The organism is Shewanella kaireitica (genome assembly GCF_023284045.1).
Taxonomy (GTDB): Bacteria; Pseudomonadota; Gammaproteobacteria; order Enterobacterales; family Shewanellaceae; genus Shewanella; species Shewanella kaireitica.
Genome location: NZ_JAKIKQ010000015.1, coordinates 57672 through 115342, shown reverse-complemented (window position 1 = coordinate 115342; position 57671 = coordinate 57672). Strand labels below are relative to the sequence as shown.

Sequence of the window (57671 nt, the reverse complement as noted above, 5' to 3'; positions counted from 1 at the left end):
ATGCGGTATTAATAGCAGCTTCTGCCACAGTTACACGCGCCAGCGCTTCTTTATAAGCAGCGTCAGCTTCATCGTAATCTTGCTCACTGATAGAGTTTAGCTTTACAAGCTTCTCAAATCGCTTTGCTTTAGCTTTAGCTGATACTAAGCTCGCTTGAGCACTCTTAAGATCGGCTTTTGCACTAACAAGTGCCGCTTTGTAAGTTGCAGAGTCAATTTGGTATAACGACTGACCTTTTTCTACATCTTTACCTTCAACAAAGCCGCGATTCATAATGATACCGCTAACTTGAGGACGAACCTCGGCTTCTAAATAAGCCTTACTTCTTCCTGGTAATTCAACCAAAATAGATTGAGGTTTAGCTGCAATAGTAATTGCACCCACCTCCATAGGCCCTCTTTCTTGAGGCCCCATGTTTTCCGGTTTTTGCTCACATCCAGTTATCCATAACGCCACACTTAAAACAGAGGCAATTTTCACTATTTGCCGCATGAGAACTCCTATAAGGCCATCTACTTGGTAATTGATTCGTTTAAAGCACAAAATGCCGTCAAATTAAGCTTTGAAAGCATAATTTTTTGTCTATTGATTTAACGAGTCTTTATCTCATAATGTCGGCTTGTCAACAAGCAGATATACCAGTTTAAATTGTAAGCTGATAAGAATTTCTGCGCTAAATCAGCCACATATGTTTCAAAAATGTAAACAAAATGGCAGTTACAGCTAGCCTATTAGCTCTAAGTGTAGATTAGCTGACATTGGATAGTGGAAATTAACAATAAATCAACTTACCCAGCAAAAAGAAAACATCCAGCAAACTGTTAGATTCTGCGAAGTTAAATACGGTTGTCCCCAACGCTACAAGCCAAAATTCGGCTAATATCTGCCAAGCTACGTCCCGACTCTTGCTGCCAGTGAGTAAACACCGTTTGCACCTGTTTTAGCCCTGATTTCGAGCTAAAGCCGTAGTCAATTAAATGATGTGCTTTAAAGTATCCCTGCACATCACCCGTCAATAAAAATGTGTCTTTACCGATTGCACGTAAAAAGTAAGGGCCAGTGTTACCACCAAGGCGGTTACCTTTACGCTTAAGTTCAGCCCATAACCCGGTAATGTTTTCACTTGACCAGCTCGCTAAATACTCGGCAAAACTACCATGTTCGCGGGCGATATCGTTCACCATATGGGCGTTGTCGTAAATCGCCATGGTTTTCTTTAAGTGTCTAATAAGCGTGGCATCACTCGCTCTATCTTGCAGCTGCTCAGGAGATAACATCAGTACTTTAAAAGGCTCAAAATTGAAAAATACTTTTTCATAAGCCGGCCACTTGGCCTCAACAATTCGCCATACAAAGCCACTTTGAAATACCTTTTTGCTCATTTCAGAGAGTAGCTGTGCATCTTTGTATTGACCGATTTCATCCTCTTCAAGGCTAGCGGACATCAACAGCTCAAGCCCTTCAGGGCCACCTTTTCGCTCTGCTGCTCGCTCATAGATTGATGCAAATTTTTCAATACGACTCATTATTACTCCTTTAATTATTACTAACCCGCTGAACGGCATTGCTTTATCAAGATAACACTCGCGTACGGCACTTAGACGGCAAAATCCGCACATTGTGGTGAACCCATTTAGCAACTAGAGTTAACCCAATAACTTTCGATTGGAGCCAGTAACTAGTATGGATCTGTATTACCATCCACTGTCACGACAATCACAAAAGGTTCTCATCGCCCTTTATGAAAAACAAGCTCATTTCTATCCGCATATCATTGATCTTACGGATCCCTATGCAAGGCGCGAATTCCAGCGAATAGATTCGACTGGCTACCTGCCGACATTACGAATTGAGTCCGGAGAAATAATCCCTGATGCGAGTGTTATCATAGAATATCTTGATGCGACTATCGATCAAGGTACTCAACTAATTCCATCTGCCACCTCAGATGCACTGCAAGTGCGCCTCTATGACAGGCTCAGTGATACACGCCTCGACAAGGTTATCGATAATTGGCAGAGCGCCCAGCGTCAAAATATAAACAACCAGTTAAGAATCAAGCAGCTTGAGAATGAGTTACTGACAACTTTAGACAGCTTTGATAGACGTCTTGCCACTAATCACTGGTTATGCGGCGACAGTTTTAGTCTTGCCGACTGCGCGACCATCCCTTGCTTACTATCATTAGAAACCAAATTCAATTTACTCGACTATGAGCATTTAGGTCGTTACTGGATCCAAGCCACATTGCGCGGAGCTATTAATCAGGTGCAAGAGGAAGTCGCACTGACGCTTGCACGTCAGGCATAACAGCTCTATGTGTTCTGCTGCTTTTTCAATTGTAAAAAGCTTTTCCACTTTTGCACTTCTGCGGGTAGTTCTGGCTGTGCAGCATTAAACTTTATCTCTTCCAACATGGCTGAAATAGGGACTTGCTTGCGCTTGCAAACAAATACGCCGCGAACATGGGCAATACAGTGTAAGCCTCGCTCACTAACAAAACGCTGCTCAACATAGAAGTACTTTTCATCCCAGCCGACCATCTTGCTTTCAATGTCGAACTTGGCAAAAGGCTTAATATCGCGAATATAGGTAAATTCAGCCGCATTAATAATCGGCATCCAACCAAGCTTTAAGAAACGTTTTAGTAGTCCCATTTCTGACAGCATATAGGTTCGAGCCAGATCCATAAACGCTGGATAACGTGAATTGGTCAAGTGAAAGTTGATATCGCAATCGCTAGGAAGCGCGCGGTAACTCAGGGTGCTTTTACCTAAAAAATCAATTTTGTTGCAATGACGTACGCGCCAAGCAAACAACCAAAAAAGCCTAAAATAGAGATTCATTTACTGCTAAACCCACATCCTTGATAAATAACAGCGGGCAGGCTACCAAAGGTCATACCAGATGACAAGCCATGAAGTAATTCCAAATTTTTGCTCTATACGCCTTAAATTGAAAAGCGGGAGCCTTGCTTAATTCATCATATCGATTGGATTGGTAAAAATAAAAAAGGCACTCAAAGCGCCTTTTCCTCAATTACTCTGCGGCTTAGCCATTAATACCACTATGTCTTAGCAGCGCATCCGTTTTCGGCTCACGCCCACGGAAGCGTTTAAATAGCTCCATCGGCTCTTCACTACCGCCCATTTCAAGAATATTTTCAAGGAAGCGTTTGCCTGTTTCAGCATTAAAGATCCCTTGCTCTTCAAATAGTGAGAAAGCATCGGCGGATAGCACCTCAGCCCACTTATAGCTGTAATAACCCGCCGCGTAACCACCAGCAAAAATATGTGCAAAACCATGTTGGAAGCGATTAAAATCAGGCGCTTTCACTACAGCAACCAAATCTCTAATCTCATTAAGCTTTTCTTGGATCTGCGCACCTGCAGCTGGGTCAAATTCTAAATGCATCTTAAAATCAAACAGCGAGAATTCAAGCTGGCGCAGCATCATCATGCCCGACTGGAAGTTTTTCGCCGCCAGCATTTTGTCTAGCATCTCTTTGGGTAATGGCTCACCTGTTTCAAAATGGCCAGAGATCTCAGCTAACGCCTCCTCCTCATAACACCAGTTCTCCATAAACTGACTCGGTAGCTCAACGGCATCCCACGGCACACCGCTAATACCAGATACACCACCTACATCAATTTTGGTCAACATATGGTGAATACCATGGCCAAACTCGTGGAATAAGGTAGTCACTTCATCGTGAGTGAACAGCGCCGGCTTACCCGCAACGGGTGCATTGAAGTTACATGTTAGGTAAGCCACAGGATCTTGTAGACCAGCTGATGTTGCACGACGTGCGCGACAATCATCCATCCATGCGCCGCCACGTTTGCCTTCACGGGCATAAAGATCTAAATAAAAACTGCCTCTATGCTCGCCACTACTGTCACTGATATGGAAGAAACGCACATCATCGTGCCAGCTATCAAACTGTTTTTGCTCTTCGACTTTAAGACCGAATAAGCGTGAAACAGTATAGAACAGCCCTGACAACACTTTGTCTTCAGGGAAATATGGACGGAGTAATTCTTGAGAGATCTCATAGCGGTGTTGCTTAAGCTTTTCAGCATAAAAGCTCAAATCCCAAGCAGCCAAATCTGTCGCGCCGTATTCGCTCGCTGCAAACTGTTTTAATTCTTTAAGCTCAGTCTCACCTTGGGTCTTTGAACGAGCAGCAAGCTCGGTCAAAAATGCCAATACTTGCGCAGGCGTTTCTGCCATTTTTGTGGCAAGAGATTTATCGGCAAAGCTGTCGAAACCTAAAAGGTTGGCAAGTTCATGGCGTAAAGCCAAAATCTCATCCATCAAGGGGCCATTGTCAAACTCACCCGCATTAGGGCCTTGGTCTGATGCACGAGTGACAAATGCGCGATAACACTCTTCACGCAGCTCACGGTTTTCACTGTAGGTCATTACAGGTAGATAAGATGGGAAGTCTAAGGTAAATAGCCAGCCTTGTTGCTCTTTAGCTTCAGCCATAGCGGCCGCTGCCGCTATGGCTGATTCAGGCAAACCTTTAAGCTCTGTCTCATCGGTGATCAACTTGCTCCACGCTTGGGTCGCATCGAGTAGTTGGTTAGAGAAACCACTGGTAAGTTCTGACATCCGTTTAACTAGCTCGCCATAACGCAATTTGTCGCTATCACTTAATCCAATGCCTGATAGCTCAAAATCACGCAGACTGTTTTCAATCATCTTCTTTTGCGCTTGTGAGTAGCTCGCAAATTCGGCTGATGCAGCCAGCGACTTATAAGCTTGGTACAACCCTTGGTGTTGACCCACAAAAGTGCCGTACTCAGAGAGCAATGGCAGACAAGCATCATGGGCTGCGCGCCATTCATCATTGCTAACGACAGAGTTCATATGAGAAATAGGTGACCAGATTTTACCAAGCTCATCATCAACATCGTCGAGCGGAGCCACTAAGTTGTCCCAAGTGAAAGTGCCAGTGTTTTGCAGTACTTCATCGATTTTGGCTCGGCAGTTGGCAATCCCCTGCTCGACAGCGGGCTGAATATGTTCTGGCTTGATACTCGAAAAAGGAGGAAGCTTAGCGCTTTTTAATAAGGGGTTGCTCATGGTGAGTCCTTAACATTCTATGTTGATAGATAAAGAGATGAGGGTGAGTAAGCCAATATTCAATTGCATTCGTAACAATAGTTACATTTAACCTATCACCTAACAGCTAAAAAACCGCTTTACCTTGACTAAAGTCAAATTTTTTTAGTACAGATAACAGCCAATATTAGTATTGCAAAGCGCTTCGCAAATACAACCTATTATCATTTACATTCATTGCGTTGAATCTATCATGAACGGGATTTTATCCTTTCGCCAAATTACTGAGTTTTGCCATGAATAATGCTTCTAAAATTGCCATTGCTATGCCATTGCTAATGACTTCTACTTTTATCTTTGCTGACGAATCTCCGAATATTGATGACTCCCACAGTACCAAGATAATGGAAAAACTGCCGTTAGATGATAGTGGCGAAGTTCAAGCATTATTCGACTTAGGTTGGGACTCAAAATATATATCTGAAGGCCGCGATAACCTTGATAAGGGCGGCATATACTGGGCTACGGCCTCAGTACAAAAGGACAATCTAAATGCCTATGTTACTGTTGGCCGTGGGGACAGCCAACACTACATAGAGTACAACTTCGGCCTAGAATACGGTTTCGAGCTATCTGAAAACTTAAGCGGTAGCATCGGCTATCAACGCCTCGAGTTTTATGGTGATGAGCGTGCCCATGATAATGAACTGTTTAGCACCATTGAATACAGCAAATACGATTGGTTAGTGCCTTCAGTTAGCTACACCTACTCAACGGAAGCTGCAGGTTACTTTGTAGAAGTGAGTTTACATAGCAATTGGGAGCTTACCGAAAGTTTGAGTGTGACACCTTACGTAACCCAAGGATTCGACTTTCAATACGTGACAGAAGAACATGACGGCGCCAACCACTTCCAGTTTGGCGTTGAGGCTGAGTACCAACTGCCTAATCAATGGGTACTATCTGGGCACATAAGCCACAGCATTGCCCAAGAAGATATTAAACTTGAAGCGAGAGAAAACGGAAATACCAGCAGTTTAGATGAAACTTACGCTGGCATGCACCTTAGCTGGAGCTTTTAAATAACCTCCCATCCCATTTAGTTGAGCTATAGTTGTTTTTGCAGCGTTAATACGCCGCAAAAATAGCAACACTGTCATTTGCAAAGGATTGCAGATGCAATACAACTCAGAGGACAAGGAATGTTACTCACCTTTTATCGCGTCATCATCATTTTTTTACTACTTCTTTGCCCTTACGCCATAGCGAGTGATTCCTCCACTTTGCCTTTAGGCGCAGTGCTGGACGATAAAGGCCAGCCGTTGGCAATACCGACCCAAAACAAAACGGCCTTGAGTTACTCAACTCCACCACCAGCAAACACCAGTCATAACAGCAAAACACCTCAATCCAAGCCTAAACCTAAATACAAAAAGATCAGTCGTAAACAACAGCTTGCAAGTCGAAAAAACGTGGCCAATGACGCGGGTTGTCGCTGGCTTAATGGCCGTATGAAACTGCTAGAGAAACAACTTAGACTAGGTGTAAATCACCGTAATCAACATCAGCAGCAAGAACTTAACGTAAGGCAAGATGAATGGGAATGCTTAAAGTGTGGTGTAGAAGGCCCCAACCCCAGTGATCATCATAGCTGCCAATATCGACGCTAACCTGAGAAAAGGGATCTGAAAGTTCTCAGACGAGTATCAGGTCTAAACTGTTACTCGATGAGTTAAGCTTGATGGTCGAAGATTGAAATAGACAACATTCATCCCAATATAAGTTAGCAAGCTCACAGTCTATCGCTAGAATATTTGCTCTGGTTCAAATAAATATTTAGCTCTACAATGGCTGCATCTAGATTCGACAAGCTATAAAAATTTGGGACGATGTGAATCTTTTCGATTCTAAATTAGTCATATAAATATTGGCATCCGTCGTACACAGGAACAAAAGCCTCAGTCTTATTCGCTTTTGATCCTCAATAAGTTACTTTTTTGGAGATACAAATGGCTCAACATTTTGATTATATCTGTCTTGGCGCTGGTAGCGGCGGTATCGCTTCAGGTAATCGTGCAGCAATGCGCGGCGCAAAAGTATTGGTAATTGAAGCAAAACACGTTGGCGGCACTTGCGTAAATGTAGGCTGTGTACCTAAAAAAGTGATGTGGTATGGCGCTCATGTCGCCGAATCTATGCATCTATTCGCTAAAGATTATGGTTTTGACGTAACCGTTAATAACTTTGACTGGAACACATTAGTTGATAACCGCGAAGCCTATATTGGCCGAATCCATGATGCTTACGGACGTGGTTTTGCCAGCAATAATGTCACTCTGCTAAATGGTTACGGTAAGTTCGTTAACGCTAATACTATTGAGGTCAATGGTGAGCACTATACTGCCGATCATATCCTTATCGCGACAGGCGGAGCCCCTACGATTCCAAATATCCCAGGTGCTGAATACGGTATTGATTCAGATGGATTCTTCGCGCTACGTGAACAGCCGAAACGTGTTGCCGTTGTAGGTGCAGGTTATATTGCCGTTGAACTTGCCGGCGTATTACATGCATTAGGTAGCGAAACTCACTTATTAGTACGCAAACATGCTCCCCTGCGTAACTTCGATCCGATTTTGACTGACACTTTAGTGGAAGCGATGAAAATCAATGGGCCGACATTACACACCCACAGCATTCCAAAAGCCGTAGTTAAAAATGCCGATGATAGCCTGACACTAGAACTTGAAAACGGCGACAGCATTACCGTAGATAGCTTAATTTGGGCCATAGGTCGTTCACCTTCTACCGGCAACATTGGTCTTGAAAATACTGATGTTAAGCTTAATGAAAAAGGTTATGTGGTCACCGACGAGCAGCAAAATACCACCGCTAAAGGCATTTATTGCGTTGGCGACATCATGGAAGGTGGCGTAGAACTTACCCCTGTCGCAGTGAAAGCAGGTCGCCTGTTATCAGAACGTTTATTTGGCAACATGCCAAATGCCAAGATGGATTACAGCGTTATTCCAACAGTGGTATTCAGCCACCCACCTATTGGCACTATGGGACTGACTGAACCGGAAGCAGAAGAACAATTTGGCAAAGATAACATTAAGGTTTACACCTCAGGCTTTACCTCAATGTACACCGCTATTACCGCACATCGTGAAGCCTGCAAAATGAAGTTGATTTGTGCTGGTGAGGATGAAGTTGTTGTCGGTATCCACGGTATTGGTTTTGGTATGGATGAAATTCTACAAGGCTTTGGTGTGGCCATGAAGATGGGCGCAACTAAAGCAGACTTTGATGCAGTTGTCGCCATACACCCAACTGGCGCCGAAGAGTTTGTTACCATGCGTTAGGCTATTATTTTAAATACTTTATGAAACCCTAAGTTGGTATTAACTTAGGGTTTTTTATTGTCTAAAATCGGCGGTAATTACGACTTACATTTATAAATAACCGCCACCACTTTCACCATTTCACCTTGATCGATATGGATCCAGACAATGTGGGTTCCATTCAGTTTTTCGGCGTACTTCATCGCTTGGTTTTTAGCCTCTTGCAGCGCAAACTCTCCTCGACCTTTACCTCTTGCCATCGCAAAACTGTCGCAATGGGTCACCTCAAAGTCATAGGCCTCATTAATCCGATGATATAACTGCTGCTCGTTAACATCTTGTGCGCCCCACCAAGACGAGCAACTGCTGACAAAACAGCAAAAAAAAATAACGATGAATTTCAGCACTAAATAAACCCTATTGAACACTGGGAGACTCTGATGGACTGAGTGAACCGATAGGCTGCTGGAGTGATATCTACATCGAAATGTATCATTTACCTACCATTACAAGTCGCTATAGTTCCACTTTGTTAGTGAGGTTTATTTTCTGTGAAATATAAGCAACATACAGTCAAGCTATGTAAATAAGTGAAAGTTAACTGCGACATAGAGTAAATATGAGATCTGACTTGCGTTTAACTGCTTAATAACCGCTCAAGCTCTAAGTTGATTGCGAATACCAAGATTAAATTTTTATGAATCTATAAGTAAGTAGTATTTAATTTATCAAAATCAAAGTAAACGCTATACTCAGCTGCTCAATCGCAGCCGGTAGCTCACTCATTTAATGACCATCCTCAATCAGCCACGATCACAACTCGCCCTTTTTATCATCATTGCTCTGCTGTGTTTGTTGCCAGTGATTTCATCACCTATTGCACTCATTCTTGGTTTTACCCTTGCCAGTATAGGTTGGGCACCTGATCAGCTACTACTGGCAAAACTGACCAAAAAGCTACTCGCTTTTTCCATTGTTGGTTTGGGTTTTGGTATTCAGCTCGATAATGCAATTACGGTGAGCCTAGAAAACCTACCACTTATTATTGGTTCAATCATCTTCACTTTAGTATTGGGTGTGTTGCTAACTCGATTACTGAAATTTGATCGCAAAACGGGTTACCTGATTGCATCTGGTACCGCTATTTGTGGTGGCAGTGCGATTGCGGCAGTATCGCCTGCAATTAAGGCAAACAGCGAACAAGCTGCTGTCGCTTTAGCGACGGTATTTATACTTAACTCCATCGCACTATTTCTATTCCCAGCCATTGGTCACGCACTATCGATGACGCAACATGAGTTTGGCGTCTGGAGCGCTATTGCAATACATGATACATCGTCAGTCGTTGGGGCCGCTTCCGCTTATGGTAATGAAGCACTCACCACTGCAACCACTATTAAACTTGCACGCGCCTTGTGGATTATTCCCATCGCTTTAGTTAGCGCCATACTTTTTAGTGGTGATAAGAAAAAAATTACTATCCCCTACTTTATTGGCTTTTACTGCTTAACCATCGCAATTGCGTATTGGCTTCCTCAAGGCGCGCCATTTTATGAGGTCGCATTTAGTGTATCTAAACGCTTATTAGTGGTGTGTTTATTCTTAATTGGTGCAGGAATTACGCTAAAAAAGATGAAAGCGACAGGCGCTAAGCCGTTGCTGCTGGGTTTGCTATTGTGGTTAGCAATTGGCTCGAGTTCACTGGCCTATATTCTTTATTAAATATAAGCTTGCAAAGATTAGTCTTGAGTGGGATTTTGGCTACGAAACACCAGCCATAGTAGTGCACTAAAGGCAGCTAAGTCGATGAGCGCTCGAGTCAAACCGGTCGTCATCAGTGAAGCGCTAATAAAGACAATACAGCAGAGTAAAATTAACCACTTGTTCATGCGCTCCTCCCAATTAACATTTTATATGAAACGCAATTATTGAGGAGCTTTGATATTCCCGCCAATATCCTTTATTACTAATTAATAGCATTTTCAGCTAAGGCTATACTTTTTGTTTATAAAGAAACTGCATAAGGGTCGTTACTGCTGTCATCCAGCCAGTGGTACTCGGTAAGCGTTTCAATACGTCGAGCTTCTACTTCACCATGCAACATCTTAACCCAATACAATGCTGCGTCAGTGCCCGCAGAGACACCGGAGGAGGTTAAGTACTTGCCGTCATCAACCCAACGCGCTTTAGGCTGCCAATCAACGCTTTCAGCAAGCGACGTCACCCATTGATAAGCCATTTTATTGGTAGTTGCTTTTACGCCGTTTAACTTGGCTGTTTTAGCTAATAACGCCGAGCCTGTGCAGATAGAAAATACCTTTTCACTGCGCTCTATCTGGGCAGTAAGCCAACGCAACATGAGCTCGTCATCAACTAATGTGCGGGTACCTAGTCCGCCAGGGATCAGCAGCAGATCGCAATCATAAGTTCTGTCCATCAATAGATCTGCAACCACCCTTGGGCCCTGATAACTTTTTACAAATTCGGTGGAAGCCACCAGCTTTATATCAACGTTCGGCATATGGCCTAACATTTCAACTGGGCCGTGCAAATCTAGAGTTTCATAGTCATCAAACACCAAAGCTAACACTCGATAACGACTAGATTGAAATGGTGTGGTTGTGGTGTTTGCAGCCGCTACGACTGGGAGTGTAAGCAAGCTCGACGCAACTGCCGCAGAGCCCATTTTCAAAAATTGTCGACGTTTGAACATAAGTCACCTGTTGTTATTCATTCTAGTTTTAGAACAAATTCTAGCGACTTAATTCAATGAATATAAAGTAAAAACTGGATAGCAGAGCTAGATCAAATAAACAGAACAACATGTGTAATAGAGGTCACAAAAAAGCGCCTTACTGGCGCTTTTTAATACTTTCATTCGAGAGAATTTAATAGAATGGAGTCGGATCGATTTCCAAGCTGCTTGGCGAGATCCCTTTTTCAATATTAAGGTCTGACTTAAGTAGATCAACCATAGTCACTTCAGTATAAAGTTTATGTCGATTTGAATAGAAGCACTTAACCTTAGGATGCAGAGCATCGCGATTTTTAGCTTCCCAAACGATACCGACTCGTCCATCAGATAACTCGACTAATGAGCCTACGGGATATACACCAACACAGCGAATGAATTCATATACCAGAGCTTGATCTAAATGAAATGGTGTTAAGCTCAGTAAGATTTTAAAAGCTGCGGCGGGGCTCATAGCCTCTTTGTAGCAACGAGTAGCTGTTAACGCATCAAAAATATCAACAATGCAGCTCATTCGCCCATGAATAGGGATCTCATCACCCTTTAACCCGCGTGGATAACCATTACCATCAAGCTTCTCATGATGCATTAAGCTAATATCTTTGCTGACTTGTGATAAACCAGCGGTGTTATTCATGATCTCAACCGCAAAAGTTTGGTGCAACTTTACATGCTCAAACTCTTCAGCGGTCAATTTTCCTGGTTTATTTAAAATCGCACTATCGACTTTAATCTTGCCGATGTCATGTAAGATCCCGCCGACAGCTAACTTTCTTAGCATGTCCGTATCAAACTTCAAATAACGACCAAAGGTGACTAGCAGAAATGCAACGTTAATAGAGTGCTCTAACAGGTAGGCATCTTTTGAACGCAGCGCTGATACACACTTCAACGCATCAGCATCAAGCAATACAGACTCAATCATATTGTCTGCAAGCGCCTCAAATGGCTCAACTTCTACCGCTTTGCCTTCAAAAGTTTCAGACAGCACTTTTTGGATGAGATCTTTTGCCTCAACCATTAATTCTTTGGCTTTCTTTTGAGTGTTTACTCGATCTGTGCTGACTCTTTTTACCACTGGAGTAGGCTTCAGATTTGGCTTATTTAAACCGCAATCTGCTGATGAGCGCTCAGCATTAACCCACACGTGGGTAATACCGCTGCGAAGCAACTTTGCAATGGCTTCTTTACTGCGGATCTGCCCTGCGTTAGCAATGCTCACTTGGCCCTTGGTATTGTCGATTGATTCGACAAACATTCCTACGCCTAACTTTGCGACCGAGACTTTTATTAAGCCTTTTGATTCAACGGAATCACCCATTATCTCTTTTATCCCCGGATGATAAAACTTGCAAAGCACTACAAAAAATAGCGCCGCCTCTACATACTGTTAGCTTTATGTTGCTGAATATGTCTTCAACTTATGGTTATTATTTTACGTAGAGGCAGACATTCTATTCTGAGTGATAACAAATCACCATAGCTAAAGCCAACTAAAACACTTGGTTAATGGAGAGCAAGATCAGAAAACAAAAAGATAATTCGCGACAATTGTTAAATATCAATTACTAATGTGATTAACCCCCCTTTTAAGATGTACCTACTTTTTTATAACAATCGAAACAATTTAAACCCCAACGTCGGTAAAGACAGTTGAAGCAAGACTGAGAATGGTCGTCAGTTTGCTCATCTTCATCATCCTCAACAAAAAAGCGACATGCTTTTGCCGCTTCTCGCGAAGCCGAATATGAGTTTGTATCGAACTTAAATCGCCACACCCCATCAATATAGGTAAACCATTTATCCATAGCAGCCTCTAATATGTTTTAAGTGTTTGCTTAGAAGCATTCACCCAAGCAGAACCATGACGACTGACTAAGAGCGCAAACATATGCTGACGGTATACTGCCTTTACCTTGCCAGTTAATAATATTCGTTCATCATCTGCTAATATTTTGCCGCTATCACTGAGCACCACTTGCAAGGGGGTGTTTGCTAGAATATCAGCCACTGTAAATTCAATGTCAGCGCCTTTATTATAATTCCCTAAACAAAACTGACCTTTAACACGACCGTCTTGGCCACTTAAGCGTAAACCAAGACCGGCTAAAGCCCCTATTACACCCTGTCCTGTACCACCATGTTCAGTCAGGTCGATACCCTGCTCAGTTGCCAATTGATAGGCTTGAGCCTTGGTTTTAACTGTCTCTTTGGCTGACTGGCCGAAGGCGATTAACGCACTGATATCGTATGATGAACTCATATCAAGTATTGCCAAGCCAGGATCGGAAGCTGCTGCAGACTCTTGCAACAGATGAGTCACACATATTTGCTTTATATCAGCAAAGTCGAGGTGACTTTCAAGCTGAAAGCACATGGCACTGTTGTGGGAGGTATAAGGGATATCAGGGTGGACAAATAACTGGTGCCGAGTCACCAAGCATCCTCCGCTATGCTCAGTCATTTTCAAGTGTTCTTGCTGTAAAAGGTGTGCAATCTCTTCAGCAATTTCCCCGGTACCTTTAGTGCCGATATCGTCAGTATCGTCAATGCAAATTAGCCAGTTTTTCATTCTTAATCCTATAGATGTTGATTGCTATTGGTTACTCATGGGGTTGATGTCGGTCTTGCAGTAAGTCATGAGATTGCAGACGTTTTAGCACGCTGGGAACAAGCAGCGCCGCACCGATGGCAAACAGACCGCCCTGCAGAAAGTTAACCGCAAACTTGATCAAAGCTATTTGCTGGCTCATACCCGCAAGCATATTCTCAATCCAACCTTTACTCGCCCACGCTAAACAACCAGCCAAAGCCAGTAATACACACTGCCAACGTAATTTAAAGACACCAGCAATCACCAGTAACGCTATATCCATTGCGATGGCTGGCATGCCAAATTTGAGTAAAATCAACGGCCCCCCTTTGCCAACACTCAGCATCATTGCCACCATGCCAGACAATAAGCCACATGCTGTAATACAGCCCACCCGACCTACGGCGCCATAGCAAAGTAGATAGAAAAAGGTCATTAAAAACATTGAGTGACCACTAAGCCCTAGCTTAAGCCGCAACATGCTTTTTAAAATCACCAATAAGGTCGCGCAAAAACCTATAAACAGCGCATCTTGCAGTTCAAAATTAAGTTTCATTTGTCGTCTCTTGTTGAAGGCCAATGCGTTACATGATCGCCGCGGCCAAAATGGCGTAACTTTGCTGATAGCGCCATCTGCTTCGATAGCTTTAATAGTTGGATCAACAGCGGCAGTAACACGCAATAAATAAATTCAGGCCAATTGCTTGGGTTTCGAAGTGCTTTAGGCGTGATCCTCGCGCCGCGCATACATTGGATCTGGTAGATCTCTTTTAGCTCTTGGGACATAAACGGTAATAGACTTAGTGAAGCCGCGATTACGAATGCCCACTTGTGTGGCAGCAACCAACTTAAAACTTCTGCAAGTCGCTCAGGGCTTTGAGTACTTGAAAGCCACCAGCCAGGTAGCATTGCCAATAGCACTCTAAGTACCACCACCGCACCATCTAAAAGCTGGCTTTCACCATAAAACAGATAGTAGAGCCCCATAGTGGTAATAAATTGCACTGCAGCTAAGCGCAGCAGCATGGTTATTTTTTTCTTTAGCAATAACCCATGAGCGATTAACCCCGCATTAATGCTCACTAATATCCACAACACACTACTCGGTACAAAAAAAGCCGAACTTGCCAGCAGCAGGCTCAAAAGCAGAGCGAAAGCACAACGATGGCTCTGGCGTATCCAAGTTCGCCGTGGCTTTGCGTTATGCTTCAGATTAAGGCCCGCTGACTTTGGCAGTTTAGCCCGCATCGGCTTGTATCGTCGGTGCAGTTCTATCAGCCAAGTAACCCGACTCGATATACCAAATCCTGTCTACATCAGCGTAAGACATCTCTCTGTGAGAAGTGAGTAAAATGGCGCAACCTCTTTGACGTAGCTCCAGCAAAAGCTGCCACACCTTGTCACAATGCAAACTATCTAGGCCGGCAAATGGATCATCAAGTAACAACACTTTGGGTTGTAAACAGGCAAGTGATGCCAGCGCAATAATATGCTGCTGTCCGTAGGACAATTTATGTGGTGACGCCATCGATAAATGGCTTAAAGACAGCTGGTGCAACATCCGTTCAGCCCGAGATAACGGCAATCTGAAACGACGCAAACTAAACTGCATCTCAGTCAATACTGTTGGCTCAAACAGTTGCCGATTTGGCCTTTGTAACAACAGGCACAGGTTTGCGCCAAAAATGCCTAATTTTGGCCGTTTGCCCAATACTAGAAATGGTAACTGCCCTATATCTGCCTGCATCCCTGCCAGTGCTTTTAAAAAGCTACTTTTACCAGTGCCATTGTCTCCAACTAAGGCGACAATCTCTCCCGCTGCCACGCTTAATGACTCGGTACAGCGAAATAAAACCGAATCCGCTGAGAACTGAAAACGATGCGGTGATATCAACAGCCTCTGCTCTGTTGCATCCACACCTCTAGCAACTAAAGTTGCTAATCTTTGCTTATGTGGCCGTGAAGGCTGGTATAGACCCGCGACTAATTTGCCTCTCTCTAGCTGCCATAAGTGAGAAACAAGTTGCCCAAACGCCTGTGGCTGATGCTCCACCATGACGATAGCAACACCGTCACGAAGCAGCTCTTTAAGCACAAAGTACAACTCCTGTACCCCATGGTTATCAAGTTGTGTCCAGGGTTCATCAAGCAGCAGTAAATTCGGTTCAAACACCAATTGAGCAGCAAGCATTAAACGGTACTTTTGTCCTAAAGAAAGCACATCGATTGGCGTATCGATACTGACATATAGCCCAACCCGTCGCAGTGCTTGCTGTACTTTGTCTAACATTTCATTGGAGGGAACACCGAGGTTTTCTAGCGCAAATGCAATCTCGGCACCCACGCTTTGGCGCAGGACCTGTACATTAGGATCTTGCATCACCAGCCCTACCATTAACGCGGGATGACGTGTCATCTCCCCCTCAAAAGGGCGACACAACTCCCCTGCAATAAGGTGTAGTAAACTCGATTTACCGCAGCCCGTTGCGCCGCTGATGCAGTGACACTCGCCATGATTGACCACCAAGTTTAGGTCATCCAAGACCGCTGCTTGGTATGTGTCATAGCCAAAATGAATCCCTTTTAGCTCGATAAGTTGCATCACGGCCTCCGCTGACTAGATCTGCCAATTAATCCCAATAAACACTTGCCGACCCGCTTGGGGTAAAGACTCACTTTGATAGTAATTTTCATCCAGTAAATTGGTGGCTCTTAGATACAGTTCCAACTTGTCTTCTAGTAACGGCTGCACCAAATTTAGATCAACCAAGGTGTAGTCATCTAACGACTGTTCAACCAGTATTTTCTCACCTGCGACTTTGTGCTGCGCGTAGTAGATTTGATCCATAATCCGTTCAATATTTAGATGGATGCGCATTGCAAATGGCAGCTGGTATTGCGCTTGGAATCGCAGTTGATGGCGGGGGCGATATTCTAGAGTTTGGAATGTCTCTGCCGCAGATTTATCTTCAGTATCTAAAAAGCTATACATAAAGGTCATCGACAGATCATCAATGCTATTGTTTTGTAGTTGCAGATCGACCCCTTTGAAAGCATAGTCGCCCATGTTTTGATAAGTACCCGCTAAATCTTTGGCAATGTAATCTTCGGCATCGGTATAAAAACCTGCGATATTCAGCTCTGTTGAGTAACCAATCTCTTGCAATAAGCCCAATTCAAAGTGCTGTGATACTTCCGCCTGCAGATCTGCATTACCAGAAGATTGTGCATAGAGATTGCGCATAGAAGGGAATCGGACTTTACGCGCCACTCCCATATTAATGCGGGTATGCTCTAATGCTTGCCAGTAGAGTGATAACTGTCCTGAGTAATCATTTTCAGATTCAGACACTCTGTCTTGATCATGCAAAGCACCACCGAGTGTTACACCATAACTGTCAGCTTGGTATTGATACTCTAACGCTGCGGTATATAACCATGCAGAGTCATCGAAGTTATCGCTGCTACCACTGCCATTGCCACCGCCGTTACCACTACCACTATTACCATTGCCACCGCCGTTACCACTTCCACTTCCACCGCCATTACCTGAGCCACTTTTACTACTTTTGCTACTTGCAAGTGCCTGTGACTGCCAGCTTTGCTTTTCAGCAATCATTGCCGTTGTGACAATACCCGCTTGGTCAAAGTTGGAAATGAACTGTAGATTACCGCCCTCGACCGTTGAGCGGCCATCTTGCTGCGCTTTTATCGCTTGGTAAGAGTCATCTTTATATTGAGTCTCTAATACATCACTTTGGTTGTAGTAACCAAAACCACGCACGGTAAACATGTCATTGAACTTATGTGCCAATCCAAGCTGAAAAGTTTTGGCTTGATAATCGTCAACCCTCTCAAACTTCGCGCTCCCTGAACCGGTGCCATCTCGACTTGGCTTGCCCCATTCACCCTGTTTGAAGCTCATGTTAGCCATTAGCTGTGTGTTATCGCTCAGCAGGTAGCTCCCTTGTGCATATACGTTATCTAAGGTTTTGTCGGCATTATTACGTACATCACCCTGCTGGTATTCTGTGTCGTTATAGTCACTCGACATTGGCCAGCCATCGGTTTGCTGACGGCTATAATTAATCAACCCCTGCCAGTTATCACCGCTTCCAGCAGCGCTAATATCACCATTAAAGGTATTATCTTGGGCAGCTTCAAGGCGTCCAGATAAACGCGGCGCATCCTCGCCCTGCTTAGTAATAATGTTAATCACACCACCAGCTCCACCTGGGCCATAAAGTACAGACGTTGGGCCCACCGAAACTTCAACGGAGCCGACTTGACTAGCAGGTATTAAGCTTGGGTCGAATTGACCATCTTCGGCACCATTTGCTGGCACACCATTGATTAAATAGATAACATGACGTGCTTTAAAGCCTCGCACATCAACCCTTGGGGTGCCTTGCCCACCCACTCTGACATACAGTCCAGGGACGTTTTTGAGTAACTGATCTAAGCTTTGCGCTCCAGTTGCTTTGATCTCCTCCTCGTTAAGACTCCAATGAGTGGTTGCCGATTCAGTAACCGCCGCTTTCTCTCCATGGACCACTATGACTTCAGTTACATTGAGTATTGGATCTCGCTCCATCTCATCGGCTTGCACTTGATAACTAATACTCAAAGCCAAAGCTATTGCAGATAGCTTTAAGCTGTTGTTGCTATTTCTCATTGGTTTTCATCATCCTAACGACATTATTAACGCCTATTGTTAGAAAGAGAGTAGCAACGCACAAGCTATCAACTTACAAATACAAACTTAGATCAACTAATTAAAACAAAGGGAGTTACTAACCAACGCACGCAAGGACAATATGTCCAACTAGAACTTCATGACAGACAAAAAGACACAGTAAAGGCTATAAAATGAATAAGCTAGCCTTAGGCCATTTTCTACAAATAGGAAAAACCATAGCATGAACATAAAATAGTCAGTCATAGCTCACAGCAGCAAAGCAACCGACTTGACACTCTAGTCGGTGGATATTACTTTGTGGTAAAGATTCTTATTACCAATTTGAAAATGGGTGAACTGCAAGTAGAGGTCAGCGCCTCACATAGCCCATAAGAAATACGATTTGGAGTATTTATTGACCGCCCCTTTGCTGTCTCACGCTATTAAGTCTTTAACCGACAAGCTCACATCCTTTACTCTACAACCACACAGCGATCCGATTATTCAGCTGTCGGTGACGATTTCGGCGATCCCTGTAATTGCTTGGTTAGCAGCACAGTCCACTTATCCAAGGATCTATTGGAAGGGGCGTGATACCGAAGATGAAGTCGCCGCTATTGGTTGCTGTAAGGATTTCTTTTTTGGTGATGATGTTGACGACCTTGAGATGTCAGCTGAATACCAAAAGCAAAGAGCACTGACGAGTAATCAAGACGTCCGCTATTACGGTGGGGTCGCTTTTGACCGCAAGAATGAAAGCTGGCCGGAGTTTGGCAAGGCACGCTTTGTATTACCCCGCATTGAATTACGTCGCAGCGGCAACGAATTTAAACTGCTGGTAAATCTAAATTTTACCGACAGTAGTTTGGAAGCTGAGATCGCTACTGCACAGCAAGCGATAGCAGCCTTAGATAAGCCTAAGCCACTAACGCCACCAAATAAGGTCGCGTTAATGGGTCGCAGCGACAAGCCAGATCGTTATCGCTGGACCGAACTGGTCAATCAAGTCACCCACCCAAAGTTTATTAAAGAAACACCTAAAGTGGTGCTATCTCGCCAAACTCAGCTTGAGATAAACGAACAGGTAGATCCCTGGACACTGCTTGCGTGTTGGCAAGGAAGAAATCCAAATAGTTTCCAGTTTGGTTTTCAGTTTAGTCCTGAAAACGCCTTTATCTCTTGCACTCCAGAGCGCTTATATCGCCGTAGACAACGCGAGTTGTTTACCGAAGCGCTAGCAGGGACAACCGTTAGAGGTATTAACCAAGAGCAAGATAAAGCCTTAGCGCAAGAGCTGCTGGACGACACCAAAAATAGTCACGAGAATCAGCTAGTTAGGCAGCAAATCGTTGATGTATTGAACCCTTTAAGCCATTACGTTGGCGCAGAAGAGTTTCCAACAGTATTAAAATTAAGCCATATTCAACATCTGCATCGCTCTATTAGAGCCGAACTAAAAGCGGGTGTGAATGATTTTCAGCTGATTCAAGCACTGCACCCCACTCCCGCAGTTGGTGGTTTACCTAAAGAACCTGCAATGAACTTTATTCGCCAACAAGAAGGTTACGTCAGAGGCTGGTACGCTGGTGCTTGTGGCTACTTCAATAAACATGAAAGTGAATTTGCAGTCGCTATTCGCAGCGCTCGCATAGAACCTGGGCGTATTAACCTATTTGCTGGTGCGGGGATTGTCACAGGCTCTGAGGCAGATAAAGAGTGGAGCGAGTTGGAAAACAAGTTAACCACCATTCTGTCGATACTGACCGAGCTTTAGCGCCAACAAAAAATCAATCAGTTATCCTATGATGTAGTGGTTAATCAACTGCTACATCATTTTTATGCTTGCTCTGAAAAAATTCTGCTCTATAATTTGCCGCCCCGATTATGGGTTCACACTACTTTGATTAACCACAAATTGTAAAATTATAGCGATGTTTGCTATTGCGGGTTCCCTCACCCCGCCCGATTTATTAAAAAAGGCCACAAGATGTTGATGTTATCTCAGACGCAGGTTCGCCGTGCGTTACTGCTTTTAGCAGGCTTTCATATTGTTATTATTTGTGCCAGTAACTACTTGGTGCAACTTCCGTTTCAGATCTTTGAATTGCATACCACATGGGGCGCTTTTAGCTTTCCTTTTGTTTACCTTGCAACCGATCTTACCGTTAGAATTTTTGGTCAACAGGCCGCGCGAAAGATCATCTTTCTCGCCATGCTTCCAGCCTTAATCATCTCTTATCTAATGGGCGTTGTGTTTCACCAGGGGAGCTTTCAAGGTGCGGCCGCGTTACTAGAATTTAATAGCTTTGTCTTTAGAATCGCCTTTGCCAGCTTTGCGGCCTACTTTATAGGTCAATTAATGGATATCTTTGTTTTTGCAAAATTAAGACAAACAAAATCTTGGTGGGTTGCACCATCAGCATCGACCATTATCGGTAACCTTGTTGATACGCTAGTGTTCTTCTCTCTTGCTTTTTACGCGTCAACAGATAGCTTTATGGCTGCCAACTGGCCTGAAATTGCAGCTGTGGATTATGGTTTTAAATTAATCGTTAGCCTCGGCCTCTTCTTGCCTGCCTATGGTTTACTGTTAAAGGTGCTACAGGAAAAGATTTTACAAGAGACGGCTCGCAAAACCGCACTGTAGCGCTAATCTGCTCTTAACAACAACTGGCCAGACCTGTTATAATTTCGCCAATTCGTTCACCTTTGCCTCGTTTATTTAAGAGACATTTAAGGTGAACTGGCGAAAATTATGAGACTAGAAAATGTACACCATTGAAATAGAAGCAGTTACCGAATTTACACCTGAAGTATTAGCACGCTTAGATCAAGCTTATGATGCTATCCCTGAATTTGAACAACCGTACTCAAGCCAGGAGATCAGCAGCCGCTTACTGTCTACGCCGGCGTTATTACTCATTGCTAAAATTGAAGGTGAAGTCGCCGGCTTTAAGCTTGGTTATCAAAATGCTGATGACACATTCTATAGCTGGTTAGGCGGTATAGTTCCTGACTATCGCGGCTTGGGCTTAGCTAAAAGCATGCTTGAATACCAAGAACGTTGGGCAAAGCAACAAGGCTATAAACTGATGGAAGTGAAAACCCAAAACTGCTTCCCTGTGATGCTGAACATGTTGATCAACAACCAATACCAGATCACAGCCATGACTGCAGATAGCCAGCGATTAAGTCAGAACAAACTGCATCTGCAAAAGCAGTTATAAAGATTTATTGAGTTATTTACATAATAAAACTTGCAAACCCAAATGAGAATGATTATTATTAACTTGCGTTCCAAAACTCAGGTTAATTGTTAAAGTTCTCATCATCTTTAATGGCTAACGAGTTTTATTAAGCACGACATTGCTCACACACTCTTAAGTGGCCGGGATTTTTCCCCGGCTTTTTTTTGCCTGTAATTTATCATCACCACAATTATTCTTGTTATCACAAATAATTCAAACTAATTAAGTTACTGTAATTAATTGAATTAATAAAATAACAGACTATTTCAGTCAACTAATTTTAGCATTCTTCAAATAAAAGCTTGCACAACCAAATGATAATGATTACTATTTACATGCGTTCCAGAACTCATCAAAACTTAAAGGCATCTCATCTCCTGCAAGTTTGAGTTTTTTACCAAGAGCACTAGGTAACTGCTTATTTAGCATTAATTTATTGCGACGGGTTTTGCACGACATTGCTCACACACACTCTTTATAGCCAGAATTTTATTCTGGCTTTTTTTTGCCTGAAATACCTAACGGTATCGAGTTAATACCTCTGTTACGAGCATCTTCAACTAGACGGGTATAAAAAAGCCAGCAGGTAAGTTCTGGCTTGTTGAGTTATCTATTAAGTCTAGCTAGTGCTGTTCATCCGCACTGCCATGGAACTGCAGCCCTTCGTATGGAGTATCGGTTTGCGCTTCAACAGCGGTATGGTACAGACCAATCGTAAACATACTGCCCTTACCCACCGTAGAGGTCACATCTATGGTGCCACCAATACGTTTGATGATGCCGTAGCTTAATGATAACCCAAGGCCAGTACCATCTTTGCGAGTGGTGTAGAAAGGGTCAAAAATACGGTTTAGCTCCTCTTCCGGTATCCCCTTACCTTCATCTTCTATCTCAATCTTTACCCCTACCGGCTCGCCTCTTTGTACCCAGTCATAGGTGCGGATCCAGATCTGGCCTTTGTCATTAATCGCATGAGCAGCATTAACAACAATATTAATAAGCACCTGCAATAACTGGGGTCGATTAACTTGAATTGGATAACTTGCGTTGAGTTCTTGGTGCAGCACCACTTCCTGTTTATGTATTGAGTGACGAACAAGCACTAACATCTCTTCAATAATCGGCGTGATCTGATGCATCTCTAGCGGCGCATTAAACTCACCAGGACGACTATACTGCAATAAACTGCGAATAATGGTACTGATACGGCCTACCTGTTGGATGACGAGTTCAATCTCCTCTTCGACAACATCGGCATTATCCCCCAACTCATATTTCAGCAGCTCCATATTACCGAGGATCACCGCAGTCGGATTGTTGATCTCATGAGCGATACCCGCGGTCAATTCACCGAGTGCAGTTAACTTTTCATTGATAACCAGTTGCTGACGAGTTTCATTAAGCAAGGCAACGTTAGCTTGAAGTTCTTCCGTTTTTTCCTGCAAACTGCGAGTACGCTCTTCCACCTTAACTTCGAGTTGTTCAGCGGCGGCCTGAATTTGAGTATTACGTCGCTGCAGCAGATCAAGCATACGATCAAACTGTTCAGCAAGATTAGACAACTCATTGCCGCTATCAAGGCCTAAGGAGCCGATACGAAGATTTCGGCCGGATTGCACCGCTTTTACTACATGGTGAATACGTTCAATTGGTTGCAACAAGCTATAGGCACCACGGTAAACTAACCAGCCAGAAACCAGTAATACCAGCATTAAGATGGTACCGAGTTCAATAATATTCAGCAGGTAATTATGGATAAAGGGTGACTCAGAGAAACCAGTGTAGATCATCCCAATACGCTTCCCCTGTACATCCTCTAAAGGCGCGTAAGCGGAGATAAACCAATCATTAAATACAAAAGCACGATCGACCCACAGCAATCCTTGGTTCAAGACTTTTTCCCGCACCTCTGAAGACACCAGACTCCCGAGCGCTCGGCCACGTTTATCATCATCTTTAGGAAAAAAGTGCAGTGGTACGTTGGTACTGATGCGAATGTTATCGAGGAAAATAGTCACCGTACCAATAGAACGTTCAGGTAAAGTGCCTTTGTCATAAACAAGATCACGAATATGATCAACAATACGGGTATCTCGATTCAATAAGATCCCGCCATCGAGGTACCAAGCCACGTGGCCATTGGCATCAGGAATGGGCAGTAATGAGCGACTCAGCAGGCCACGCTTTTCGTCGACTTTAATTGGTTCCTGTGCCCGCTGTGTTTTCATCACGGTCACTTTTGCTCGCTCTGCTAACTCCGGATCAATACGAGACAAACGACTTGGCGATAACACCATCAAACCTGAAAATGGTTTGTCGTCTTCAATATGTGGCAGCATCTGCCGCAGATCAGGGTCGGCAGCCGCTTCAGCTACAGTAATCAAGCGCAGAAAATCGAGATCTAATTCAGTTTTGGTTAGTGCTAACTGCTGTTGCAATGTTTTCCTGGTTGCACGTGCATTAGGATCTAACTCTCGAAACTCATTTTGAAAATTCCACGACTTCATCACCAACTCAAGTCGTTTCTCTTGAATCGTTTGCACTGAATCCAAGGTGTTATTGGCAACCGTTAAGTCAGCCTTTACTTTCATAAACAGCTGTTTACCTGTGTAACTAATATTCCAATAAATGGTAATAAACACTAAGCTGACAAGTGTTAACAAGATCGGTAGCAAGGTGAGAATAAGAATGCGATAACGCACCTTAGCCTGCATCTGCTGCCAACTAACACCAAATATATTGGAAAAAAATGACACCTAAACTCTCCTGCCCAATGGCTTATTCTTCAATATTCTTTTCACCGCCAAACCACTCTTTATACTTACGGTCTAGCGTTTTACGCGATACACCAAGATCTCTTGCTGCAGCAGATTTATTACCACCGTGTATATCGACAACGCGGGTCACATGGTCACGTTCAACATCCTTTAACGCCCATTGCAGCGGGTAACCAGATTCAGCCACCATCTCTGCTTTAGGCTGGGCTTTCCAGTACTCTGCCGGTGGCTTGCCGAGCAATATACAGCGTTCAATCATATTTCGCAGCTCACGGATATTACCTGGCCACTCATGTTGCTGCAGTTTAAGCATATCCTCATGGCTCCATACCACCTCTTTAACGCCAAGCTCTGAGGCTAACTGGCAGGTAAAGTGATGAGTCAGCTCTACAATATCTTCAGGTCTATCACGCAGGGGGGGGATCACAATATCAAGCACGTTGAGGCGGTAGTATAGGTCACGCCTAAAGTTGCCCTCTTCAACCTCCTCAGATAACTTGCGGTTAGTCGCCGCTAGTACCCGGACATCAATATTAATCTCTTTCTCACTGCCGACGGGTCTAATGGTTCTTTGTTCTAATACTCGCAGTAATGCCGTCTGCATTTTTAGCGGCATCTCACCAATTTCATCGAGAAAAATAGTGCCACCCGAAGCAAAACTAAACAAACCTTCGCGATTACCTTTTGCGCCGGTAAAAGAACCTGCGGAGTGACCAAATAACTCACTTTCTAATAACTCTGGAGCGATGGCGCCACAGTTAACCGCTACAAATGGCCCTTGGCGGCCACTCAATGTATGCAGCTGTCTGGCCACCAACTCCTTACCTGTACCTGACTCACCTTCAATCAAGACCACGGCATTGGTTGGCGCCACACGGGCAATCACATCTTTTACTTCAGTCATCGCATCGCTCTGGCCAATAATGGTAGAGGATTGATTAAAAGAGACTTCGCGGCGAAGCATTAAGTTTTCTCGCTTTAGTAAGCGACGCTCAATACAGCGATCAACGGCTTTCATCATCTGCTCTAGATGGAACGGCTTCATAATAAAATCAGATGCCCCTGCGCGCAGAGCTTTTATTGCCACATCCATATCCGCATAACCTGTCATAAAGATGATGTCAGATCGTCGCTCTTGATCATTGAGTGCTTCGTGCCATTCAATACCTGAACGCCCTGGTAAGCGAATATCCACAATAAGCAGGTCAAAGTGACAGCGTGAGCGTAACTGTTCTGCGTCCTCCACACTGGAAGCGGTTTCCACCAGCGCAAACTTCTTTGCCAGTGCCTTTTTCAAAAAGCTGCGCATACCAGGTTCATCGTCAACAATTAGTACTGATACAGCGGAAGGAATTGGCTTCATAGTATTTACTCTCTGGCTCATCTTGTCTTAAACAGGACATTTTGACTCATAATGAACAAAGTCTACCACCTAACGGCTGGAAATAGGTCACTATGAACCACGGTTTAGCGATGTTGGGACATATTGTCTGAATGCTTTTTAATAAGCATGGGATCAAGCTCACACTTAAGCGACTGATGTGATACAAAATCCTCGAAACTATAAATGGCATCAAACTTGCTCTTGTTTGCACAAGTGATTTCACTTTTCAGTGGTTACTCAGGTATAGAGCAACCCATTTATATTTGCCAAGGAGTAAAAATGTTAAACCTTAAACGCGTTATTGGTCTTGCTGTGACTGCTGCATTGTTTGTTGGAATGCCTGTTCAAGCCAATGAAGTTATTAAGCTAGCAACCACAACCAGTACTGAAAACTCAGGCTTGTTGAAGAACCTTTTACCTACTTTCGAAGCCGAAACAGGTTATAAAGTTCAGGTGATTGCAACAGGGACTGGTAAAGCCCTTAAGCTTGCTCGCCAAGGTGACGTTGATGTTGTAATGACTCACGCACCAGCAGCTGAAGCTAAGTTCGTTTCAGAAGGATATGGCAGACTTCCACGTGGGATAATGGAAAATGATTTTGTTATCTTAGGTCCAAAAAATGACCCTGCTAAAATTCGCCCGAGTGATTCAGCTGAAGCTGCATTTGCTAAAATAGCTAAATCGGGTGCACCTTTCATTTCTCGTGGTGATAATTCAGGCACCAATATGAAAGAGCTTATTCTTTGGAATAAAGCCGATGTTAAGCCTGATTTTGCGGGCTATACTTCTGTTGGCCAAGGCATGGGCAAAACACTATTAATGGCAAATGAATTACAAGGTTATACACTTTCTGACCGTGGTACTTTTGTTGCCTACTCAGGTAAGATTGACCTAGCAGTAGATTTTGATGGTGGCAAAGCACTCGCTAATCCTTATCAAATTATGCTGATCAATGCTGAAAAATACCCAGATTTGAACCATAAAGGGGCTAAAGCATTAAGTGATTGGTTGATCAGCGCAGAGGCGCAAGGGATGATCAATAACTACAAAGTTCAGGGAGAACAATTGTTCAAGGCAACTTATAGCGAATGAATGAAGGCTGGTTAGCCCTAACACAGCAGGCATTAAGCCTGCTGTTTTCATTGGATCCAGAAGTCTGGTCCATTATATCGGTATCTTTTTCAGTATCATTTGCAGCATTAGCTATCACCTTGCTGCCCTCTATGGTACTCGGCTTTCTGCTGGCATTTTCTCGCTTCCGCGGCCGCTGGCTGGTTACCAACCTAATTCAAACCCTGCAATCTGTACCTACTGTTGTTATTGGTCTGCTAGTCTACCTGCTGCTCACTCGTATGGGGCCACTTGGCGATCTTAAATGGTTATTCACCCAAAAAGGCATGATTTTAGGGCAGATGATGATTTGTGCGCCGGTGCTTGTCGCCATGAGCCAAGCCGCATTCACCAGTGTTGATCGCCGAGCATGGGAAACCTCTCGCACGCTAGGCGCACCATGGTACAACGCAATCTGGGCAGTCTGCCGCGAGTTAAAAGTGCCGCTATTGCTAGCGATAATCGCGGCATTTAGTCGTATTCTGACTGAAGTGGGTTGTTCAATGATGGTCGGCGGCAACATCGCCGGCGTGACCCGAAATATCCCAACAGCTATCGCCCTAGAAACCAGTAAAGGTGACTTTGCCCAAGCCATTGCGCTTGGTCTAGTCCTGCTAGTATTAGCGCTAGTGCTAAACTTTGCCTTAGGTACCCTAAGAGGCAAAGCAGAGCCGAGGAGTCATTAATCAGCATGGCAAAAATTATTGCACAAGATCTTGAGATGCGATTTGGTGATAAACATCTGTTTAGCGCCGCCGAATTGATATTTTCGCAAAACCAAGTAATCCACCTGCAAGGTGATAATGGCTGTGGCAAGACCACATTAATGAAATTATTAGCGGGATTGATTAAGCCAACTCAGGGGCAAGTGCAAGCGATTGGCTACTCACTAGCTCCTTGGTGGCGCAGTAACTCCATCGTCGGTAAGGCGCTTTATCTGCATCAACACCCATATCTATTTGATGGCACAGTGCTCTATAACCTGACTTACCCGCTATCGTTTTCAGATAACGATAAAGTCAGACTTAACACTCGCACTGAGCAGGCGATTGAGATGGCGCAATTAGGCCACTTGCTAAGCCAATCCGCCTCAAGTTTATCGGGTGGAGAGCGACAACGGTTGGCAATAGCACGTGCTTGGATTGTAGAGCCTAAGCTCATGATGCTCGATGAGCCGACATCAAATATGGATAAGCACTCGCAACACCTGGTATTGCAGATGGTCGCCGATCTTAAAAAGCAGGGTACAGGCATGATCATTAGTAGCCACCAGTCGTGTATGCTGACCCAAATATGTGACCATGTATGGCTTATCGATAACAATAAAATAAGCAGTAATGATAAGGTGCCTGAAGCACCACCTACATTAGCAGTTCATATTAATCCCAATATGCTCAACAATATGGCCTAATAGCTGTACTAAAATTGCTACCTCGCCAGCATTAAGTTGCTTTGCGTCGGAGTATGATTGCTATTGTTAAGTAAGCCCCTAATAACAGGAAGAAGTGATGACGATAACGATCGATGCAGTGATCCTCGCCGGCGGTATGGCCAGACGTATGGGCGGCAACGATAAAGGCTTAGTAGAATTAGAAAGCCAGCCGATGATAAAACATGCAATTGACAGGATAAATCCTCAAGTTAAGGAGATCCTGATCAACGCAAACCGTAATCAAAAGGTGTATTCTGAATTCGGCTTTGAGGTCATCAGTGATCAAGACAGCGGTTATCTTGGCCCCTTAGCAGGCATGATCACCGCGATGAGTCACACACAAGCAGACTATTTAATGGTCGTACCTTGCGATTGTCCGCTGTTGCCAAGTGATTTAGTCAGCAGAATGCTAACGCAGTTAACTGCTGAAGATGCAGAACTTGCAGTTGCAAGCGATGGTAAACGCGAACAGCCGGTAGTGATGCTGTTAAAGCCAAGTTTACGTGCATCAATGAAAGCATTTTTAGATGCTGGCGAACGTAAAATCGATTTTTGGTACGCCAAGCACAATTACGTAGTGACTGATTTCAGCGACCAGCCGAACGCCTTTATTAACGTCAATACGCCAGAACAAAAACAGCAACTTAGCGAAGCTATCGCCAACGAAAAGAATAACCTGAGGTGTAAATGAGCATACCTTTTACTAATCCGTTACCTATTCCCGTTCTCGGATTTTGTGCCTATAGCGGCACAGGCAAAACCACTTTATTAAAGCAATTGATCCCAGAGCTTAACCGTCGTGGTGTTCGCCTCGCTGTTATCAAGCACGCTCATCATAATTTTGATGTCGATATTCCAGGCAAAGACAGTTTTGAAATGCGTAAAGCTGGTGCCAAGCAGATGCTAGTCGCCTCTCATGTTCGCTGGGCATTAATGACCGAAGATGCGCGCGATAGCGATCCAGAGCTGCCTCATCTGTTAAACCAAATTGAAGCTGATAAAGTCGATATCGTCTTGGTTGAAGGTTTTAAAAAGCTCGAACTGCCAAAAATTGAATTACACCGCGCCGCTCATGGGAAACCGTTCATCCATACCCATGACGACAATATTCAAGCGATTGCTTGTTGCGATGATACCGAGCTGCCTGCCGAGCTAAAACGTTTAGATATTAATAATGTGCCGCAGATAGCCGATTATGTCTGTGACTACATTGCCAGCTGGAAGCCCTGCCCTATCGATTTGCCAATGGCGCCTAGCTGTGGTTGCGAGCTAGATAACAGCACCACGCTGTCGGTACGCCAAGGCATTGATAAAATTCTCTCTTACGTTAGCCCAGTAACCGCGACTGAAACCGTTGCATTAGATGAGCTAGACAATAGAGTGCTCGCAAGTGATGCGATCTCACCTGTTAACGTGCCGCAGCATACGAACTCAGCGATGGACGGCTACGCTTTCAAACTCGCAGAGAACGATCAACCTTATAAGATGGTTGGCGAAGTGATGGCAGGCCACGCTTATGCTGGCACCATTCAAGCCGGTGAAGCAGTACGCATTATGACAGGTGCTCCAGTGCCAGCAGGCGCTGATACCGTGCAATTGCGAGAACTAGCCAACGAGCAAGATGGTCAAGTGAGCTTTGAAGGCGAGATGGCTTTAGGTCAACACGTCAGACAGGCGGGCGAAGATATTGCCCAAGGTGCAACCGCGCTTGCTGCCAATACTCGACTGCATGCTGCCGAGCAAGGTTTACTCGCATCCCTTGGTTTTGGCGAACTCCCCGTCTTTAAACGTCCAACTGTTGCGGTGTTCTCCACTGGCGATGAAGTTTGCCAGCCGGGTGAGCCATTACAACCAAACTGTATTTTTGATTCCAACCGCTACACCATCAAGTCGATGGCAAAGAAGCTCGGTTGTGAAGTGATTGATTTAGGCATTATTCAAGACTCTGAAGCTGCGCTAGCTGATGCACTTAAAAATGCCGCCAAGCAAGCTGATATCGTTATCAGTTCAGGTGGTGTATCGGTCGGCGATGCCGACTACATCAAAACGGTACTCGAGCAGGTTGGCCAGATTAACTTCTGGCGAATTAACATGCGTCCGGGTCGCCCACTGGCCTTTGGTCAAATCGATAACAGCTTATTCTTCGGCCTGCCGGGTAACCCCGTTGCAGTGATGGTGTCGTTCCTACAATTTGTACAACCTGCCATTCGCAAGCTTGCGGGTGAGCAAAACTGGACACCGACTATGGTGCCAGCAACCACAGATAAACCACTGCGCAGCCGAGTCGGTCGTACCGAATTTATGCGCGGAGTGTACCATCTAGCCGCTGATGGTAAGTTACATGTAACCACAACAGGTGCTCAAGGCTCAGGGATGCTTAGCTCTATGGTAAAAGGAAACTGTCTCATCGTGATAGGTGAAAAAGATGACCAGTTACAACCAGGTGACACAGTTTATATCCAACCTTTTGCCGACCTGTTATAGAGGTCATGTAGGTAAGTAGTATGAGTTTGATCGTTGATAACTTTGGCCGCACAGTCGAATACCTACGGCTGTCGGTCACCGACCGCTGTGATTTTCGCTGTGTTTACTGCATGAGTGAAGACCCATGCTTTTTAAGTAAAGAGCATGTACTTAGTCTTGAAGAACTCGCATGGGTTGGCCAAGCCTTTACCGAGTTAGGCGTGAAGAAAATTCGCCTCACTGGTGGCGAGCCGCTAGTACGTACTGACTGCGATCAGTTAGTTAAACTATTGGGCAAATTGCCGGGGCTTGAGGAGCTGTCGATGACCACCAACGGCTCGCGCTTAACCCGCTTTGCCCAAGAGATGCATGATTCAGGACTTAATAGGCTCAATATCAGCTTAGATACCCTCAAGCCTGATCTGTTCACTAGCTTGACCCGTAATGGCAAAGTCGATCGTGTAATAGCCGGTATTGACGCAGCATGTGCAGCTGGCTTTAAGAAAATTAAAGTTAACGCCGTTATTTTGCGCGGTCAGAATGATGATGAAGTGCTCGATCTCATCGAATTCTGCCGCGAACGCGAACTTGATATAGCCTTCATCGAAGAGATGCCGTTAGGCGTCATTGATGAACGTAAACGCAGTCGTCATTGCAGCAGTGAAGAGATCAAAGCGCTAATTCGTGAGCGTTATGAGCTCAACATATCTAACCGTCGCACCGGTGGCCCAGCGCGTTATTACACCATGCCGGGCAGCGATATTCATGTTGGCTTTATCTCGCCTCACAGCAATAACTTCTGTCACGAATGTAACCGCGTGCGTGTCACGGTAGAAGGCAGATTGTTATTGTGTTTAGGCAATGAAAACTCCGTCGATTTAAAAGCGATTGTGCGTGAATTCCCCGGTGACATAGAGAAGCTGAAAACCGCGATTTTAGACGGTATCAAGCACAAACCAAAAGAGCACCACTTTGACCCCAACGGCGAAACCCAGATCTTAAGGTTTATGAATGCCACAGGTGGTTAGGCGTTCTTGAACGGTTATGCCGCTGATGGTGTTTGTATTAGCCGTAAGTGTTTGGCCGTTTCAATGAGTTTAAACATGAAACCCGACGCCAAAAGCGTCGGGTTTTGTTTATTTAACTGATAGGTATCTCATGATTGATTCAGCACTAATCTAAAAGTTAAACAAAAGTCATTTTTGGAAACGAATGAGTAATGTCTGATAACAGTGGTTCCAATTGCCTGCTGCATGTGATGAGCAGGATGCTCAAATGTCGTGATCACATGGATGTGAATGAACGACCGTATGTGCAGACGCTACAGAGGCTCGCTGCAAGCACATCTGACCTCCAAGGATGGAGGAAATACCAAATTTTGTATGGAGCAGAATTGGCCATGGAAACTCTACGATGGCATCCATGCCATCAAAGGCCGCAGCCGCATCTACACCAGGTTGGAAAAACATTTAGACTTGGGCTTCGGCGTCACTAATTAAAACAAAAAACTCACGAAAAACTCTGTGCTAACATTTCACACCCACTCCTCACCGAAGCCATTGAAGTCACCGAAGCCATTGAAGTCATTGAAGTCATTGAAGTCATTGAAGAAAAGTTGCGTGAGCGAGGCATGAATGCCCAAATATCATAGGCAATGATATCCCCAACATCAGATACGGAAACGCCCAAAGTTATTAGCTTTGGGCGTTTCTTCTAACAAATTTGGCTACAATGTATCGAGCCTATAGCTCCATATGCAGAATTGGAAATGGTTTACCCATATCATCAAGTGGTGAGCGCGAAACAACTTTAAAACCCATATGCTGATAGAAACCTACCGCAAGTGGATTCTGCTCATTAACATCAACCTTGGCAGCGGCTAATTGCTCGATGGCATATTGCAATAACGCTGTACCAACACCTAAGCCTCTAGCTTCATTTAAAACAAATAGCATCTCAACCTTAGCATCGTGAACACCGACAAATCCAAGGATTGAACCGCTTTCGCTTTTAATGCACCGCAGTGTTACTGCAGGAAAGGCCTGTTCGATAATTATTGGTTTAAAAAACTCAATATCTTCTTCTGTTATAAAATCATGAGTGGCTCGGACTGAGTTTTCCCAAACAGCAAGCATTTCTGCGTAATATTCAGGAAGCACATTTTCTACAATCATAGTTTTGTCTCGATAGTTGACTGAAATTGATGTGCAGCCGCCAGTGTATTTTATGCCACTAACACCAATAGATCTACCTTCGGTATATGCTCTAGCTTTATTGGTCACCTTACTATCTATTACTGGAATTGGGCACTAGTGACTTCAATGAGCTCAACGTTAACCATAGAAAGAGTGAAATCAACATCCACTCACAAGTCGCAGAAAACACCAGTTCCCCATCGAAGTTGCCGAAGCACGTTGGAATAAATCACGTGAAGCCGACAAGGAAGTCGGGTTAGCTTTCGCGGGGCAGGATGTCCCATCGGAAGCGTTAGTGATTTATCCATAAGTATGAGGATCAACAACTTCGTTAGGGGCGGCACGGGTGATCCAAGAGGGGATTGCTGTTGTTCCCCTTTTGGCCGAGTGTGAGCAGGAAGCTCACGACCATTATCAAGCGGAGCTTGATTGATTTAGTTGTTAGACGAAGTCTAACTTAAAGGTCAGGCGCAGCCTGATGTTCAAGAAGTCACCCACCGTACAGCAAATTTGTGGTTCACCCAACTTGCAGATACACTTAATACTTAAGTAACCTTTTGAATTATATCCCTATGGCCTTTTCCCGAAAAAAGTGGAATACCATTATCATTCTGGCATCTATCTTAATGATCTCAGTACTCACTGTCATTGAAGACAATCGTCACCAACCAACCATGCAGACGCAGGCTCTTTTCGATCAATCAGCGCCGCTGTCTCAACTGCAACTTGGTGACCATTGGCTGCAAAAACGTCAGTCCGGTTGGCAATGCAGCGAAGAAGTACTTAACTGCCTAGAATGGGCTAATGCATGGGAACAACTGCATATTTCGGCTTTAACCGAACAGCCACAAACCGAAGGCGAACCACAAGAAGTGGTGATCCAGATTGCCGATATTGATACCGCACTACTTTGGATCCTGTTTGATAACCAAGGCTTATTAAAGTCACCCACAGGTAACTGGTACCAAATTCCAGCTAGTTTGCGTGTGCCTTTGATCCCGATTGTTCGAGCCAAAGTTAACTAAACATATTTCTATACCCAACAGCGTCATTCAATAAGAGAGAAACAATGCCGGAACTCCCAGAAGTAGAAGTCACCAAGCAAGGAGTTTCTCCTTATCTAATTGATAACACTGTGACGGATTTAATCATTCGCAACCCTTCTCTACGTTGGCCTGTACCCGAGATAGCCAAACAGATCATTGGCCAAACCATTCGAGCTGTGCGACGCCGTGCAAAATACTTACTGATAGATACTGACGCAGGCACAACTATTGTCCACCTTGGCATGTCTGGCAGTTTACGTATATTGCCAGCGAGCACCCCAGTGGAAAAACATGATCATATTGATCTGGTGCTCGCCAGTGGTAAAGTCTTGCGTTACAACGACCCACGACGTTTTGGTGCATGGCTCTGGAACGAGCTACCAGAACAAGCTCATCCACTATTAGCTAAGTTAGGGCCTGAACCGTTAGAAAGCGCCTTCAACAGCAGTTATCTGTTGAGCGTTTTGGTAAACAAGAAGAAGGCGATAAAACTGTGCTTAATGGACAATCACATCGTGGTTGGGGTGGGGAATATTTATGCCAATGAGGCACTATTTGCAGCGGGTATTCATCCACAAGCTGAGGCGGGTAAGGTCGATGCCGAGCGCATTACCATATTAGTTGCAGAGGTAAAACAGATCCTTGCCCGAGCGATTAAACAAGGCGGCACTACCTTGAAAGATTTCACCAACGCCTATGGTAAACCCGGTTACTTTGCCCAAAAGCTACATGTATATGGTCGAGGTGGTGATACTTGTACCCATTGCGGTCAGTTGCTGAGTGAAATACGCTTAGGCCAGCGAGCCACTGTATTTTGTAGCATCTGCCAACAGCGTTAATCGCCAGCTCTTGTAAGTTGCTTGCCTAATCGGGTGCGATAAAGGTAGATGCCTATTGCTAGCGCTATTGCAAATAGCGCTACGCTAACTTGCAGATGATGCTCGTCGCTCAGGTTAACTCCCGCTCCGGCAAAACTAAAGATGAACATCTGCGGTAAAAAGCCAATACCGCTACCCACAAAAAACTGCCACGGGCTAACACAAGTAGTCCCTGCAAGCAGATTAGTGATGTAATTGCTACCAAGCGGCAATAGACGGATCATCAAAGCTTTAAGCCACGTCTTGTGGATAATCAGCGACTCTAGTCGTGCAAGCTTTTTCGCAAAGCGGCGCTTAATCTGCTCACGAAACACAAAGCGGGAAAAGTAAAATAGGATGATACAACCCAACAGCGCCGCGATAGTGGCAAAGATAGCCCCCTGCACACCACCCAACGCATAACCAAAAACAAACGCCAGAACTTGCCTTGGCCCAGCAATACAGGAGAATAAAGCTCCCATCAATACCAGTTCAGCCACAGCGCGGGAGCCATTCTGGGCTACATAATCAGCAACCCACTGACTATCACTCAAGCGTTGAAAGAAACCTTGTTGAACTGCCACAGCCACCAATATAGCCATAAATAGCAGCCCAACGAGCCTGACGAACAGCTTAATGTTCACGATTTATCTCTGTTAAGCAAGAAAAGCGCTATTAGAAGCGGTATTCATACGTACCAAACACAGTGGCATCGGTATCATTTTCTTCGGTTTCAAACTCAGATTGTGACACAGTACCGCCAACACTCATCATCCCTTTCCACATCGGCATGCGGTAACTCAACTCTAGCATCAGCAAGTCTTCTTTAGGTGGCTGTGGGGCCCATGGAGAGCTTGGCGTCTTGCCATCTTTATTTAGCTGAGCATAACGCAAAAGCGAGGTAAAACCTTTACTGTTGGCATATTGTCCAATTAAACCTAACACATAGACATTGGCATCACTGTCATAGGTGCTACCGAGAGAACGACCGTAGTAGCGCGAGCCACTTTGATAAGTGGAGTGCTCATAAAAACAGTTAAAGGCATTGGCATCCTCACCACAAAAAACCATGGTGTCGGTATATTCAAAGAACAGCTTATACTGCTGACCGTCTAAATTAAAACGGGTGTCGGCGCCAAACATCGATCCACAATCGACAATATCCCATGGCATGCTGCCTTTTGAGTCTTCACAGGTTCTCTCATAGTAAAGACCAAACGGTACGTTGTACCAGGTATCGCTAAAGCGGATGTCATAGCCGGCCATCTGATTACCATAGTTGGTACAACCGCCACCAGTATCATTACGGCAGTCTTTCTGACCCGTAATCGATTTAAAGGCACTCTCAAAGGAACACTCTTGACCATCACCACAAAATTGCGTGGTCCAAGAAACACCGATCTCTAACTGTCTAAATGGACGAATAGAGCCTCGTAAATTCCACAATAGCGTATTCGGAACAGCCCGCTCCTCCTCCATCATGCTCAAGCCTGCAGTAAAGTTCCACGGACCAATCCAAGACAGCCAAGGAGTTTCAAATGCTTGGGCATTATTACGGCTTAACATTAGTGATGGCATAGGTCTGGCGTTGTTTGATTTGTGCAGTGAAGAGTCAAACCCTGGCCCCCACCACTGTTCGACAGCACCTAGCGTCACCATCCAATTACCCATCGCCATCGCGAGATAGGAGTCGTCAAAACGAAACTCTTTTTCGTCTGCAGGATCGTAGTTAGCCGAAGCTGATACCTTATAGGCAAATCGATCACCTAAGTATTCATAAGAAGCATTGGCCTCGCCTTGCTCACGATAGTCAGAGCCAAAGTGTTGGAATCTTGCAGGATCGCTTGCTGCAGCAAGCTTAATGCGGGTGTTGCCACGGTTCTCAACCGCATTACGGTAGTTAAAATTAACGCGAGCATAGGCATCGACTAATGCGGCCGACAGTGTTGAAGGCTCCGCTTTGGCAAGATCTGCACCTATACCAGACCACATTAACGGGTAAGTATTTACAGGTACGGTAATTACCCCTGCATCGGCTAATGCCTGAATATCGGCTCTCAAATAGATATCAGAGGTATCCACCCATGGTGCTGCACTTAACATTGCTGAACTACACACACTCAATAGCGCCAACAGCTTAATGCTGAGTGATAAAGCTAATTTTTTCATGTTCTACTGCTTATCCATGTTCTTTTTTGATGAGAGCATTGGCCACGTCAATGTGGACAAATTGGCTGACGTCACCGCCGTGGTGCGCCACTTCCTTAACTAAGGTTGAAGAGATAAAAGAGTTTTCTTCTGCTGGAGTTAAAAATACACTTTCTAAATCGGGACTAAGACGCCGATTCATGTTGGCTAATTGGAATTCATACTCAAAGTCAGAAACGGCGCGCAAGCCTCGCACCAATACGCTAGCTCGTTGGTCCTTAGCGAAATCCACTAGCAGCCCGCTAAAACCAACCACCTCAACATTATCCAAATGAGCGGTGACCGTCTTAAGCAGTTCAATCCGTTCATCTAAGGTAAAACGTGGTTTTTTGGATGGGTTAAGTGCAATGCCAATAACCACATGCTTAAATAATTTAGCCGCACGCTCAATCAGATCGGCGTGACCATTAGTAACGGGATCAAATGTTCCTGGGTATATGGCTCGTGTATGCACAATTATCTACTCATGTTTAAATAAAAAGATGTTAGTTATGACTCTAAAACAACGGCATTTTAAGGCCACTATCTTACGCGCTATCGGCTAGATTGTGAATGCACAAGCTTAGATATTCCTTAAGCGAGGTTGTCAGCAAACTTGAAGCTACTTAACCTTAGGCCAAGTTAACTGTTCGGGGGACTGCCAGTGCTGTAACTGCTCAATCACCGCTTGGCTGCTAAAAGCAACACCTGATGGCGGGGCAACACAGTATTGATAAGCTTGCGCTTTATAGTTGAAATTTAAGCTGTAGGCATGCAGGTAACCTCTATCTGACGCTTCGCCGCCATATAATTCGTCGCCTAATATCGGCACACCGATGCTGGCTAGCGCTACTCGCAGTTGATGGGTTTTGCCACTTAAAGGTTTAAGCAGATAGAGGCGCAAGCCATCGCCGACAGAGTAAGAGAAAAACTGTGTTTTAGCGGGGTTATTCATGCTGCGCAATAATTTATGCATACTGCGCCGAGATTTGGCCATATCACCAACCACCCAACCTTGTTTCTTTTTAGGTTTACCTTTTGCCAGCGCTAAGTAGTACTTTTGCACCTTATGCTCGCTAAATTGACGAGTAAATTCAGCGGCGGCAGCGGAGGATTTAGCAAGGATAAGTAACCCAGAGGTCAAAGTGTCTAAACGATGGACCGAGAACAGCTTTATCCCTAGATCGAGTTCAGCTTGAGCGACCACACCAGCGGAGCCATCTTGGCTGTGGAAATGGACATTAGCTGACTTACAAATAACGATAAAATCAGCTTCATCGGCAATGATTTGGTACATAAGGGTTCCACAAACAGGCATGAGCAGTTTAATAACTAAGATGTTCGGGTATCAAAAAGTAATCAGTACTTTTAGCCCCGGCTGGTTATCCATTAAGGCTATTTTAGCATTATGCCGCGACAGAATCGCCTTCACCATAGATAAACCTAAGCCTGTACCTTTTTGGTGTCTGCTTGGATCTAAGCGCACTAAGCGCTCAAACACTTTATCGCGAGAGCCAACTGGGATCCCTGGACCATTATCTTGAATAGATATCACATTACGATTTTGTGAGATAACAATCTCAGCGCCTTCACCGGAGTATTTAATCGCATTATCGACCAAATTAAATAACGCCTGGAATAACAAGTGCTTGTCACCACTAACGTTAAACTCTTCGCCGGTCATCAACTTAAGCGACTGACCATTAAACTCCGCCATCGCCTCAGCCATCTCAAACAGATCTCGGCTGATATTTTGTAAGCTTAATGATTGTAGTTCTAAGGTCTGTTGTCCCTCTTCAATACGTGTCAGAGACAGCATAGCGTCGAACGTCGCTAAACAATGGTCTAGCTCTTCGGTAATAATCGCACAGCCTTCGGCCAGCTCCTCTTGAGGCTTATCTGGCAGCTGCTCTAGACCTATTCGCAGATGAGACAGTGGTGTACGCAGATCATGGGCAATATTATCGGTAACGCCGCGTACGGCTGCGAGGTTCTTCTCTAGCGTGTCTAGTACTCGGTTAAATTGCTGCGCCAACATATCGAACTCATCTTGGCGCCAACTCACCGGTAAGCGAGTCGAATATTGTCCCTGCTCTATCTGTTCGCTTAAGCGATTATATTGCACTAACCTTCGTAAAATGGCCTTTGAAAACAGATAACCGAGCGCCAAGGTTAGCACCACGGTTAGCATCAGCGCAGTAATCGCTGCATTGGTAAACTTATCGATTAGGGTGCCGAGTTGATCGACGCGCGTCGCGATTAATACCGGTCCATAACGAGTCATCACCATGCCACCAGTAAGAATATGTATCTTATCCGGCCCACCAGTAAATACCGGAAACTCCCGCTTAGCGGGTAACATAGGCATATCTTTCGGGATCATGCTTAAAGAGCCAATAAGATCGAGGGAGTTGCGCCATACAATGAGGGCGACTTTTGGATCGGCACTGCGTACTTGAGTTGCAAAGCTGCGTCTATCAAGCGTGAGCGCCATCTGCTGATAGCGGGTTTTCTCTGCATCAAGGTGTAGATCTAGTTGATACTCTTGCTCATTAATCAACTGGCGGTACATGCCGAGTAGCAAGGTGCCAATAATCAAAGTCACCAAGGCAGAGAAAATAATAGTAATGCGCCATGCACTACTCTGGTAGGGCTTAATGCCCTTGGCGTAAGCGATAACCTGCCCCTCGGACAGTTTCAATCAGCTCGCCATGGCCTAGCTCTTCAAACTTGCGTCTAAGCTTAGCGATATGTACATCAATCACGTTAGTGCGCGGATCAAAATGGTAGTCCCACACAGCTTCAAATAACAAAGTGCGACTAATCACTTGATTCTCATGTTCCATCAGGTATTTCAGTAACTGAAACTCTTTCGGTTGCAGTAAGATCTCTTGCCCATCAAGGGTCACCTTACGGGTTAGCAATTCAATCGACAGTGGACCAACAGTTAAATCAGTCACCATTGGCTGAGATTCGCCGCGCTGCATCAATTTTTCTGCCCGCACTAATAGCTCGGAAAACGCAAATGGCTTAGTCATATAGTCATCGCCACCAGCACGTAAGCCTTTAACACGCTCATCAACATGGCTTAATGCAGATAGAATCAGTACTGGAGTTTGGCTGCCTGTTGCACGCAGAGCTGCTAATAACTTAAGACCGTCGAGCTGCGGTAACATGCGATCTAATATGATTAAGTCATACTTCATGCTGGTTGCTAGCAATAATCCTTGATGACCATCGGTAGCCGTTTCAATATTGTGCCCCTGCTCTATAAATCCTTTTACAACATATTCAACTGTCGTCGCGTCGTCTTCGACCATGAGTATTTTCATGCTTTAATCCCATTTGAGCAGTGGTAGTAATTGCTTGTTTTCCATGTCGAAGGCCAACTTACGTTTACCATCAACCTCTAAAATCTCTAACTCTATGTAGCTTATCCCAAGGTCATTATCGACCTCAGCTTTTACTAAGTGGCCACCGCTGTCTTTGCAAACAATCGTTAGCATCTCAGAGAATGTGATTCCATTCTCCTTCAGCATCATAATGCCAGCAAGCTCGTCGTTGTCGCCATTTTTCAGGCGTTCAACATCGCGCTCCTTGAGGCTGCCATCTATCGCGCGGTATTCATACTCTATTTTCGTTTTTGCTTCTGGATCGATAACCTTAAACTCATAGACCAACTCTCCATTTTTAAGTTCGGCTTCAAATTCAGAGATCACGCCTGGGTGCTGCTGTTCGAGCTTTTGCATCATCTCTATCGGCGATGGATAATCACCGGTCGACATGAGCGGATACAAACCTTGTCCTGCAAATGCACTACCTGATACTAATAACAACCCAACTAGCCAACGAGCCATGGCTCCTCCGAAAACTAAAACGCTAAATCACTTTCTATAAAGAATTATTGAGAAACCAGACGCATACTGTCAATTTCTATTTCAATGCCTTGCCATTCATCATCAACTTCACCAATCAAAGTAACCTTGGTGTCACTTGAGACGTCCATTTCACGCCACAATGCATTATCAATTTCAACTTCTACATCACCACTTTCGTCGCGAAATAGATACTTTTCATCACCTAAACTTTGGACTAGATAACCGGTTAATTCAACGGGGGTGTCATCTTTTGACTTGGCAGCGTCAGCAGCGGTCGAGGCATGACTAGCAACACCTGGGCCATTATAAGCAGCCATTGCAGGCATGGTTAATACCGCTGATAAAATAATTGAACCAGTTAGTGCTTTTTTCACTGAATAAACTCCCCATCAAGATTAGGTGTCCATATTATAAAAAAACACATAACAGCAAGGTGACGTAAAGATTAAACTTTGATCATACATTTTGCCAAAAACTAGCTTTCTGTTTCAGTTTGAGGTTCCAAGATATGGATCAGCTCAGACTTCAACGCTACCGTGGTCTCCGCCCCTTCTACAAGCTCAAGCTTTTTGGCTAAGTGCAGCGGCACCTCAGCATTAATTTTATGTTTTACACCAACCACACTTGCTAACACTCTTACCGTCTCGCCCATGACCAACATCGACTCGATAGTAATATCGAGTTTGTTAAAACTACGACACAGTCTTCCTTGCTTGATCGAGTTGAATCTAACACCCTGATTGGGAATGACCCAGCGTACTTTAGTGCCCACTTCTAAGCTTTCAAAATAGGTACTCGCAATCAGATGCTCACCAAATTTTAGCCAAGTGATCTGCCGCTCCTCTTCTTGCGCAATAACAAATGCATCAAAAATATTACGCAGTCCCATCTGTTTAGCAACGGCTTCATCACGCGGCCTCGTCAGCACCTCTCGTGGAGAACCCTGTTGCAACATTTTACCTTGGCTTATCAAGATCATGCTATCAGCTAATAACAAGGCTTCGTTGAGATCGTGGGTCACCATAATCACCGGAATAGCCAATTGCTCTTTCAAACGAGCAAGCTCTAGATACAAACGCTCACGGGTTTCTCTATCCACTGCCGAGAAAGGTTCGTCGAGCAGCAATACTGAGGGCTCTCGCGCCAATGCGCGCGCCAAAGCCACTCGTTGTCGCTGACCGCCAGAAAGGTTGGCGGGTAATCTATCGGGTAACCCATGCAAGTTAACTCGCTCAAGCCAATCTTTGGCTCTTGTAGCACGCTCAGACTTAGGAATATGGTCTAGTGCGGCTATCACATTCTCTAACGCCGTGAGATTCGGAAATAGCCCAAAGTGTTGCGGCACATAGCCCAGATGCCGTTGCTGCGGAGTGAGTTGAATAGACTTATCACCGCAAAACCAACTGACTTCGCCATATCGAATTTCACCGGACTGCGGCTTATTGAGGCCCGCTATCATTCGCAGCAAAGTTGACTTTCCGCCACCAGATGGACCGACAACGGCAAGCACTTCGCCCGCTTTACAGACAAACTCAGCGTCAAGGTTGATATGTTCTGTTTGTTTAACCCGGCAGTATAGATCAGCGACGATTTGAGACATGTTGTCCTCCCACTCGTCGTGACAAACTGGTGGTAAGTGCCAATACGGTGATAGCAAATAGCAGCAGTACTAGCGACATATTACCAGCACTGGCAAAATCAAATGCCTGTACGCTGTCGTAAATTGAAATAGCGATGGTTTTAGTCTCACCAGCAATATTACCGCCCATCATCAACACCACCCCAAACTCACCTAAAACATGGGAGAAACACAGCACCATTGCGGTTAAAACGCCAGGCCACACCATAGGTAACTCTATTTTAAACAACACTTTTAGACGGCTCATACCACAACAAGCAGCAGCATCACGCACATCTTCAGGCACAGCTTCAAAGGCGCGTTGAATGGGTTGGATCGCAAAGGGAATATTAACCAAGATAGAGGCGATGACTAACCCTGAGAAATGGAATACCAATTGATGCCCAAGTAGCTGTTCTAGCATCTGCCCTAACCAAGACTCACTGCCGAGTCCTACCAATAAATAGTAGCCGATGACAGTCGGTGGCAGCACTAACGGCACCATCACCAGCGCCTCAACCCATGATTTTCCACGAAATTGGCGATAAGCCAAAAAACGCCCAGCCAAAATCGCCATCGGCACTAAAATGACCACGGTAACCGTGCTCAGTTTAATCGACAGCCAAAGTGCTTCCCAATCCATTAGTTATCCGCTTTGCCAAAACCGTACTCAGCAAAGATATGCTGCGCTTTATCGGTTTGAATATAGTGAAAGAAATTCTCTGCTGTTTGACCAGCCTTTAGGGTCAATACCATACGCTGTTTAAGCGGTGTGTATAGAGATTGCGGAATAACAACGTAATTAGCGCGGCGCTTAAACCGTTCGGCAGATGCCAAAGATAGCGCCACCAAGCCGCCTTGAGTTGAGCCACTGAGTGCAAACTGCGCTGCTTGGGAAACATTTTCGCCGAAAATGAGTTGTGGTTGAATGGCTTGCCATAGGTTTAAGTTTTTCAGCACCTCTTCGGCTCGCTCGCCGTATGGAGCATGATCTGGATTGGCAATAGCGAAACGCTTTAGTTGCTGACTGTTAACCAGCTGCTTCACGCCATTGAGTTGCTCATCGAGCTCAAGTGGTGAGTTCTTAGGGGCAGCTAAGGCCAGTTTGCCGACGGCATAAACAGCACCGTCTCCTTTCGCTTGGCCTGCATTGCTCAGCTGCTTGGTGTAACGTTCATCGGCTGATAGAAATAGCTCAAACGGCGCACCGTGTTTTATCTGTGCAACGAAATTTCCCGATGAGCCATAGGTGATTCGCACCCTAGCCCCCGTATCTTGCTGGAACTGTTTAGCGACATCATCTAAGGCAAACTTAATACTTGATGCTGCCGCAATAGCCGGTACATCTTCAGCCGCCAAAGCTTGTTGACTCAGTAACATCAACGGCATTAAAGCCGATAATAAAAACACCTTAAGCTTCATCAGGCAACACCCTCAAATTTTATTCATACCCATTGTACTTCAAGTACTCATTTAACAGGTATTTAGCCGAATGGGCATAGTCAGCTATTTTTTATTCCACACATCAGCAGCTTGTTCGTCGCTGTCACGTGCTTCAACCCAACTTGCACCTTCTTCACCCGCTTCAAGTTTCCAAAATGGTGCTTTAGTTTTCAAAAAATCGATTAAAAACTCACAGGCGGCAAATGCGGCTTTTCGATGTGCACTGGTTACGCCAATAAACACTATCTGCTCACCTAATGCCATTTTACCCACACGGTGGATAATCGTGACATGGTTCAGCGGCCAGCGCTCACGCGCTTGTGCTTCTATTTGATTTAATACCGCTTCGGTCATACCTGGATAGTGTTCAAGAGTAAGATCAGTCACAGCACTACCGTCATTAAAGTCTCGCACTTTACCCACAAAAGTAACTACGGCGCCATCACTATTATCTTGGCTAATCAGTTGATACTCATCAGGAACACTAAAGTCTGCTGTTTGTACGCGGATCATTTTAACCTCCAGTCACTGGCGGAAAGAAAGCGACTTCATCACCATCTTCAACGGCGGTGTCCCATTGACTGATGGTTTGGTTTACAGCAACGAGTAACTTGTCTGATGCCATCACTTTGGCCCATTTGTCATCGGTAGCAGCTAATGTCGCTCGCAGCCCTTCGGCTGTTTGAGTGTGCTCGCCCGCTTCGACTTTAACGCTAGCGGTGCCTAACAGTTCTCTTACTTGTGCAAAAAACAGTACGTTTATCATTTCATTTATACCTTAAAGTGACCCGATTTTCCGCCACGTTTCTCAAGTAGACGCACTTGAGAAATCACCATATCCTTTTGTACCGCTTTGCACATATCGTAAATAGTCAGCGCGGCAGTAGAGGCTGCAGTTAATGCTTCCATCTCGACACCAGTCTTACCTGATAACTTGCATAGGCTGCGGATCCAAACACGGTTATGTTCTGGTTGAGCTTCGAGTTCAACCTCAACTTTGGTCAGCATTAACGGGTGACAAAGTGGGATAAGATCAGAGGTTTTCTTGGCAGCTTGAATGCCTGCGATACGCGCAGTCGCGAACACATCACCTTTGTGATGGCTGCCACTCATAATCATTTCGAGTGTTTCACTCGCCATTTCAATATAAGCTTCTGCTCTCGCTTCACGTTCAGTCACTGACTTATCAGTCACATCAACCATGTGTGCATTACCGTCTGCATTTATGTGGGTAAAAGCATTTGTCATTAGCGTAAAACCTTCTTAATCAATATATTTCAAATCAAGGTATAGAGCGCTTGCGTACTCAACATTTGGATAGTGCGAACGCAAGGTATTATCTATAAGTTAGTCTGTTATTTTCTTAACGTGCATCACAAAATTACATGGTCGATGCGTAGCATCAAGCTGCTCTTTGAGCACTTTATTCCAGCCAGTTTTGCAGGCACCAGTAGAACCTGGTAGGCAGAATATAGCGGTTTTGTTGGCAATACCGCCTAATGCGCGCGACTGCACCGTAGAGGTGCCCAATTCGGTATAAGTAATATGGCGAAACAGTTCACCAAAACCTTCAATATCGCGATCAAAAAGTGGCTTCACCGCATCGGGGGTATTATCTCTTTCGGTAAAACCAGTGCCGCCGGTAGTGATAATCACCTGCACATTCTCTGAGGCGACCCACTGTGAAATCACCGAACGAATTTGGTATTTATCATCTTTGATAATTTGACGGTCAGCTAAGTGATGCCCGGCTTCAAGCAGCGCACTTTCTAAAAACTGTCCAGAGGTGTCATTTTCGATACTACGGCTATCTGACAGGGTTAATACAGCGATATTGAGTGGCAAAAATTGGCTCTGAGTACAATGTCCCATAACGGTCTCTTTAAATAACTAATTTAGGTAATGCAGCGATTATAGCGGCGTTCTGACGCAAGATATTTGCGTCAGATCAGAAATCAACCACCAATAGAAGCAAGGTGCTGGGTAACGCCTGTGATCCCATCATGCAAAAAGTGCGTCTCTTTTTTCTGCGCGAGTTGACCATGTAAGCGTTCAATTAACTCCGCTTGCTGATCGGGAGTTTGCAACAAGTCACGCAGATCGACACCATTTTCAGTAAACAAACACAGGTGCAACTTGCCCTTTGCCGATACTCGCAGGCGATTACAGCTGGCACAGAAATTTTTGGCGTAAGGCATGATTAGCCCGATACGACCTTGGTAGTCTTGATGACTAAAGTTTTGCGCAGGCCCGTCATCAACCGCTGGAACATCGAACTGCCAACCCGCTTGCTCAAGCTGAGTTTTGATATCAGCTCCTGCTAAGTGGTGAGCTTTGAAGTAGTCATGGCCTAAGCCAGTTTCCATCAGCTCAATAAAACGCAGATCGATTGGCGTGCTTTTTATCCAATGTAAAAAGCGTGGTAGATCTTTATCATTGAGGCCTTTAAGTAAAACCGCATTGATTTTAACTCGCTCAAAACCTGCCTCAAGCGCAGCATCAACACCGCGCATTACCTCATCAAATTTGTTCTCACCAGTGATCTGGTAAAACATCTTAGGATCGAGACTATCGACAGAGATATTGATACGTCTAAGTCCCGCGTCATACCACTCTTGTGCATGCTTAGCTAAGCGATAACCATTGGTGGTGGTCGCTATAGTATTAATTCTATCGTTATCTTTAATGATACGAATAATATCGGTGAAGTCTTTACGCAGCGATGGCTCACCACCAGTGATGCGGATCTTTTGCGTTCCGACTTGCGAGAATGCCGACACTAAATGCTCAATCTCATTAAGATCGAGAAACTTAGGTTTACCGTCTGGACGATATCCATCAGGGAGGCAATACGTGCATTTGAAGTTACATACGTCAGTGACTGACATACGCAGATAATGAAACCGTCGACCAAAATTGTCTTGTAGTTGGGACATGATCACCTTTCCAAGTAAGGGGAGGTGAGATCATTTCTTTTCTCACCCCGGTGGCGTTATTGCCACGGCTAAAAACCCGTATCTGTCTCGACGTAGGATTAGAAGCTCGGAGAACCGTCAGATTTGATTATAGGCGTATTTTGAGCACAAACCATAGCCAAACAGCCAAAACTCGTACAAAAAAACTGCACCTGTGGAATATTTGTGACAGCTATCACTCAAAAAAATGATTAAAATAGCTGCACAGTCAGCGCTTAAACTCTGTGCTGAAGCAAGATTTTCAGGTAAGGTGAGTTAAAACAATAAAACACCCGTTTACAGTGCAAGCATTTTTGCCATTCTGTATTTCATCGGGGGAGTAAAGGAAGGTGAACTGATGGAACGCGAATCGATGGAATTCGATGTTGTAATCGTGGGTGCAGGGCCCTCAGGATTGGCAGCAGCATGTCGTTTAATGCAAATATCTAAAGACAGTGGCCAAGAGTTAACTGTTTGTGTGGTAGAGAAAGGTTCAGAAGTCGGAGCGCATATTCTCTCCGGTGCAGTGTTTGAGCCTAAGGTATTAGGCGAGCTATTTGATGACTGGAAAACCACTGGCGCACCACTGCTCACTGCCGTCACCCAAGACGAAATTCACATGCTGAGTTCAGCGAGTGATTCCCGTGCCATGCCCAATGCGTTAGTGCCTAAAACCATGCACAACGAAGGCAATTATATTATTAGTGTTGGCAACCTATGCCGTTGGCTAGCAGAGCGAGCTGAAGAGCTCGGTGTCGAAGTATTCCCTGGCTTCCCCGCTAGCGAACTACTATTTAACGAAGATGGTAGTGTCAAAGGCATTCAAATCGGTGATATGGGAGTTGGCGAAGATGGCCAACCTAAAGATGGCTATGAGCCTGGCATGGAGCTACATGCCAAATATACCGTATTCGGTGAAGGTTGCCGCGGCCATTTAGGCAAGCAACTGATTGAGAAATTCCAACTCGATAACGGTAAAACACCACAACATTACGGCCTTGGTTTTAAAGAGATCTGGACCGTACCCAGTGAGCAACATGAGCTAGGAAAAGTTGTCCACACTGGCGGTTGGCCGTTAACTGAAGGCGCATCTGGTGGTGGCTTCATGTATCACCTTGAAGATAATCAAATTGCGGTGGGCTTAATTGTTGATCTCAATTACGCCAACCCACACCTGAGTCCATTTGATGAATTTCAACGCTATAAAACCCATCCTGTAATTGCAAAAACACTAACTGGTGGCGAGCGTATTTCCTATGGTGCTCGGGCAATTACTAAGGGCGGCCTAAATTCACTGCCCAAACTGACCTTTCCAGGCGGCATGATTATTGGTTGTGATGCAGGCACCTTGAACTTTGCCAAGATTAAGGGCACCCATACCGCCATGAAGAGCGGCATGTTGGCTGCAGAGACATTAGCTCAGGCAATGTTGGCTGGAGTTGATGCGGGTAAAGATCTTGACTGCTTACAAGACCGCTTTGACGAAAGCTGGTTAAAAGAGGAGTTGTACTGCTCGCGTAACTTCGGCCCTGCGATGCATAAGTTTGGTACCTACCTTGGTGGCGCCTTCAATTTCGTCGATCAAAACTGGTTTGGTGGAAAGTTTCCCGTCACCCTTAGAGACGAGAAACCTGATTATGCACAGATGGCTGAATCAAGCGCCTACAGCAAAATTGATTACCCTAAACCTGATGGAAAATTAAGTTTCGATAAACTGTCTTCGGTTTATCTATCCAATACTTTCCATGAAGAAGACCAGCTTTGCCATCTACGTTTAAAAGATGCGCGTATCCCAATTGATGTGAACTTGGTGAAGTTTGATGAACCTGCACAGCGCTACTGCCCTGCGGGGGTTTATGAAATCATTGAAGATGCTGGTGAAAAGAAATTTGTGATCAATGGCCAGAACTGCATTCACTGCAAGACATGTGATATCAAAGATCCGAGCCAAAACATTACCTGGGTAACTCCAGAGGGCGGTGGCGGTCCTAACTATCCCAACATGTAGATGTTGAGATTGACATAAAATCTGTAACCTTTTAACGATCTGATAATTTTACAGATTGTTGAATAAAGAGAAAATGCACACCATTTGGTGTGCATTTTTAGTTGCGAACATAACAAAAAGTAGACATAATCCGCAGCGCTAATATAAGAGTAATAATTTCAAACTGAAATTCAGATACCTGCCTTAAATCCTACACGTTACAAAATAGATCCATCTTCACTAAGCTAAGCCGAAAAGGTTTCGCTAGCCTTGCGACGGATCTGCTACCAACAAATTCCATTAATCACGGCTGCTTTAGGCGATCGAATTTTTATGAAACTGAATATGCTCACCATTAAACAGAAGGTTCTACTCACTGTTACGTTAACAGTATTACTCTCCACCGCCCTTGTTGGCATACTTAGCCAGCAAAGCGCTAAACAAGTGGTAGAGCAGAGAATGCTGACCTCTGAAATGCCCAGTATGTTGGCGCAAATTCGCAATAAAATTGAGCTCAATATATCAACCTTGATGAATGCTGCTGAGCAACTCGCCAATAACCGCATGTTTCTGCAATGGCTCGCTGATGGTCGTCCTGCCGCCGGTGAAGCTTTGGTGGTCAATCAACTTAATGATGTCAGCCGTCAATACGGCTTAGCCCAAGCCTCGTTTGCCGATAGAGAAACGGCAGCCTACTACACACAAGATGGTTTTTTGAGAGTTCTCACTCCAACACAAGACACTTGGTTCTTTGATTACAAGAACAGCGGGCAAGAGAAAATGCTTAACGTTTTCACCGAAGCCAACGGTGATGTGAAGCTGTTTATTAATTACCAGCAACCTAATGGCCGAGGACTTGTGGGCTTAGGTAAGTCACTGGATGATATGGTGCAGCTATTAAGATCATTCAAAATTGAGCAATCAGGTTTTGTTTACTTAATCGATAGCCAAGGAGAGGTAAAGCTACATCAAGATACTAGCCAAATTGGCAAGATGAGCCTTAATAATCTATACCGTGATACTGACACCTCTAGCTTAATGCAGCGCACTGATTTCAATCTATTAAAAACCAGTGTCAATGGCGAAGAGATGTTCATTGCCAGTAGCTATATCCCATCAATGGACTGGTACTTAGTGGCACAAGTACCCGAAAGCGAGATTTTCTCACTGCTTGAAGAGTCTGCTTATAAAATCCTAATCTGGACTGCGCTGATTGCAGCAGTGTTTATCGCACTATCTAGTTTAGTTGCCAGCTCTGTCAGCCGCCCAATCGCAAAAGTAGCAGACATGCTGCACAACATTGGTGAAGGTGAAGGCGATCTTCGTCAACGCTTACCTGTAGATGGCAATGACGAACTTGCGCAATTGGCACAAGGCTTTAATAGCTTCATCAGCAAAATTCAAGCCTCGGTGATTGAAGTTGCCGATACCAGCAAATTACTTGGCGCTTCAGCAATTGACGTCTCTCATCAAGCTCAGCGTACGCTAGAGGATAGCCAGCAACAGAAAGATCAAACCATCATGGTTGTTACGGCAATTAACGAGATGGGGGCGACGGTTAACGAAATTGCCAGTAACGCTGCCCAAGCAGCCGATACCGCCAGAGCGGCTGATACCGATTCAAACAATGGCCAAGTGGTAGTGACTCGAGCTCGAGAGACTATTAGTCAGCTTTCCAATGATGTTGAGCAAGTGGGTGAAGTGATTGAATCACTCGCAACCCATACTAAGTCTATCGAAAGTATTCTTGACGTGATTAGAGCAGTTTCGGAGCAAACTAATCTACTAGCGCTGAATGCAGCGATTGAAGCCGCTCGAGCGGGTGAAGCCGGTCGTGGTTTTGCCGTAGTGGCAGATGAAGTGCGCAACCTTGCTTCACGCACAGCAACATCAACCAACGAAGTGCAAGTCATGATCGATAAGCTACAAGCGGAAGCTAGCCGTGCGGTTGAAGCGATGGAGAAGAGTCGTTCTCGTTCAATTGAAGGGGTGAATGCTGTTGATGAAGCCAGCCAGTCGCTCACTGGCATTAGCGAACGCATTGGTTCTATTAGTGATATGAATATTCAAGTTGCCGCTGCCACTGAAGAGCAATCTACAGTAGTGGAAGATATTAACCGTAACGTCAGTGATATTAATGATATCACTCAGCGCACTGCCGATACTGCTGAAGATGCTGCGCAGGCGAGTCAATCATTGACCCAACTAGCACATAGACTCGACTCATTAGTGGCTAATTTTAAAGTATAGCGCTAAGACCGTTATTGCCTATCGAACCCTATCGATAGGCAATGGCATATCTATGAGCGAGGCTTAATAAAGTTAATCGACATTGGGTACTTATAACTCTCACCTTCACTGGCTTTCATCGCTGCGATAATAGTAAATACAATATCTACAATCGCGATAATGCCCAGCAAAATAAAGCCGATACCAACCAACATTAAAACAGCGCTGATCATCGCGTAGATTGCGATGCTAATTTTAAAATTTAAGCAGTTGCGACCGCAGCTATCAACAAATGGCAGCTCATCTCGCTTCATTAACCAAACGATTAATGGCCCTAAAATACTGCCAAACGGGATCAAATAGCCGGAGAAACTAGCTAAATGAACGACGATCCCCATGTTCTTTTCATCTTGTGTCACAATTCTATTCCTTGAAATGATTAATAAAAACTAAGCTTGTTGTACGCCATATAAGCGCATTTGCCAATCTTCAATGGCATTATTATCGATGCGGCGCTGTAAACTGCTCACCCAAGAAGCGGCTAGTCCCGAACAATCTGCTAAACGTTGATACTGAACCGCATCAAACTCGGGTAAAAAGTAGATATGCATCGCTTCGGCAATGCTGATATCAGAGCAACGCTCTAACAGCGTAATCGTATCGCTCGCATGTATAGTTCCTGGCTCCAGCACACGGTAAAACCAGCCACAGCGGCCACTTTGCTGCATCGCCAAAGCAAACTCTTGGTGGTCAAATTGTAGGTTTAGCTTAAAACAGGGTGAGCGAGGCTGAGTCACCTGCAGTTTTACTTCACCTATTTGAATAATGTCACCGATATTTACTTGGTGCTCATCGAGTCCAACAGTGCTGATATTTTCGCCCATCGCTGGCGCATCTTTAAAACCTGATATAAGGTCCCAGCGACGATACTGGCCGTAATGTTCACGCGGGAAATGGTGCAGCACCCTATCAAGACCGCCATGATGCTTAGGGTCAGCTTGTGCATCCCCTTCCACATGTTCAGAACCCACAACTAACTGACTCACTGCTGACTTTTGATTAATAGCCGACTGTACAACACCCAAATCAACAATACTTGAACCGCAATACAAACCGGAAATCTGCTTTACCAATACTTGAGGTGTCATTAATATTAATCCTAGAAAAACTTAAACGATGCTAACACTACCACTATCTACAATATCATCGATATTTAAACAGAAGTGCTCCCAGCTATCTTTGTTACCAACATTTGCGGTAGCAATAAAACCGAGCTTTTCCAGGGTAGAGATTGAAGCGAGATTATCAAGCTTGGCTCGAGCAATCAAACGGCTTAAGCCATAGCGTTTTTGAGCTAACAAAATTGCCGCCTTCGCAGCCTCAGTAGCATAGCCTTGGCGCCAATGTTGACGTGCGATTCTAAAACCGAGATCAACATCCGCCATAACGTTGAGCCGACTTAAACCGCAAAAACCTATGTACTCTTGCGTCTCAATTAAATAAAGCGACCAACGACCAAAACCATGCAATCGGTACTGGTCATAATCTCGAATAAAACGAGCGGCATCAGCTATATCTGCAAACGCATTATCGCCAGTATATTTGAGTACTTGAGGGTCCTTATTAAGTCGATAGAAACCTTCTGCGTCAGCCGCCGAAAACTGTCGTAGCTCCAGCCGAGCACTCTTGGCCACTATCAATGGATTAATAAGAAAGTACCACTCTATTTCTGCCCTGCTCTTTAGCTTGATACAGTGCGATATCAACCCTGTTAATTAACTCTTCAGCTTTTTCTGATGCCCGGTGCTCAGCAACACCACTACTGATCGTCACGTTAATTTCGCAGCCGTTAACATGAATACGGCGCTCAGCTACCGATTTTCTAATCCGCTCGGCAATATCACAACCGTGGCTTAAATCGATATTAGGCAACAAAATCAAGAACTCTTCTCCGCCCCAACGACACAGTAAGTCCTCCTCACGGAGCTCCGCTTTAAGCATGTTGCTCACGGTCTTAATCACCAGATCACCAATATTATGCCCATGCTGATCATTAACTGCTTTAAAATGATCAATATCCATTAACAGCACCGACATTGGCGTACTGTCCAATACTGAACGCGCCAAAGAGCGACTAAAATACTCCTCAAATGCCTGCCTATTTGCAGCCCCGGTAAGCTTATCGGTAGACGCCATTAACTCCAGTTTGCGCTGATATTTACCTAAGGTCAGATTGGCAATCAATAAAATGGCCAGCGTAACAAAGATACTCACGCCTAAGTTTGCCCAGAAGGTCGTCAGCAGCTTCTGCTTACCCATGGTTTCATCCTGCTCTACCAATAGGTACCATTTGAAATCAGCAACTAAACGACTATTAAGGTAGATCGTTTTACCATCTCGTTGATAAGAAAAAGAAGCACTTGGACTGGTTAGCACCCGAGTCGCTAACATCTCAAGTCCTGGCGTACTCTGCAACGTATCTCCACCAGCATAACCTTTACTGTGCAAAGTGATATTTCCCTGCCTATCAGTGAAATATACGCTGCGGTTATAACGTGTTTGATACAGCTCAATCATCTTCTTAACGCTTTCTACCGCCAAGCCTACGCCGGTAATACCAATAAAGTTACCGTCAAAGTCGAATACCTTATAATTGACATAGATAACAGTACGATTACGATCGGCTGTGTCTTGGTCAATGTTAACTTCGTAACTCTCAGATTTTGGTAGTGAGCGCACCCTGAAGTACCAAGCATCATTGGGATCGATATCATCAATCTTTTTCAGCACACCGCTGGAGTGGTAATAATTACGGGTTGATTCTGATACAAAAAAACTCGTTACGGTACCGTATTTGTCTTGGATCTCTTTCAGGTAACGCACCAGTTTTTCGGGCGTTTGTTCCTGCTCTAACGTCCAGTCACGCACGAAAGTGTCCTGCGCCATTAGAGATGAAATAAAGATGGGTTTGAGCAAATCATGTTGGATTTCTGAATAGATATTATCACTGGTGAGCGGTAAGGTATTCTCTTCGATCTGTTCACTTAGCGAGTCATGTGCAACTTGATAGCTGATGCCACTGGTAACGACAAAAGCACCTAATAACAACACAGTTAAGATCCAGATAAACCGTTTTTTATCGTTCCATACCTTATGACCCATACTACGCTCACTTCACACAATTAATAATTGAACTCGCTCAAACAAGCAGCACTTGTTAATTAACTGTGAATGTTACCCGAAAAGCACTTTGCCCGCATTGATTATTACAAATATGGCACATTGAAACTTTTTGAAGATGATCCATCTCTTCAGTTAATTAGAGCAAGATCAGCACAGAACTATCCCAGGCAGTAAATCGTTAGTTTTTAAAATCACCGGCTTGATATAGATAACAAAAATATTACTGAGTCCTAAGTCGTTAGATAAGCTTTTAATCCCTTTCCGGGTATAGAGCTTTCACAAGCCACGGCATGGCTAGACCAGATTGAAGCCTCATGCATTGATTCAATAATGGTCAACTTATTCACTAAGCCATTGATAAGCCCAGCAGCATAAGCGTCTCCAGCACCTGTAGTATCGACAACACGGCTTGGTAGCGCCGCAACGAGCTGCTGCTGTTTCTCGCTATATAATGTTGCGCCATTTTCGCCATCAGTGACGATAAAATACTGTAAACTCCCCCCGGCAATTGATCGCGCAAACTGCCACGGTGGCACTTCACAGCGTCCCTGCATGTCACTGAGTGACGCCAATAGAATATGACAAGGTCTAGCTCGCTCATCTTTAGCAAGCTGAGCCACTACCCAACAATGTTCAATCGCAGTTTTGGCCCAACTAGCAGCACCTTCAGAAGATGAGTTAATATAAAACGCATCTACCGTATCCCATTTGGGCGGAATAGGTAGTTCAAAGATAGGACGTTCAGGACGTATAATGGTGCGCTCTCCATCAGGAGTCATCATCAATAACATCTCATTGGTTGCCCCAGATCGACGCTGGATCAGACTACAGTTTATCCCTTGAGTGCTTGCCTCAGCTAGCAACCAATCTCCAACTTCATCGCGACCAACCTCTGTCACTAAGGTCACTTGGTGCCCAGCCCAAACAAGGCCAATACCAGTATTCGCACCGCCACCACCTAGCCGCTGACCACCATCTTTATAATGAAAGCGACCACCCGTTTTTAGTGGCTTATTGAGGTTAAAAATACGATCACTGTTTAAGTTTGCAACAAGTAAAATATTAGCCATGACGACTCAGTATTAGCATGCGATAACTTGATAGTAAGAGATTTATATTGGCGCGCCAAGTGATATGCCGCTCTCTTTAATTTTTATATCATCGTAACCGATTACGCCCCTCATCATTCAATGTGATTATCCACCTTTTCTTGTGAGATATATCTCAAAACCTTGTGCGCAACAAGATAGCTTCAGCTAAGCATCAACACTCATTGATGCTCTAAGCAGCAGAAAGTACTAGTATTTAAGTTTTATCAAACTTTTCTGCTAACTCAGTCGTTTTAACTATACTTACAGTTATAGGCCTGATCGCAGCGTAGCTGTGTATTATGGTGGCATCCCAACGTAATAGGATAGTTGAATGGACTCAATTATTAGTATGGATGAACTCACGGAGTTCCAAGAACCGCTCGAGACTCGTCTAAAACGCTATAAAGCCTGCCTTTATGAGTTTGAAAAGATGCAGTATACCGATACCTATATCGTACAAATCAGGGAGGATATCGCCAAGTTAGAGCAGCAAATTGCATTGCAAGAATAATCGGTTGGCATACAAAAAAGCAGCAAATACATCGCTGTATTTACCGCTAACAATTTTGTTCCCTAAAGAACTACAGCCTTGTAGGTTAGCACTCCACCTACATATCACTCTCTTGAAGTGGTTTGCGTAGCTGAGCGCGGACGTTATCCATACCAGAGTAAAACTCTTTCATCATCAACAAACCCATCATCTTGCCGTTATCGGTAACAATAAGGTTGTCAGGATCCATCGGATCATTCTTGATCGCACCAATCGCTTTCATTGAGGTCATCTCTTTAAAGAGTGCAGTATCAAGATTAACGCCAAAGGTTTCGCGGAAATACTTACGTGAAAGTCGGCCAGAGAACATACCGAGTAAGAAACGATATTGCATCACCTCTTTACGACCATAATTCTTCTGCTGCTCAACCCCCATATGACCACTAGCAACCCGCTCTTGATACTTTTTCAAAGAGAAAGTATTAACATAAAGCGTGTCATCCAAGAAACTAAATGAACCAGAGCCTACACCTAAGTATTCATCATAATCAATTACATACTCATCAAAGCCTTCGTCATTGGTTTTACCAAAAGCCCAAGCTGAAAGTTGGTTGTACTGCCCATTCAAGCTATTTAGAATTTGACGATATTGACGCACCATATCACCATGAGGAGCAGCAAGTTTGCCCTTCACGCTCTTACGAGTCTGGTGAGTAATCATCAGTGGGTAAGTGGTAATTTGACGTGGATCGAGCCTAGATGCCATATCGAGGTCTTGCTGGATCACTTCGTCAGTCTGGCCTCTAAAGCCAAAAATAAGATCGACGTTGATAATTGGAAACAGCTCTTTAGCTGCCATGATTTTATCAAATGTCTGTTGTCCTGAACCAAACTTTTCGATTCGGTCAGTCATGGTAAGAATGTCATCATTGAAGCTTTGTACGCCAATAGACATACGGTCAACTAAGCCTTCAAGCTGTTTAAAGCCATCACTGTCTAAGTGCTGTGGATCTGATTCACAAGAAACCTCTTTGATACTTGGGAATAGTTTTTTAGCATGCTCAATAGTGCGTGCTAGTTCATCTTCCAATACCGTGGTGGTGCCACCACCGATATACATAGACTCAAAGTCATAACCTAAGGCTTTCACCATATCCATCTCTTTACGTAAAGAGATAAAGTAAGCGCGCGCCTTATCTTCCTTAAATAGGAAACGGTGGAAAGTACAAAATGAGCACAAGGTATGACAGAAAGGAACATGGGCATACAGCATGTATTTCTTACCTTCTACTGGATTCGGCATCATCTCAGCAGAAATAGTATCTAGCCTTAGATTGCGGTCCACATAGAACTGCATCACCTTTTCCATACCACTAATCATCCAATCAGGTGTAGTGATATTGGCGTTATAAGGTTGAGCACTATCAGGCAAAATAATTGAAGACATAAAGTTTCCTATCAAAGATGGCTGTTCAAAATTAAAATGAGGCTGAACGAATTGAACCAGCGGAGAGCAAAATTAACACTTTAAATCACCCCAAAACGTGATTTGGTTATAAGTTACCGTTTCCTATCAAGGAAATGTATAGCTTTTTGTTAAGTAAGTCATACTTTAGCAAAGGCTCATAAAATAGACAGTACTAATATTAATACGCCACATA

The 57671-nt window shown here is 44.5% G+C and carries 60 protein-coding genes and 1 riboswitch (1 of these 61 only partly in view); of the genes, 20 read left to right on the top strand and 40 right to left on the bottom strand.

Annotated elements, in window-relative coordinates; translation table 11 throughout:
* Nucleotides 1-493, bottom strand: the 5' end (the start) of a protein-coding gene (locus tag L2730_RS16900) for an efflux RND transporter periplasmic adaptor subunit (protein ID WP_248975664.1). 665 nt of this gene lie to the left of the window's left edge; the window shows 493 of its 1158 coding nt (coding positions 1-493); it begins with the start codon at nt 491-493; the stop codon falls past the left edge of the window.
* Nucleotides 494-837: 344 nt separating this feature from the next.
* Nucleotides 838-1527, bottom strand: a complete 690-nt coding sequence (locus L2730_RS16895; protein WP_248975663.1) for a DNA-3-methyladenine glycosylase I — start codon at nt 1525-1527, stop codon at nt 838-840.
* A gap of 157 nt (nt 1528-1684) precedes the next feature.
* Between L2730_RS16895 and L2730_RS16890 the strand changes: the two genes are divergently transcribed.
* Entirely contained in the window at nt 1685-2311 is a 627-nt protein-coding gene (locus L2730_RS16890; protein ID WP_248975662.1) for a glutathione S-transferase family protein, read from the top strand.
* Between the two features lie 5 nt (nt 2312-2316).
* Here L2730_RS16890 and L2730_RS16885 read toward each other — a convergent pair whose 3' ends face one another.
* Both L2730_RS16885 and prlC read right to left on the bottom strand, forming a co-directional pair.
* The gene (locus L2730_RS16885; RefSeq protein WP_248975661.1) at nt 2317-2847 is read right to left on the bottom strand and encodes a thioesterase family protein; all 531 of its coding nucleotides are present in this window, start codon (nt 2845-2847) and stop codon (nt 2317-2319) included.
* A gap of 205 nt (nt 2848-3052) precedes the next feature.
* Entirely contained in the window at nt 3053-5092 is a 2040-nt protein-coding gene (gene prlC / locus L2730_RS16880; RefSeq protein ID WP_248975660.1) for an oligopeptidase A, read from the bottom strand.
* Between the two features lie 275 nt (nt 5093-5367).
* Here prlC and L2730_RS16875 point away from each other — a divergent pair, with 275 nt between their 5' ends.
* From L2730_RS16875 to gorA, 3 genes are all read left to right on the top strand, one after another.
* Nucleotides 5368-6153, top strand: coding sequence for a hypothetical protein (locus L2730_RS16875; protein WP_248975659.1), 786 nt, complete (start codon nt 5368-5370; stop codon nt 6151-6153).
* Between the two features lie 120 nt (nt 6154-6273).
* The gene (locus L2730_RS16870; protein ID WP_248975658.1) at nt 6274-6741 is read left to right on the top strand and encodes a hypothetical protein; all 468 of its coding nucleotides are present in this window, start codon (nt 6274-6276) and stop codon (nt 6739-6741) included.
* Between the two features lie 339 nt (nt 6742-7080).
* Nucleotides 7081-8436, top strand: coding sequence for a glutathione-disulfide reductase (gene gorA / locus L2730_RS16865; RefSeq protein ID WP_248975657.1), 1356 nt, complete (start codon nt 7081-7083; stop codon nt 8434-8436).
* A 77-nt stretch (nt 8437-8513) separates the two neighbouring features.
* Here gorA and L2730_RS16860 read toward each other — a convergent pair whose 3' ends face one another.
* Nucleotides 8514-8822 (bottom strand): hypothetical protein, encoded by a 309-nt coding sequence (locus L2730_RS16860; protein WP_248975656.1) that lies wholly within the window; start codon nt 8820-8822, stop codon nt 8514-8516.
* 382 nt (nt 8823-9204) lie between these two features.
* On the opposite strand from L2730_RS16860, the gene L2730_RS16855 reads away from it, so the two are divergent.
* Nucleotides 9205-10137, top strand: a complete 933-nt coding sequence (locus L2730_RS16855) for a YeiH family protein (protein WP_248975655.1) — start codon at nt 9205-9207, stop codon at nt 10135-10137.
* A 17-nt stretch (nt 10138-10154) separates the two neighbouring features.
* Here L2730_RS16855 and L2730_RS16850 read toward each other — a convergent pair whose 3' ends face one another.
* From L2730_RS16850 to L2730_RS16810, 9 genes are all read right to left on the bottom strand, one after another.
* Nucleotides 10155-10304 (bottom strand): hypothetical protein, encoded by a 150-nt coding sequence (locus L2730_RS16850; RefSeq protein ID WP_248975654.1) that lies wholly within the window; start codon nt 10302-10304, stop codon nt 10155-10157.
* Nucleotides 10305-10420: 116 nt separating this feature from the next.
* On the bottom strand, nt 10421-11128 hold the full coding sequence (locus tag L2730_RS16845; RefSeq protein ID WP_248975653.1) for a DJ-1/PfpI family protein: 708 nt from the start codon (nt 11126-11128) through the stop codon (nt 10421-10423).
* Nucleotides 11129-11303: 175 nt separating this feature from the next.
* Nucleotides 11304-12488: a cyclic di-GMP phosphodiesterase gene (locus L2730_RS16840; protein WP_248975652.1), complete on the bottom strand. Its 1185-nt coding sequence runs from the start codon at nt 12486-12488 to the stop codon at nt 11304-11306.
* A gap of 268 nt (nt 12489-12756) precedes the next feature.
* The gene (locus L2730_RS16835; protein ID WP_248975651.1) at nt 12757-12975 is read right to left on the bottom strand and encodes a hypothetical protein; all 219 of its coding nucleotides are present in this window, start codon (nt 12973-12975) and stop codon (nt 12757-12759) included.
* Between the two features lie 8 nt (nt 12976-12983).
* Nucleotides 12984-13739 (bottom strand): DNA-binding protein, encoded by a 756-nt coding sequence (locus tag L2730_RS16830; protein WP_248975650.1) that lies wholly within the window; start codon nt 13737-13739, stop codon nt 12984-12986.
* Between the two features lie 31 nt (nt 13740-13770).
* Nucleotides 13771-14316 carry a core component of ECF transporter gene (locus tag L2730_RS16825; RefSeq protein ID WP_248975649.1) on the bottom strand — a complete coding sequence of 182 codons (546 nt, stop codon included), beginning with the start codon at nt 14314-14316 and terminating at the stop codon, nt 13771-13773.
* Nucleotides 14313-15008 carry an energy-coupling factor transporter transmembrane component T gene (locus tag L2730_RS16820; protein ID WP_428848467.1) on the bottom strand — a complete coding sequence of 232 codons (696 nt, stop codon included), beginning with the start codon at nt 15006-15008 and terminating at the stop codon, nt 14313-14315. The genes L2730_RS16825 and L2730_RS16820 overlap by 4 nt, the downstream gene beginning before the upstream one ends.
* Entirely contained in the window at nt 14998-16362 is a 1365-nt protein-coding gene (locus L2730_RS16815; protein ID WP_248975647.1) for an ATP-binding cassette domain-containing protein, read from the bottom strand. Before L2730_RS16815 ends, L2730_RS16820 begins: the two co-directional genes overlap by 11 nt.
* Before the next feature lie 15 nt (nt 16363-16377).
* On the bottom strand, nt 16378-18435 hold the full coding sequence (locus L2730_RS16810) for a TonB-dependent receptor plug domain-containing protein (protein ID WP_248975646.1): 2058 nt from the start codon (nt 18433-18435) through the stop codon (nt 16378-16380).
* A gap of 418 nt (nt 18436-18853) precedes the next feature.
* Here L2730_RS16810 and L2730_RS16805 point away from each other — a divergent pair, with 418 nt between their 5' ends.
* From L2730_RS16805 to L2730_RS16795, 3 genes are all read left to right on the top strand, one after another.
* Nucleotides 18854-20212 carry an isochorismate synthase gene (locus L2730_RS16805; protein WP_248975645.1) on the top strand — a complete coding sequence of 453 codons (1359 nt, stop codon included), beginning with the start codon at nt 18854-18856 and terminating at the stop codon, nt 20210-20212.
* Nucleotides 20213-20425: 213 nt separating this feature from the next.
* Nucleotides 20426-21085 (top strand): 7-cyano-7-deazaguanine/7-aminomethyl-7-deazaguanine transporter, encoded by a 660-nt coding sequence (locus tag L2730_RS16800; RefSeq protein WP_248975644.1) that lies wholly within the window; start codon nt 20426-20428, stop codon nt 21083-21085.
* A 121-nt stretch (nt 21086-21206) separates the two neighbouring features.
* Nucleotides 21207-21665 carry a GNAT family N-acetyltransferase gene (locus L2730_RS16795; protein ID WP_248975643.1) on the top strand — a complete coding sequence of 153 codons (459 nt, stop codon included), beginning with the start codon at nt 21207-21209 and terminating at the stop codon, nt 21663-21665.
* Nucleotides 21666-22013: 348 nt separating this feature from the next.
* On the opposite strand, the gene L2730_RS22005 is transcribed toward L2730_RS16795, so the two are convergent.
* The 3 genes from L2730_RS22005 to L2730_RS16785 form a co-directional block, all read right to left on the bottom strand.
* Entirely contained in the window at nt 22014-22145 is a 132-nt protein-coding gene (locus L2730_RS22005) for a hypothetical protein (protein WP_283105767.1), read from the bottom strand.
* Nucleotides 22146-22309: 164 nt separating this feature from the next.
* Nucleotides 22310-24442, bottom strand: a complete 2133-nt coding sequence (locus L2730_RS16790) for a sensor histidine kinase (protein WP_248975642.1) — start codon at nt 24440-24442, stop codon at nt 22310-22312.
* Nucleotides 24443-24464: 22 nt separating this feature from the next.
* Nucleotides 24465-25847 (bottom strand): sigma-54-dependent transcriptional regulator, encoded by a 1383-nt coding sequence (locus L2730_RS16785; RefSeq protein WP_220737140.1) that lies wholly within the window; start codon nt 25845-25847, stop codon nt 24465-24467.
* 279 nt (nt 25848-26126) lie between these two features.
* On the opposite strand from L2730_RS16785, the gene L2730_RS16780 reads away from it, so the two are divergent.
* The 7 genes from L2730_RS16780 (at nt 26127) to L2730_RS16750 (ending at nt 32351) form a co-directional block, all read left to right on the top strand.
* On the top strand, nt 26127-26939 hold the full coding sequence (locus L2730_RS16780) for an ABC transporter substrate-binding protein (protein ID WP_020914923.1): 813 nt from the start codon (nt 26127-26129) through the stop codon (nt 26937-26939).
* On the top strand, nt 26936-27643 hold the full coding sequence (locus tag L2730_RS16775) for an ABC transporter permease (RefSeq protein ID WP_248975641.1): 708 nt from the start codon (nt 26936-26938) through the stop codon (nt 27641-27643). Before L2730_RS16780 ends, L2730_RS16775 begins: the two co-directional genes overlap by 4 nt.
* Nucleotides 27643-28368 (top strand): ABC transporter ATP-binding protein, encoded by a 726-nt coding sequence (locus L2730_RS16770; protein WP_248975675.1) that lies wholly within the window; start codon nt 27643-27645, stop codon nt 28366-28368. The genes L2730_RS16775 and L2730_RS16770 overlap by 1 nt, the downstream gene beginning before the upstream one ends.
* A gap of 97 nt (nt 28369-28465) precedes the next feature.
* Nucleotides 28466-29080, top strand: a complete 615-nt coding sequence (gene mobA, locus L2730_RS16765) for a molybdenum cofactor guanylyltransferase MobA (RefSeq protein WP_248975640.1) — start codon at nt 28466-28468, stop codon at nt 29078-29080.
* Nucleotides 29077-30873 carry a bifunctional molybdopterin-guanine dinucleotide biosynthesis adaptor protein MobB/molybdopterin molybdotransferase MoeA gene (locus L2730_RS16760; protein ID WP_248975639.1) on the top strand — a complete coding sequence of 599 codons (1797 nt, stop codon included), beginning with the start codon at nt 29077-29079 and terminating at the stop codon, nt 30871-30873. Before mobA ends, L2730_RS16760 begins: the two co-directional genes overlap by 4 nt.
* A gap of 20 nt (nt 30874-30893) precedes the next feature.
* Nucleotides 30894-31880 (top strand): GTP 3',8-cyclase MoaA, encoded by a 987-nt coding sequence (moaA, locus tag L2730_RS16755; RefSeq protein WP_248975638.1) that lies wholly within the window; start codon nt 30894-30896, stop codon nt 31878-31880.
* 270 nt (nt 31881-32150) lie between these two features.
* The gene (locus tag L2730_RS16750) at nt 32151-32351 is read left to right on the top strand and encodes a hypothetical protein (protein ID WP_248975637.1); all 201 of its coding nucleotides are present in this window, start codon (nt 32151-32153) and stop codon (nt 32349-32351) included.
* 243 nt (nt 32352-32594) lie between these two features.
* Here L2730_RS16750 and L2730_RS16745 read toward each other — a convergent pair whose 3' ends face one another.
* Nucleotides 32595-33026 carry a GNAT family N-acetyltransferase gene (locus tag L2730_RS16745; RefSeq protein ID WP_248975674.1) on the bottom strand — a complete coding sequence of 144 codons (432 nt, stop codon included), beginning with the start codon at nt 33024-33026 and terminating at the stop codon, nt 32595-32597.
* A gap of 593 nt (nt 33027-33619) precedes the next feature.
* Here L2730_RS16745 and L2730_RS16740 point away from each other — a divergent pair.
* Both L2730_RS16740 and mutM read left to right on the top strand, forming a co-directional pair.
* The gene (locus tag L2730_RS16740) at nt 33620-34072 is read left to right on the top strand and encodes a hypothetical protein (protein ID WP_248975636.1); all 453 of its coding nucleotides are present in this window, start codon (nt 33620-33622) and stop codon (nt 34070-34072) included.
* 44 nt (nt 34073-34116) lie between these two features.
* Nucleotides 34117-34932 carry a bifunctional DNA-formamidopyrimidine glycosylase/DNA-(apurinic or apyrimidinic site) lyase gene (gene mutM / locus L2730_RS16735; RefSeq protein ID WP_248975635.1) on the top strand — a complete coding sequence of 272 codons (816 nt, stop codon included), beginning with the start codon at nt 34117-34119 and terminating at the stop codon, nt 34930-34932.
* On the opposite strand, the gene L2730_RS16730 is transcribed toward mutM, so the two are convergent.
* The 16 genes from L2730_RS16730 to moaA (L2730_RS16655) form a co-directional block, all read right to left on the bottom strand.
* The gene (locus L2730_RS16730; protein WP_346347829.1) at nt 34929-35594 is read right to left on the bottom strand and encodes a TVP38/TMEM64 family protein; all 666 of its coding nucleotides are present in this window, start codon (nt 35592-35594) and stop codon (nt 34929-34931) included. The genes mutM and L2730_RS16730 overlap by 4 nt on opposite strands.
* 31 nt (nt 35595-35625) lie before the next feature.
* Nucleotides 35626-37119, bottom strand: coding sequence for a capsule assembly Wzi family protein (locus tag L2730_RS16725; protein WP_248975634.1), 1494 nt, complete (start codon nt 37117-37119; stop codon nt 35626-35628).
* A gap of 10 nt (nt 37120-37129) precedes the next feature.
* A complete protein-coding gene (gene coaD, locus L2730_RS16720; RefSeq protein WP_248975633.1) occupies nt 37130-37612 on the bottom strand; it encodes a pantetheine-phosphate adenylyltransferase in 483 nt (160 codons plus the stop codon).
* 147 nt (nt 37613-37759) lie between these two features.
* The gene (locus tag L2730_RS16715; RefSeq protein ID WP_248975632.1) at nt 37760-38434 is read right to left on the bottom strand and encodes a TIGR01621 family pseudouridine synthase; all 675 of its coding nucleotides are present in this window, start codon (nt 38432-38434) and stop codon (nt 37760-37762) included.
* 51 nt (nt 38435-38485) lie between these two features.
* Nucleotides 38486-39742, bottom strand: coding sequence for a sensor histidine kinase (locus L2730_RS16710; RefSeq protein ID WP_248975672.1), 1257 nt, complete (start codon nt 39740-39742; stop codon nt 38486-38488).
* A 49-nt stretch (nt 39743-39791) separates the two neighbouring features.
* Complete coding sequence (locus tag L2730_RS16705) at nt 39792-40469, bottom strand: response regulator transcription factor (protein ID WP_248975631.1); 678 nt, start codon at nt 40467-40469, stop codon at nt 39792-39794.
* Between the two features lie 3 nt (nt 40470-40472).
* On the bottom strand, nt 40473-40994 hold the full coding sequence (locus L2730_RS16700; protein ID WP_248975630.1) for a PepSY domain-containing protein: 522 nt from the start codon (nt 40992-40994) through the stop codon (nt 40473-40475).
* A 44-nt stretch (nt 40995-41038) separates the two neighbouring features.
* On the bottom strand, nt 41039-41389 hold the full coding sequence (locus tag L2730_RS16695; protein ID WP_248975629.1) for a NirD/YgiW/YdeI family stress tolerance protein: 351 nt from the start codon (nt 41387-41389) through the stop codon (nt 41039-41041).
* A gap of 101 nt (nt 41390-41490) precedes the next feature.
* Nucleotides 41491-42615, bottom strand: a complete 1125-nt coding sequence (locus L2730_RS16690; protein ID WP_248975628.1) for an ABC transporter ATP-binding protein — start codon at nt 42613-42615, stop codon at nt 41491-41493.
* On the bottom strand, nt 42596-43276 hold the full coding sequence (modB, locus tag L2730_RS16685; RefSeq protein WP_248975627.1) for a molybdate ABC transporter permease subunit: 681 nt from the start codon (nt 43274-43276) through the stop codon (nt 42596-42598). The genes L2730_RS16690 and modB overlap by 20 nt, the downstream gene beginning before the upstream one ends.
* Nucleotides 43276-44055 carry a molybdate ABC transporter substrate-binding protein gene (modA, locus tag L2730_RS16680; protein WP_248975626.1) on the bottom strand — a complete coding sequence of 260 codons (780 nt, stop codon included), beginning with the start codon at nt 44053-44055 and terminating at the stop codon, nt 43276-43278. The genes modB and modA overlap by 1 nt, the downstream gene beginning before the upstream one ends.
* A gap of 84 nt (nt 44056-44139) precedes the next feature.
* A complete protein-coding gene (gene moaE / locus L2730_RS16675) occupies nt 44140-44589 on the bottom strand; it encodes a molybdopterin synthase catalytic subunit MoaE (RefSeq protein WP_248975625.1) in 450 nt (149 codons plus the stop codon).
* Nucleotide 44590: 1 nt separating this feature from the next.
* Nucleotides 44591-44842: a molybdopterin synthase sulfur carrier subunit gene (gene moaD, locus L2730_RS16670; RefSeq protein ID WP_020914949.1), complete on the bottom strand. Its 252-nt coding sequence runs from the start codon at nt 44840-44842 to the stop codon at nt 44591-44593.
* A gap of 5 nt (nt 44843-44847) precedes the next feature.
* Complete coding sequence (moaC, locus tag L2730_RS16665; protein WP_202287363.1) at nt 44848-45324, bottom strand: cyclic pyranopterin monophosphate synthase MoaC; 477 nt, start codon at nt 45322-45324, stop codon at nt 44848-44850.
* Between the two features lie 99 nt (nt 45325-45423).
* The gene (gene moaB, locus L2730_RS16660; protein WP_248975624.1) at nt 45424-45948 is read right to left on the bottom strand and encodes a molybdenum cofactor biosynthesis protein B; all 525 of its coding nucleotides are present in this window, start codon (nt 45946-45948) and stop codon (nt 45424-45426) included.
* Nucleotides 45949-46031: 83 nt separating this feature from the next.
* Complete coding sequence (moaA, locus tag L2730_RS16655; protein WP_220737163.1) at nt 46032-47012, bottom strand: GTP 3',8-cyclase MoaA; 981 nt, start codon at nt 47010-47012, stop codon at nt 46032-46034.
* A riboswitch (molybdenum cofactor riboswitch) is annotated at nt 47000-47136 on the bottom strand. It overlaps the preceding gene by 13 nt.
* A gap of 252 nt (nt 47137-47388) precedes the next feature.
* Here moaA (L2730_RS16655) and L2730_RS16650 point away from each other — a divergent pair.
* Entirely contained in the window at nt 47389-49038 is a 1650-nt protein-coding gene (locus tag L2730_RS16650; protein WP_248975623.1) for an electron transfer flavoprotein-ubiquinone oxidoreductase, read from the top strand.
* Between the two features lie 312 nt (nt 49039-49350).
* Entirely contained in the window at nt 49351-51267 is a 1917-nt protein-coding gene (locus L2730_RS16645; protein ID WP_248975622.1) for a methyl-accepting chemotaxis protein, read from the top strand.
* Between the two features lie 50 nt (nt 51268-51317).
* On the opposite strand, the gene L2730_RS16640 is transcribed toward L2730_RS16645, so the two are convergent.
* The 5 genes from L2730_RS16640 to L2730_RS16620 all read right to left on the bottom strand — a co-directional run bounded on the left by L2730_RS16640 (nt 51318) and on the right by L2730_RS16620 (nt 55499).
* Nucleotides 51318-51644, bottom strand: a complete 327-nt coding sequence (locus tag L2730_RS16640) for a DUF4870 domain-containing protein (RefSeq protein WP_248975671.1) — start codon at nt 51642-51644, stop codon at nt 51318-51320.
* Between the two features lie 51 nt (nt 51645-51695).
* Nucleotides 51696-52394, bottom strand: coding sequence for an MOSC domain-containing protein (locus L2730_RS16635; protein ID WP_248975621.1), 699 nt, complete (start codon nt 52392-52394; stop codon nt 51696-51698).
* A 21-nt stretch (nt 52395-52415) separates the two neighbouring features.
* Nucleotides 52416-52940 carry a GNAT family N-acetyltransferase gene (locus tag L2730_RS16630; protein ID WP_248975620.1) on the bottom strand — a complete coding sequence of 175 codons (525 nt, stop codon included), beginning with the start codon at nt 52938-52940 and terminating at the stop codon, nt 52416-52418.
* Nucleotides 52941-52950: 10 nt separating this feature from the next.
* On the bottom strand, nt 52951-54408 hold the full coding sequence (locus tag L2730_RS16625) for a sensor domain-containing diguanylate cyclase (RefSeq protein WP_248975619.1): 1458 nt from the start codon (nt 54406-54408) through the stop codon (nt 52951-52953).
* A gap of 251 nt (nt 54409-54659) precedes the next feature.
* Nucleotides 54660-55499, bottom strand: a complete 840-nt coding sequence (locus L2730_RS16620) for a PfkB family carbohydrate kinase (protein WP_248975618.1) — start codon at nt 55497-55499, stop codon at nt 54660-54662.
* A 352-nt stretch (nt 55500-55851) separates the two neighbouring features.
* Between L2730_RS16620 and L2730_RS16615 the strand changes: the two genes are divergently transcribed.
* Nucleotides 55852-56031 carry a hypothetical protein gene (locus tag L2730_RS16615; protein WP_248975617.1) on the top strand — a complete coding sequence of 60 codons (180 nt, stop codon included), beginning with the start codon at nt 55852-55854 and terminating at the stop codon, nt 56029-56031.
* Between the two features lie 97 nt (nt 56032-56128).
* Here L2730_RS16615 and L2730_RS16610 read toward each other — a convergent pair whose 3' ends face one another.
* Nucleotides 56129-57457, bottom strand: coding sequence for a coproporphyrinogen III oxidase family protein (locus L2730_RS16610; protein ID WP_248975616.1), 1329 nt, complete (start codon nt 57455-57457; stop codon nt 56129-56131).
* Nucleotides 57458-57671: the final 214 nt, after the last annotated feature.

Excerpts from the sequence above, each read along its gene's own strand:
- L2730_RS16895 (WP_248975663.1), bottom strand. The coding sequence starts at position 1,527 with ATGAGTCGTATTGAAAAATTTGCATCAATCTATGAGCGAGCAGCAGAG.
- L2730_RS16890 (WP_248975662.1), top strand. The coding sequence starts at position 1,685 with ATGGATCTGTATTACCATCCACTGTCACGACAATCACAAAAGGTTCTC.
- L2730_RS16885 (WP_248975661.1), bottom strand. The coding sequence starts at position 2,847 with ATGAATCTCTATTTTAGGCTTTTTTGGTTGTTTGCTTGGCGCGTACGT.
- prlC (WP_248975660.1), bottom strand. The coding sequence starts at position 5,092 with ATGAGCAACCCCTTATTAAAAAGCGCTAAGCTTCCTCCTTTTTCGAGT.
- L2730_RS16875 (WP_248975659.1), top strand. The coding sequence starts at position 5,368 with ATGAATAATGCTTCTAAAATTGCCATTGCTATGCCATTGCTAATGACT.
- L2730_RS16870 (WP_248975658.1), top strand. The coding sequence starts at position 6,274 with ATGTTACTCACCTTTTATCGCGTCATCATCATTTTTTTACTACTTCTT.
- gorA (WP_248975657.1), top strand. The coding sequence starts at position 7,081 with ATGGCTCAACATTTTGATTATATCTGTCTTGGCGCTGGTAGCGGCGGT.
- L2730_RS16855 (WP_248975655.1), top strand. The coding sequence starts at position 9,205 with ATGACCATCCTCAATCAGCCACGATCACAACTCGCCCTTTTTATCATC.
- L2730_RS16850 (WP_248975654.1), bottom strand. The coding sequence starts at position 10,304 with ATGAACAAGTGGTTAATTTTACTCTGCTGTATTGTCTTTATTAGCGCT.
- L2730_RS16845 (WP_248975653.1), bottom strand. The coding sequence starts at position 11,128 with ATGTTCAAACGTCGACAATTTTTGAAAATGGGCTCTGCGGCAGTTGCG.
- L2730_RS16840 (WP_248975652.1), bottom strand. The coding sequence starts at position 12,488 with ATGGGTGATTCCGTTGAATCAAAAGGCTTAATAAAAGTCTCGGTCGCA.
- L2730_RS16835 (WP_248975651.1), bottom strand. The coding sequence starts at position 12,975 with ATGGATAAATGGTTTACCTATATTGATGGGGTGTGGCGATTTAAGTTC.
- L2730_RS16830 (WP_248975650.1), bottom strand. The coding sequence starts at position 13,739 with ATGAAAAACTGGCTAATTTGCATTGACGATACTGACGATATCGGCACT.
- L2730_RS16825 (WP_248975649.1), bottom strand. The coding sequence starts at position 14,316 with ATGAAACTTAATTTTGAACTGCAAGATGCGCTGTTTATAGGTTTTTGC.
- L2730_RS16820 (WP_428848467.1), bottom strand. The coding sequence starts at position 15,008 with ATGCGGGCTAAACTGCCAAAGTCAGCGGGCCTTAATCTGAAGCATAAC.
- L2730_RS16815 (WP_248975647.1), bottom strand. The coding sequence starts at position 16,362 with ATGCAACTTATCGAGCTAAAAGGGATTCATTTTGGCTATGACACATAC.
- L2730_RS16810 (WP_248975646.1), bottom strand. The coding sequence starts at position 18,435 with ATGAGAAATAGCAACAACAGCTTAAAGCTATCTGCAATAGCTTTGGCT.
- L2730_RS16800 (WP_248975644.1), top strand. The coding sequence starts at position 20,426 with ATGTTGATGTTATCTCAGACGCAGGTTCGCCGTGCGTTACTGCTTTTA.
- L2730_RS16795 (WP_248975643.1), top strand. The coding sequence starts at position 21,207 with ATGTACACCATTGAAATAGAAGCAGTTACCGAATTTACACCTGAAGTA.
- L2730_RS22005 (WP_283105767.1), bottom strand. The coding sequence starts at position 22,145 with ATGTCGTGCAAAACCCGTCGCAATAAATTAATGCTAAATAAGCAGTTA.
- L2730_RS16785 (WP_220737140.1), bottom strand. The coding sequence starts at position 25,847 with ATGAGCCAGAGAGTAAATACTATGAAGCCAATTCCTTCCGCTGTATCA.
- L2730_RS16780 (WP_020914923.1), top strand. The coding sequence starts at position 26,127 with ATGTTAAACCTTAAACGCGTTATTGGTCTTGCTGTGACTGCTGCATTG.
- L2730_RS16775 (WP_248975641.1), top strand. The coding sequence starts at position 26,936 with ATGAATGAAGGCTGGTTAGCCCTAACACAGCAGGCATTAAGCCTGCTG.
- mobA (WP_248975640.1), top strand. The coding sequence starts at position 28,466 with ATGACGATAACGATCGATGCAGTGATCCTCGCCGGCGGTATGGCCAGA.
- L2730_RS16760 (WP_248975639.1), top strand. The coding sequence starts at position 29,077 with ATGAGCATACCTTTTACTAATCCGTTACCTATTCCCGTTCTCGGATTT.
- moaA (WP_248975638.1), top strand. The coding sequence starts at position 30,894 with ATGAGTTTGATCGTTGATAACTTTGGCCGCACAGTCGAATACCTACGG.
- L2730_RS16750 (WP_248975637.1), top strand. The coding sequence starts at position 32,151 with ATGAACGACCGTATGTGCAGACGCTACAGAGGCTCGCTGCAAGCACAT.
- L2730_RS16745 (WP_248975674.1), bottom strand. The coding sequence starts at position 33,026 with ATGATTGTAGAAAATGTGCTTCCTGAATATTACGCAGAAATGCTTGCT.
- L2730_RS16740 (WP_248975636.1), top strand. The coding sequence starts at position 33,620 with ATGGCCTTTTCCCGAAAAAAGTGGAATACCATTATCATTCTGGCATCT.
- mutM (WP_248975635.1), top strand. The coding sequence starts at position 34,117 with ATGCCGGAACTCCCAGAAGTAGAAGTCACCAAGCAAGGAGTTTCTCCT.
- L2730_RS16725 (WP_248975634.1), bottom strand. The coding sequence starts at position 37,119 with ATGAAAAAATTAGCTTTATCACTCAGCATTAAGCTGTTGGCGCTATTG.
- L2730_RS16715 (WP_248975632.1), bottom strand. The coding sequence starts at position 38,434 with ATGTACCAAATCATTGCCGATGAAGCTGATTTTATCGTTATTTGTAAG.
- L2730_RS16705 (WP_248975631.1), bottom strand. The coding sequence starts at position 40,469 with ATGAAAATACTCATGGTCGAAGACGACGCGACGACAGTTGAATATGTT.
- L2730_RS16700 (WP_248975630.1), bottom strand. The coding sequence starts at position 40,994 with ATGGCTCGTTGGCTAGTTGGGTTGTTATTAGTATCAGGTAGTGCATTT.
- L2730_RS16690 (WP_248975628.1), bottom strand. The coding sequence starts at position 42,615 with ATGTCTCAAATCGTCGCTGATCTATACTGCCGGGTTAAACAAACAGAA.
- modB (WP_248975627.1), bottom strand. The coding sequence starts at position 43,276 with ATGGATTGGGAAGCACTTTGGCTGTCGATTAAACTGAGCACGGTTACC.
- modA (WP_248975626.1), bottom strand. The coding sequence starts at position 44,055 with ATGAAGCTTAAGGTGTTTTTATTATCGGCTTTAATGCCGTTGATGTTA.
- moaE (WP_248975625.1), bottom strand. The coding sequence starts at position 44,589 with ATGATCCGCGTACAAACAGCAGACTTTAGTGTTCCTGATGAGTATCAA.
- moaD (WP_020914949.1), bottom strand. The coding sequence starts at position 44,842 with ATGATAAACGTACTGTTTTTTGCACAAGTAAGAGAACTGTTAGGCACC.
- moaC (WP_202287363.1), bottom strand. The coding sequence starts at position 45,324 with ATGACAAATGCTTTTACCCACATAAATGCAGACGGTAATGCACACATG.
- moaB (WP_248975624.1), bottom strand. The coding sequence starts at position 45,948 with ATGGGACATTGTACTCAGAGCCAATTTTTGCCACTCAATATCGCTGTA.
- moaA (WP_220737163.1), bottom strand. The coding sequence starts at position 47,012 with ATGTCCCAACTACAAGACAATTTTGGTCGACGGTTTCATTATCTGCGT.
- L2730_RS16650 (WP_248975623.1), top strand. The coding sequence starts at position 47,389 with ATGGAACGCGAATCGATGGAATTCGATGTTGTAATCGTGGGTGCAGGG.
- L2730_RS16645 (WP_248975622.1), top strand. The coding sequence starts at position 49,351 with ATGAAACTGAATATGCTCACCATTAAACAGAAGGTTCTACTCACTGTT.
- L2730_RS16640 (WP_248975671.1), bottom strand. The coding sequence starts at position 51,644 with ATGGGGATCGTCGTTCATTTAGCTAGTTTCTCCGGCTATTTGATCCCG.
- L2730_RS16635 (WP_248975621.1), bottom strand. The coding sequence starts at position 52,394 with ATGACACCTCAAGTATTGGTAAAGCAGATTTCCGGTTTGTATTGCGGT.
- L2730_RS16625 (WP_248975619.1), bottom strand. The coding sequence starts at position 54,408 with ATGGGTCATAAGGTATGGAACGATAAAAAACGGTTTATCTGGATCTTA.
- L2730_RS16620 (WP_248975618.1), bottom strand. The coding sequence starts at position 55,499 with ATGGCTAATATTTTACTTGTTGCAAACTTAAACAGTGATCGTATTTTT.
- L2730_RS16615 (WP_248975617.1), top strand. The coding sequence starts at position 55,852 with ATGGACTCAATTATTAGTATGGATGAACTCACGGAGTTCCAAGAACCG.
- L2730_RS16610 (WP_248975616.1), bottom strand. The coding sequence starts at position 57,457 with ATGTCTTCAATTATTTTGCCTGATAGTGCTCAACCTTATAACGCCAAT.